Origin of the sequence: Paenisporosarcina macmurdoensis, from assembly GCF_042658845.1 — a bacterium.
GTDB lineage: Bacteria > Bacillota > Bacilli > Bacillales_A > Planococcaceae > Paenisporosarcina > Paenisporosarcina macmurdoensis.
Map to the genome: position 1 here is coordinate 57672 of NZ_JBHSRI010000018.1, position 57671 is coordinate 115342.

47 protein-coding genes, 1 other RNA gene, 2 pseudogenes and 2 other annotated features (2 of these 52 cut by a window edge) are annotated in these 57671 nt (G+C 38.8%); of the genes and pseudogenes, 41 read left to right on the plus strand and 9 right to left on the minus strand.

Features of this window, described 5'->3' with window-relative positions; translation table 11 throughout:
- Both ACFPYN_RS10025 and pheA read left to right on the plus strand, forming a co-directional pair.
- A protein-coding gene (locus ACFPYN_RS10025) for an ACT domain-containing protein (protein WP_377733914.1) crosses the window boundary here: on the plus strand, positions 1–416 show its 3' portion. Its footprint begins 40 nt before the window's first position; 416 of the gene's 456 nt are visible here — the last part of the coding sequence; the start codon falls outside the window, past its left edge; it ends in the stop codon at positions 414–416.
- A gap of 12 nt (positions 417–428) precedes the next feature.
- A complete protein-coding gene (gene pheA, locus ACFPYN_RS10030) occupies positions 429–1301 on the plus strand; it encodes a prephenate dehydratase (RefSeq protein WP_377733915.1) in 873 nt (290 codons plus the stop codon).
- A 724-nt stretch (positions 1302–2025) separates the two neighbouring features.
- On the opposite strand, the gene ACFPYN_RS10035 is transcribed toward pheA, so the two are convergent.
- Complete coding sequence (locus tag ACFPYN_RS10035) at positions 2026–2559, minus strand: transcription repressor NadR (protein WP_377733916.1); 534 nt, start codon at positions 2557–2559, stop codon at positions 2026–2028.
- A 122-nt stretch (positions 2560–2681) separates the two neighbouring features.
- Between ACFPYN_RS10035 and safA the strand changes: the two genes are divergently transcribed.
- Both safA and ACFPYN_RS10045 read left to right on the plus strand, forming a co-directional pair.
- Positions 2682–3680: a LysM peptidoglycan-binding domain-containing protein gene (gene safA, locus ACFPYN_RS10040; RefSeq protein WP_377733919.1), complete on the plus strand. Its 999-nt coding sequence runs from the start codon at positions 2682–2684 to the stop codon at positions 3678–3680.
- 39 nt (positions 3681–3719) lie between these two features.
- Positions 3720–4532, plus strand: coding sequence for a phosphotransferase family protein (locus ACFPYN_RS10045; protein ID WP_377733920.1), 813 nt, complete (start codon positions 3720–3722; stop codon positions 4530–4532).
- A 462-nt stretch (positions 4533–4994) separates the two neighbouring features.
- On the opposite strand, the gene ACFPYN_RS10050 is transcribed toward ACFPYN_RS10045, so the two are convergent.
- Positions 4995–5180: a hypothetical protein gene (locus ACFPYN_RS10050; protein WP_377733921.1), complete on the minus strand. Its 186-nt coding sequence runs from the start codon at positions 5178–5180 to the stop codon at positions 4995–4997.
- A gap of 200 nt (positions 5181–5380) precedes the next feature.
- Here ACFPYN_RS10050 and ruvA point away from each other — a divergent pair, with 200 nt between their 5' ends.
- The 6 genes from ruvA (at position 5381) to ACFPYN_RS10080 (ending at position 10540) form a co-directional block, all read left to right on the plus strand.
- Positions 5381–6001: a Holliday junction branch migration protein RuvA gene (ruvA, locus tag ACFPYN_RS10055; protein WP_377733922.1), complete on the plus strand. Its 621-nt coding sequence runs from the start codon at positions 5381–5383 to the stop codon at positions 5999–6001.
- A gap of 18 nt (positions 6002–6019) precedes the next feature.
- Positions 6020–7021: a Holliday junction branch migration DNA helicase RuvB gene (ruvB, locus tag ACFPYN_RS10060; protein ID WP_377733924.1), complete on the plus strand. Its 1002-nt coding sequence runs from the start codon at positions 6020–6022 to the stop codon at positions 7019–7021.
- Positions 7022–7043: 22 nt separating this feature from the next.
- Positions 7044–8102, plus strand: a complete 1059-nt coding sequence (gene queA, locus ACFPYN_RS10065) for a tRNA preQ1(34) S-adenosylmethionine ribosyltransferase-isomerase QueA (protein ID WP_377733926.1) — start codon at positions 7044–7046, stop codon at positions 8100–8102.
- Complete coding sequence (gene tgt / locus ACFPYN_RS10070; protein WP_377733927.1) at positions 8099–9238, plus strand: tRNA guanosine(34) transglycosylase Tgt; 1140 nt, start codon at positions 8099–8101, stop codon at positions 9236–9238. The genes queA and tgt overlap by 4 nt, the downstream gene beginning before the upstream one ends.
- A gap of 271 nt (positions 9239–9509) precedes the next feature.
- Positions 9510–9782, plus strand: coding sequence for a preprotein translocase subunit YajC (gene yajC, locus ACFPYN_RS10075; RefSeq protein WP_377733929.1), 273 nt, complete (start codon positions 9510–9512; stop codon positions 9780–9782).
- A gap of 101 nt (positions 9783–9883) precedes the next feature.
- A complete protein-coding gene (locus tag ACFPYN_RS10080) occupies positions 9884–10540 on the plus strand; it encodes a DUF421 domain-containing protein (protein ID WP_377733930.1) in 657 nt (218 codons plus the stop codon).
- Here ACFPYN_RS10080 and ACFPYN_RS10085 read toward each other — a convergent pair.
- Positions 10527–12032, minus strand: a complete 1506-nt coding sequence (locus tag ACFPYN_RS10085; RefSeq protein ID WP_377733932.1) for a putative polysaccharide biosynthesis protein — start codon at positions 12030–12032, stop codon at positions 10527–10529. The genes ACFPYN_RS10080 and ACFPYN_RS10085 overlap by 14 nt on opposite strands.
- Positions 12033–12127: 95 nt before the next feature.
- Here ACFPYN_RS10085 and ACFPYN_RS10090 point away from each other — a divergent pair, with 95 nt between their 5' ends.
- The 7 genes from ACFPYN_RS10090 (at position 12128) to dtd (ending at position 21578) form a co-directional block, all read left to right on the plus strand.
- On the plus strand, positions 12128–12478 hold the full coding sequence (locus ACFPYN_RS10090; RefSeq protein ID WP_377733933.1) for a post-transcriptional regulator: 351 nt from the start codon (positions 12128–12130) through the stop codon (positions 12476–12478).
- Between the two features lie 105 nt (positions 12479–12583).
- Positions 12584–14863, plus strand: a complete 2280-nt coding sequence (gene secDF / locus ACFPYN_RS10095; RefSeq protein ID WP_377733935.1) for a protein translocase subunit SecDF — start codon at positions 12584–12586, stop codon at positions 14861–14863.
- A 102-nt stretch (positions 14864–14965) separates the two neighbouring features.
- Positions 14966–15343, plus strand: a complete 378-nt coding sequence (locus ACFPYN_RS10100; RefSeq protein ID WP_377733936.1) for a LapA family protein — start codon at positions 14966–14968, stop codon at positions 15341–15343.
- Positions 15344–15586: 243 nt separating this feature from the next.
- Positions 15587–17941, plus strand: coding sequence for a single-stranded-DNA-specific exonuclease RecJ (recJ, locus tag ACFPYN_RS10105; protein ID WP_377733939.1), 2355 nt, complete (start codon positions 15587–15589; stop codon positions 17939–17941).
- Positions 17932–18444 (plus strand): adenine phosphoribosyltransferase, encoded by a 513-nt coding sequence (locus tag ACFPYN_RS10110; protein ID WP_377733940.1) that lies wholly within the window; start codon positions 17932–17934, stop codon positions 18442–18444. The genes recJ and ACFPYN_RS10110 overlap by 10 nt, the downstream gene beginning before the upstream one ends.
- Positions 18445–18937: 493 nt before the next feature.
- Positions 18938–21127: a RelA/SpoT family protein gene (locus tag ACFPYN_RS10115; protein ID WP_377733941.1), complete on the plus strand. Its 2190-nt coding sequence runs from the start codon at positions 18938–18940 to the stop codon at positions 21125–21127.
- A gap of 10 nt (positions 21128–21137) precedes the next feature.
- Positions 21138–21578, plus strand: a complete 441-nt coding sequence (gene dtd, locus ACFPYN_RS10120; protein WP_377733942.1) for a D-aminoacyl-tRNA deacylase — start codon at positions 21138–21140, stop codon at positions 21576–21578.
- Positions 21579–22867: 1289 nt separating this feature from the next.
- On the opposite strand, the gene ACFPYN_RS10125 is transcribed toward dtd, so the two are convergent.
- Positions 22868–24649 carry an alpha-glycosidase gene (locus ACFPYN_RS10125; protein WP_377733944.1) on the minus strand — a complete coding sequence of 594 codons (1782 nt, stop codon included), beginning with the start codon at positions 24647–24649 and terminating at the stop codon, positions 22868–22870.
- Between the two features lie 362 nt (positions 24650–25011).
- Between ACFPYN_RS10125 and ACFPYN_RS10130 the strand changes: the two genes are divergently transcribed.
- The 6 genes from ACFPYN_RS10130 to ACFPYN_RS10155 all read left to right on the plus strand — a co-directional run bounded on the left by ACFPYN_RS10130 (position 25012) and on the right by ACFPYN_RS10155 (position 33445).
- Entirely contained in the window at positions 25012–26295 is a 1284-nt protein-coding gene (locus tag ACFPYN_RS10130) for an extracellular solute-binding protein (protein WP_377733946.1), read from the plus strand.
- A 256-nt stretch (positions 26296–26551) separates the two neighbouring features.
- Complete coding sequence (locus tag ACFPYN_RS10135; protein WP_377733948.1) at positions 26552–27835, plus strand: carbohydrate ABC transporter permease; 1284 nt, start codon at positions 26552–26554, stop codon at positions 27833–27835.
- A 1-nt stretch (position 27836) separates the two neighbouring features.
- Positions 27837–28679: a sugar ABC transporter permease gene (locus ACFPYN_RS10140; protein WP_377733949.1), complete on the plus strand. Its 843-nt coding sequence runs from the start codon at positions 27837–27839 to the stop codon at positions 28677–28679.
- 38 nt (positions 28680–28717) lie between these two features.
- Positions 28718–30259, plus strand: coding sequence for an alpha-amylase family glycosyl hydrolase (locus ACFPYN_RS10145; protein ID WP_377733950.1), 1542 nt, complete (start codon positions 28718–28720; stop codon positions 30257–30259).
- Positions 30260–30291: 32 nt separating this feature from the next.
- A complete protein-coding gene (locus ACFPYN_RS10150; RefSeq protein ID WP_377733951.1) occupies positions 30292–31953 on the plus strand; it encodes a glycoside hydrolase family 13 protein in 1662 nt (553 codons plus the stop codon).
- Between the two features lie 469 nt (positions 31954–32422).
- Complete coding sequence (locus ACFPYN_RS10155; protein ID WP_377733952.1) at positions 32423–33445, plus strand: LacI family DNA-binding transcriptional regulator; 1023 nt, start codon at positions 32423–32425, stop codon at positions 33443–33445.
- Between the two features lie 198 nt (positions 33446–33643).
- Here ACFPYN_RS10155 and ACFPYN_RS10160 read toward each other — a convergent pair.
- The 3 genes and pseudogenes from ACFPYN_RS10160 to ACFPYN_RS10165 form a co-directional block, all read right to left on the minus strand.
- Positions 33644–33826 (minus strand): annotated as a pseudogene (locus ACFPYN_RS10160) (IS5/IS1182 family transposase); the annotation flags it as partial.
- 17 nt (positions 33827–33843) lie between these two features.
- Positions 33844–33996 (minus strand): annotated as a pseudogene (locus ACFPYN_RS18725) (IS5/IS1182 family transposase); the annotation flags it as partial.
- A gap of 383 nt (positions 33997–34379) precedes the next feature.
- Positions 34380–35948, minus strand: coding sequence for an SH3 domain-containing protein (locus ACFPYN_RS10165; RefSeq protein WP_377733953.1), 1569 nt, complete (start codon positions 35946–35948; stop codon positions 34380–34382).
- A 116-nt stretch (positions 35949–36064) separates the two neighbouring features.
- Positions 36065–36303 (plus strand) — a binding site (T-box leader).
- 56 nt (positions 36304–36359) lie between these two features.
- On the opposite strand from ACFPYN_RS10165, the gene hisS reads away from it, so the two are divergent.
- From hisS to ACFPYN_RS10185, 4 genes are all read left to right on the plus strand, one after another.
- The gene (gene hisS / locus ACFPYN_RS10170; protein WP_377733954.1) at positions 36360–37652 is read left to right on the plus strand and encodes a histidine--tRNA ligase; all 1293 of its coding nucleotides are present in this window, start codon (positions 36360–36362) and stop codon (positions 37650–37652) included.
- Positions 37649–39436: an aspartate--tRNA ligase gene (gene aspS / locus ACFPYN_RS10175; protein WP_377733955.1), complete on the plus strand. Its 1788-nt coding sequence runs from the start codon at positions 37649–37651 to the stop codon at positions 39434–39436. The genes hisS and aspS overlap by 4 nt, the downstream gene beginning before the upstream one ends.
- Positions 39437–39479: 43 nt before the next feature.
- A non-coding RNA gene (gene ssrS / locus ACFPYN_RS10180) (6S RNA) lies at positions 39480–39664 on the plus strand.
- Between the two features lie 96 nt (positions 39665–39760).
- On the plus strand, positions 39761–40525 hold the full coding sequence (locus ACFPYN_RS10185) for a tRNA threonylcarbamoyladenosine dehydratase (protein ID WP_377733958.1): 765 nt from the start codon (positions 39761–39763) through the stop codon (positions 40523–40525).
- Between the two features lie 249 nt (positions 40526–40774).
- Here the strand turns inward: ACFPYN_RS10185 and ACFPYN_RS10190 are convergent, their stop codons facing one another.
- Complete coding sequence (locus ACFPYN_RS10190) at positions 40775–40969, minus strand: hypothetical protein (protein ID WP_377733960.1); 195 nt, start codon at positions 40967–40969, stop codon at positions 40775–40777.
- Positions 40970–41017: 48 nt separating this feature from the next.
- On the minus strand, positions 41018–42304 hold the full coding sequence (locus ACFPYN_RS10195) for a replication-associated recombination protein A (protein ID WP_377733961.1): 1287 nt from the start codon (positions 42302–42304) through the stop codon (positions 41018–41020).
- A gap of 135 nt (positions 42305–42439) precedes the next feature.
- Here ACFPYN_RS10195 and cymR point away from each other — a divergent pair, with 135 nt between their 5' ends.
- The 14 genes from cymR to ACFPYN_RS10265 all read left to right on the plus strand — a co-directional run.
- The gene (cymR, locus tag ACFPYN_RS10200) at positions 42440–42859 is read left to right on the plus strand and encodes a cysteine metabolism transcriptional regulator CymR (RefSeq protein WP_377733962.1); all 420 of its coding nucleotides are present in this window, start codon (positions 42440–42442) and stop codon (positions 42857–42859) included.
- 158 nt (positions 42860–43017) lie between these two features.
- Entirely contained in the window at positions 43018–44160 is a 1143-nt protein-coding gene (locus ACFPYN_RS10205; protein WP_377733963.1) for a cysteine desulfurase family protein, read from the plus strand.
- Between the two features lie 262 nt (positions 44161–44422).
- The gene (mnmA, locus tag ACFPYN_RS10210; protein ID WP_377734573.1) at positions 44423–45544 is read left to right on the plus strand and encodes a tRNA 2-thiouridine(34) synthase MnmA; all 1122 of its coding nucleotides are present in this window, start codon (positions 44423–44425) and stop codon (positions 45542–45544) included.
- Between the two features lie 18 nt (positions 45545–45562).
- Positions 45563–46219, plus strand: a complete 657-nt coding sequence (locus tag ACFPYN_RS10215; RefSeq protein WP_377733964.1) for a tetratricopeptide repeat protein — start codon at positions 45563–45565, stop codon at positions 46217–46219.
- A gap of 21 nt (positions 46220–46240) precedes the next feature.
- Positions 46241–48664, plus strand: a complete 2424-nt coding sequence (gene recD2 / locus ACFPYN_RS10220; protein WP_377733965.1) for an SF1B family DNA helicase RecD2 — start codon at positions 46241–46243, stop codon at positions 48662–48664.
- Positions 48665–49229: 565 nt separating this feature from the next.
- Positions 49230–49886: an HAD family hydrolase gene (locus ACFPYN_RS10225; protein ID WP_377733966.1), complete on the plus strand. Its 657-nt coding sequence runs from the start codon at positions 49230–49232 to the stop codon at positions 49884–49886.
- Between the two features lie 95 nt (positions 49887–49981).
- Positions 49982–50191: a binding site (T-box leader), on the plus strand.
- Positions 50192–50251: 60 nt separating this feature from the next.
- Positions 50252–52879 (plus strand): alanine--tRNA ligase, encoded by a 2628-nt coding sequence (alaS, locus tag ACFPYN_RS10230; RefSeq protein WP_377733967.1) that lies wholly within the window; start codon positions 50252–50254, stop codon positions 52877–52879.
- A gap of 90 nt (positions 52880–52969) precedes the next feature.
- Complete coding sequence (locus ACFPYN_RS10235; protein WP_377733968.1) at positions 52970–53236, plus strand: IreB family regulatory phosphoprotein; 267 nt, start codon at positions 52970–52972, stop codon at positions 53234–53236.
- 3 nt (positions 53237–53239) lie between these two features.
- On the plus strand, positions 53240–53665 hold the full coding sequence (gene ruvX / locus ACFPYN_RS10240) for a Holliday junction resolvase RuvX (RefSeq protein WP_377733969.1): 426 nt from the start codon (positions 53240–53242) through the stop codon (positions 53663–53665).
- Between the two features lie 6 nt (positions 53666–53671).
- On the plus strand, positions 53672–54001 hold the full coding sequence (locus tag ACFPYN_RS10245) for a DUF1292 domain-containing protein (RefSeq protein WP_377733971.1): 330 nt from the start codon (positions 53672–53674) through the stop codon (positions 53999–54001).
- 99 nt (positions 54002–54100) lie between these two features.
- Positions 54101–55219 carry an endolytic transglycosylase MltG gene (gene mltG / locus ACFPYN_RS10250; RefSeq protein WP_377733972.1) on the plus strand — a complete coding sequence of 373 codons (1119 nt, stop codon included), beginning with the start codon at positions 54101–54103 and terminating at the stop codon, positions 55217–55219.
- Between the two features lie 104 nt (positions 55220–55323).
- Positions 55324–55959: an O-methyltransferase gene (locus ACFPYN_RS10255; RefSeq protein WP_377733973.1), complete on the plus strand. Its 636-nt coding sequence runs from the start codon at positions 55324–55326 to the stop codon at positions 55957–55959.
- Between the two features lie 5 nt (positions 55960–55964).
- Positions 55965–56894 carry a peptidase U32 family protein gene (locus ACFPYN_RS10260; protein ID WP_377733975.1) on the plus strand — a complete coding sequence of 310 codons (930 nt, stop codon included), beginning with the start codon at positions 55965–55967 and terminating at the stop codon, positions 56892–56894.
- Positions 56895–56911: 17 nt separating this feature from the next.
- Positions 56912–57671, plus strand: the 5' portion of a protein-coding gene (locus ACFPYN_RS10265) for a peptidase U32 family protein (RefSeq protein WP_377733976.1). The gene runs 518 nt beyond the window's last position; 760 of the gene's 1278 nt are visible here — the first part of the coding sequence; it begins with the start codon at positions 56912–56914; its stop codon lies off the right edge, out of view.

The following is a 57671-nucleotide window of genomic DNA, read 5'->3' on the forward strand; positions in this document are numbered from 1 at the left end:
AAGATGTGTTGACGGAAGCAATGCAAAAAACACTTGATGCCAAGGAGTTATTGCAGAGTGGAGAAGTCGCGTCGATTTGGGACGCGGTAAAAAAAGTGGACTTATCACGTAGCGCTTTTTATAAATATCGAGATGCCGTCTTTCCATTCCATTCCATTGTTCGCGAACGTATTTTAACAGTGTTTTTGCAACTAGAAGATCGCAATGGAACTTTGGCTACGTTGCTTCATACCGTTGCAGAAACACAATGTAATGTGTTGACGATTCATCAATCCATCCCTATCCAAGGGCGCGCCAATGTGACGCTTTCTTTGGATGTAACGGCGATGAATGTACAATTGGATGATTTCCTACAACAATTGAAACGTTTAGATTTTGTGGAGTCAGCAGAAGTTATTAGTTCTGGTGCATCTTAAGGAGTGTTTAACATGGTAAAACAAACGTGGGAATCACGCGTTGCTTATTTAGGACCAGAAGCATCCTTTACACATTTAGCAGCAGGTGAAGTGTTTGCAGGGGAGTGGCTAGTGCCATATGCGACCATTCCAGAGTGTATAGAAGCAGTGGCAAACGATGAAGTAGAATTTGCCGTAGTGCCGCTTGAAAATGCTCTAGAGGGCTCTGTACCCCTAACCATTGATTATTTGTTTCATGATGTACAATTACACGTTTCAGCAGAAATTTTATCACCAATTCAGCAACATTTTATGGTTCATCCTGAGCAAGTTCCGAACTGGCAAGATATCGAATCGGTATTTTCCCACCCTCATGCACTCGCCCAGTGTCATAAATATTTGTACTATCGTTTTCGTGGGATACCTTTAGAACAGACCACATCAACTGCTGCTGCAGCTAAATTTGTGTCTGAACATCCCGAGTCAACTTTTGCTGCCATTGGTAATGAATTTGCTGCGAAGAAATATGGATTAACCATTGTGGAATCGAATATTCATGATTTTCATTTCAATCATACTCGTTTCTTTGTTCTTCAAAAAGCAAATAGGAAGCTAACTAAAACTGGTCATGACGAATCGCCTAAAACGACTCTAATGATCACTTTACCAGTAGATGACCGATCAGGTGCCCTACATCAAGTGTTATCTGTATTTGCCTGGCGTCAATTGAATTTAAGTAAAATTGAATCGCGTCCTCTAAAAACAGGGCTTGGTCATTATTTCTTTATTGTTGATGTTCTAGAAGATGAAAATGCAACGATGATGCAAGGTGCGAAAGACGAACTACGCGCTTTAGGATGCGAAGTGAAATCTCTCGGAACTTATTTTACATACAAAAAGGAATGATTGCAGACTCTGCGATCATTCCTTTTTTATATTGGATGATTTTCGTATTTCGTTGCAACTTTCTTGATATGGTTGCAACTTTTCTATTTTCGTTGCAACTTATGCTCTTTTTGTTGCAACTTTCTGGATTTCGTTGCAACTATCCAATTACCTCCTAATTCCCACTCGATTCTCCCACAGAAAAACAGCCCATCGCGTAAGCGTTGGGCTGCCAAATTAAGATTCTCCACTTGTTAATGAAGCTGAAGTTTTATTGAATAAGTGTCCATTTATAATATTTCACACTAGAATCTCGATTGTCGCAACTTTTGTGTTTATCGTCGCAACTATCTCCAAAATCGTCGCAACTTCTTCGGTTATCGTCGTAACTTTCACCGTTATTGTCGCAACTATCCAATTATCTCCTAATTCCCACTCGATTCTCCCATAGAAAAACAGCCCATCGCGAAAGCGTTGGGCTGACTAATTAAGATTCTCCACTTGTTAATGAAGCTGAAGTTTTATTGAATAAGTCCATTTTTAATATTTCACACTAGAATCTTTATTGTCGCAACTTTTGTGTTTATTGTCGCAACTATCTCCAAAATTGTCGCAACTTTTGTGTTTATTGTCGCAACTTTCACCGTTATTGTTGCAACTATCCAATTACCTCCTAATTCCCACTCGATTCTCCCACAAAAAAACAGCCCATCGCGTAAGCGGTGGGCTGACTAATTTTTCACTATTATTGTTCGCCCGCTAAAAATCCTTTTTTCTGCATACCTTCAATGGCAGCGTCTAAGAATTCACTTGAAGTGGCTGCGATTAAATGTAAATGAATACCGCCTGTCAATTCGGATAAGTAACTTGCCCCAGTTTCTTTTACGCGGTTTAAAAATAAATCTACTTCATGTCGATTGGCTACCATTATGGATGCCGTTAATTCACCGTAGACAGGGTGTTCAACTGTCACATTTTTCACGACCACACCTGCATCAACAAGGGTATACAATTCTTCTCGCGCATCTTTTGGTGTGTGTGAACACGCTATTTGACGCTCAAATTCATGGGTGGTATCTGAAGTGTTCATATATATATATCCTTGACTGGTCGCAAGGATCGGCTCATTGCGTGCTTTAAGTAAGGTCATGTCTCCAACGATGACTTGTCGGCTAACACCTGCTTTTTTGGCGAAATCGGTGCCCTTTATTGGCTCCTTCGCTTGCTTTAACAGTTCAAGTAATTTTTGTCGTCGTTCTTCACCTAATAATTTCTTCAACACAATCCCGTCCTTTTCATGCATAACTATAGCACTTGTTCTCATAGTTTATCATGTACACCAAAAAAGTGACCAAATCAAAACTTCATTCATACGATACATGGATGAGAGGGGGAAGTATTTTGCACGTACATGTTGTGCAAAAAGGAGATACACTATGGAAAATTTCGAGACAGTATGGTGTATCTTTTGATGAAGTAAAACGTTTAAACGCACATTTGGCAAATCCCGATTATATTGTTCCGGGGATGAAAATTTTTGTGCCGGAGAAATCGACAAAAGCTCACGAGATGAAAGAACATCCGTATACTAATTCTCGACCGGTTAAAAAGAGTAAGGAGGAATACACGGCTCAGCCAGCGCCTAAACCGATGCCGGTGCCGAAACCTATTCCTAAACCAAGCATGCAACCAATGCCAGCACCGATACCTCAACCTATGCCACAACCGACGATTCAGATGCCACCTCAAATGATGCCGCAACCGATTAATCAACATTTAACGATGACACAAATGATGCCTCCATATATGGGAATTCCTTATGGTTGGATGCCAGTTCCTGATATGGATGTTAATTTACACGTACAATTGCCAGCTCAAGCACATGCACCAGCGCCTCCACCAATACCAGCGCCAACACCAGTACCGAAGCCTATGCCTATGCCTATGCCAATGGCAAAACCAATGCCTAGCCCAGCGGCAAAACCAATGCCAATGCAAAAACCAATGCCTGAAACAAAACATGGGTGGGAATTAGATGATTCAAGTTCTTTATGTGATTCTTCTTCACTAGAGCTTCCGATGCTACCACCACACTTCCAACACCAACAACAACCGCCTTGCGGATGTGCTCAACAACACTTTGCACCACCACCGCCACCTTGTGGATGTGGCCATCATCACCATCATCATCCGCAACACATGTTTGCACAAAATCCGTTTCCAGCTCAAACACTTGGTGAAGCCCAAGGTCAACCGAATATGATGCCTCAACACATGATGATGCCTGAGCACATGTCGATGCCTCAGCACATGTCCCCATATATGGCATGCATGCCTTGTCACATGTGGCCCGCTCCACAAGGGCAATGGGGATACCAGAATCCCGTTCGCTACAATTAGAAAATGGAACGAGGGCATTATGTTCAATTAAAGCCAAATGTGTGGAAATGGCAAATTGGACCAAAAGCGTACTCATTAAAGAAATACGAACGTCATGATGATGCAGCAAAAATACGCTATATACATGATCAATTAGCTATCATAGGCGCTGATTTTATAGTGCCGGTAGAGCCTTACCCAGATTCACTTGTCATTCAACAACCGTGGATTGAAGGTGGTCGTAAAGTGAGATTTAGTCAGCCAGAAGACCGCATAAAATCACTTTCTTTACTACATCAACTCCACGATACAAGGAGAAAGATCGCTTGGAACAAATCAACACATTTTCATGAAATCGATTTAATTCGAAAATGGACACATCGCTTAGAGAAGTGGCAGCAACTTGAACCTTTCCTATCTAAGAAACTTGGACCATCAAAAACGAAGAAAATCACACAACTTGCGATAGATTCATTAGCGCAACTTGCACCGATTCGTCGTGAACGCTTAACACTATTGCATGGAGATGTCGTTCATCATAATTTTGTAATGGATAAGAAAGACCAACTTTACATCATAGATTTTGATTTGGCTTGCTTAGGTCCTGCTGAAATAGAACTCGTTTTATGGTCGCATCGCGTGTTGCCGCATTTTGATTATGATTTACAAGCACTTATTCAAGAGCATCCGTCTCTTCGCAAAATCGATTGGAACTATTTATTATTTCCAAACGAACTGATGCGTGAGTGGTTGTATGCTGCTACATTATCAGATCTTCAACTGCGAGGATTTTTACCGAAATTAAAGGTATTTACTGACAAAGCATTACATCACACGCCACAATTATGGGCAGATTGTGATAGATTATCGTAAAACAATCGAACAGCTACGACTTCTCTAATGAAAGCGTAAAACAAATCGTAGCGCTGAAACTGATTAGTTCGAAAAATGTATGCTAGACGCTTGACTATAAAAAATTGGACTGTCCCAAAAGTCATATAAAAATGACTTTATCGGCAGTCCTCTTTTCATATATTCTGTTGAACTCCATTGCAGCCCACTTTCATGTTTCGAAGCTAGTATAGCGGCGCACAAACAGAAACAAGCGGACGGATCGGTATTCTCCTCAGGACAATAGGGTGTTGGTCACGAAGGTGTTGCCACACGACATGACGATATGACGCCTAAGTTCTATTGATTACTGCGTTGCCTGGAAAGGTCCACGTAAAGTTCGGCACAGTGGATATTAGTAGACATCAGCCAGCTACTTTGAGGAGAAATAAATAAGAACATAAAAATAGGTGGAGAAAAGCGAGTTGCTTTTCTCCACCTGTTTTATTCTTTTGAATCTTCCTGACTTTGTTCAGTTTGTTCATTTTCTACTTGCTCATTTTCTTCGCGATTGCTATGTTCTTGATTGTATTGCAGTTTTTTTCGTTGCAATTCATTCACTTGACCTTGTTCATTTTGATTGTTGTGTTGATTGTTTTGGTGAGTAAAGGTATCATTATTTTTTCCCATACAATTCGCCTCCAATTTAGTAGTATAAGATGTTGAGAATCTTTTCCCATCATCTCTCGAGTTGAAACATTTTTAAGCTTTAAATGGAAAAATCTTTGCCAAATTTTCTAGTAGGTAGAGTCGATGATTGCTAGGTTTCTTCATGCGAACATCCGTTTTATATGCTATAATTAGTACGTTGAATGTGAGGAGAGACTTAAATGTACGATTACATAAAAGGTGTAGTTACACGTATAACGCCTGAATATATGACGGTGGAACAACAAGGTATCGGGTGGCAAATCTTTACACCAAACCCTTACGCTTTTCGTGTGTCGCCAGAACCAAAGCAAATCTTTACACTCTTAAATGTTCGTGAAGATGCACAGTTGCTTTTTGGTTTTGTTTCACTTGATCAGCGCGAACTTTTTCGCAAACTGATTCAAGTGTCTGGCATTGGCCCAAAAGGTGCTTTAGCTATTCTTGCGAGTGGACAACCTTCTCAAGTAGTGCAAGCGATTGAGCGAGAAGATGAGACGTTTTTAGTGAAATTCCCGAGTGTTGGGAAAAAAACGGCACGTCAAATGATTCTTGATTTAAAAGGAAAACTAGGCGACTTATCCATTGATTTCGACATGCCAAGCGGAGAAGATGAGCTACAATTATTCCCTGAGACGTCAGGCAAACATGAACTAGAAGAAGCGTTCTTAGCACTTGCAGCACTGGGCTATTCAGAGCGTGAACTAGTGAAAGTTCGCCCGCAATTAACCTCATTACCAGAGGCGCTGGATACAGAAGGCTACATGAAAAAAGCATTACAATTACTATTGAAACAAGGCTGATGAAGGGAGGTCACAGACATGGAAGAACGTGTCATTTCAACCGAAGTCTCGGAGTTTGATGAACGATTTGAGCAATCACTTCGCCCACAATATTTGTCTCAATACATTGGCCAAGATAAAGTCAAAAATAATTTAGACATTTTTGTGAAGGCAGCCAAAATGCGTAAGGAAAGTTTGGACCATGTTTTATTGTATGGACCTCCTGGACTTGGGAAAACTACGTTAGCGGCGGTAATTGCTAACGAGATGGAAGTAAATATTCGCATGACGAGTGGACCTGCCATTGAACGTCCTGGCGATTTAGCGGCGATTGTCAGCTCGCTTGAACCAGGTGACGTGTTATTTATTGATGAGATTCACCGGTTAAATCGCTCCATTGAAGAAGTATTATATCCAGCGATGGAAGATTTCTGTCTGGACATTGTCGTTGGAAAAGGACCCTCAGCGCGTTCAGTACGTCTTGATTTACCACCGTTTACTTTGATTGGTGCAACAACGAGAGCTGGCGCTTTATCAGCTCCACTACGTGATCGCTTCGGTGTATTACTACGACTTGATTATTACGATAATCAAGCGTTAACTGAAATTGTATCTCGAAGTGCTGCACTGTTTGATGCGGAAATTGACCATCCTTCTGCAGGTGAAATTGCCAGTCGTTCTCGGGGGACTCCTCGTATTGCCAATCGCTTATTAAAAAGGGTGCGAGATTTCGCACAAGTCAGAGGAAACGGCACGATATCAATTGATACTGCACAAGAAGCCCTCGAACTGTTGCAAGTGGATGCACTCGGTCTAGATCACATCGATCATAAATTACTGATTGGTATGATTGAACGCTTTAGAGGTGGACCTGTTGGACTGGATACAATTGCTGCAAGTATTGGGGAAGAATCGACAACGATTGAAGATGTCTATGAACCTTACTTATTGCAAATTGGCTTCTTACAACGAACGCCAAGAGGACGTGTCGTTACGAAACTCGCGTATGACCATTTTAATTACCCTTATTTCGAGGAATAAATGATAAAAAGGAAGTATAACTATGCAAGTAGAAGATTTTGATTTTCAATTACCAGAAGAATTAATAGCGCAAACACCGCTTGCCGACCGCACATCGAGCAAGCTTTTAGTATTGGATAAAGATAGTGGCGAAGTAACTCACCACACGTTTAAAGATATTCTCCATGAATTTCAAGCAGGCGATTGCTTAGTGTTAAACGATACACGCGTGCTTCCTGCGCGTCTGATGGGGATTAAAGAAGAAACAGGTGCCAACATCGAAATTCTACTGTTAAAGCAGACGGAAGAAGATGTGTGGGAAACATTAGTGAAACCAGCGAAACGAGTCAAAATCGGTACAGTTGTATCATTCGGGGAAGGTTTACTGCGTGCGCAATGCGTTGGTGAAGCAAATCACGGAGGACGTCTGTTCAAATTTACGTACGACGGTATTTTTTATGAAATTTTGGATCAACTAGGTGATATGCCTTTGCCACCATACATTCGTGAGAAATTAGATGATAAAGATCGCTATCAAACTGTCTTCGCCAAAGAACGAGGTTCAGCAGCAGCTCCTACAGCAGGTCTTCATTTTACTGAAGAGTTGCTAGAAGAAATTAGAGCAATGGGTGTGGAAGTTGTATTTATTACGCTTCACGTTGGGTTAGGTACGTTTAGACCTGTAAGCGTCGAATCGATTGATGACCATGAAATGCATTCGGAATTTTATCGCCTATCTCAAGACACGGCAGATACCATTAACCGAGTAAAAGCAGCAGGTGGTCGTATTATTTCTGTTGGTACGACTTCTACACGAACGCTTGAATCCGTTGCCAACAAATTTAATGGTCAATTACAGGAAGATAGCGACTGGACATCGATTTTCATTTTCCCAGGCTATGAATTTAAGTGTATTGACGGCTTAATTACGAATTTCCATTTACCAAAGTCTACGCTTGTGATGTTAGTGAGTGCGTTAACTTCAAGAGACAAAATATTGCATGCTTATGAACAAGCTATTGCTCACAATTATCGATTTTTCAGTTTTGGAGACGCGATGTTTATTCGCCCATCCGCTAATCAGAAAGGAGTTCGTGCATGACAGCCATTCGATACGAACTAATTAAAACATGTAAACAAACAGGTGCCCGTTTAGGCATTGTGCATACGCCACACGGTTCATTTGAAACGCCAACATTTATGCCAGTAGGCACACAAGCAACAGTAAAAACGATGTCTCCAGAAGAATTAAAGGCCATGGACGCTGGAATCATTTTAAGTAACACTTACCATTTATGGTTGCGCCCTGGCCACGATATTATTAAAGAAGCGGGCGGCTTGCATAAATTCATGAACTGGGACCGTGCTATTTTAACGGATTCTGGTGGTTTCCAAGTCTTCAGTTTAAGCGAATTCCGTAAAATTGAAGAAGAAGGCGTTCATTTCCGTAACCATATGAATGGGGACAAAATGTTCTTAAGCCCAGAAAAAGCGATGGAAATTCAAAATGATTTAGGTTCAGACATTATGATGGCGTTTGATGAATGTCCTCCATTCCCAGCTACTCGTGAATATATGCAATCCAGTGTAGACCGTACATCACGATGGGCAGAACGTTGTCTACAAGCACATGCTCGTCCAAACGATCAAGGATTATTTGGAATCATTCAAGGTGGAGAATTTGAAGATCTTCGCCGTCAAAGTGCAGCAGATATAACATCACTCGATTTTCCAGGTTACGCAATTGGTGGACTTTCAGTAGGGGAACCAAAAGACGTCATGAATCGTGTGTTGGAATTTACTACTCCATTTATGCCATCAGATAAGCCTCGTTACTTAATGGGTGTAGGATCACCAGACTCACTGATTGATGGAGCGATTCGTGGTGTAGATATGTTTGACTGTGTTTTACCGACACGTATTGCGCGTAACGGTACTCTTATGACAAGTAACGGTCGTTTAGTGATTAAAGGTGCTTCAAATGCCCGCGATTTCGGTCCTATTGATGAAAACTGTGATTGTTATGCGTGTAAGAACTATTCACGTGCGTACATTCGTCACTTAATTAAAGCAGAAGAGACTTTCGGTCTTCGATTAACTTCAACTCATAACTTGCATTTCTTAATGAATTTGATGAAGCAAGTTCGTCAAGCAATTCGCGAAGATCGTCTTGGAGATTTCCGTGCAGAGTTCTTTGAACAATATGGATATAACAAACCTAATGCAAAAAATTTCTGATTCTTGTATACTTACTGAAGATGATGTTCAAAAGTCTGCTAAAAATAGCTGAGGCCTGCAACGCGCAGGTCATGCAGCCTGAGCCACGGAGAGTGGCGAATTAAGGTTTAATACCTATATCGTTGGCTTGCTTCGCCGCCTCAGGGCATCAGACGTTGGTCACTCAGGTGTTGCCACATACTGTGGTGTTCTTAACCTGAGTTCCAAAAACGGCTCTTTTTATGTTCCTTTTGAACACGTGTTTTATAGAGAGAGAGGGGGAATATATAGAATGGAAACATTAATAGGTTTATCACCAATTATTTTGATGTTCGTAGTGATGTGGTTTTTCATTATCCGACCAGCACAAAAACGTCAAAAAACAACAGCTTCTATGCAAACGAGCTTAAAACGTGGGGATCGTATCGTAACAGTAGGTGGCCTTCACGCACTTGTTGATGCAGTAGATGATGCAACTGTTTTCGTAACAATTGCTGATGGTACTCGCCTTCAATTTGAACGTGCAGCTATCGCTCGTACGATCGATTCATCACCAGTACTATAAATGAACAGTCAAAAACCTGTTTTTCCTTTTATGGAGAAACAGGTTTTTTTGTATAGTGCAGTCCTTTTTCTCTCATACTACATAGAAAAAGGGGGATGCAGATGGAAGAACTTGAACTCCTATTTGTTGTAGCGTGGCGAACCATTTTTCTCTACCTTTTAATTTTATTTATTTTTCGAATAATGGGAAAACGTGAAGTGGGCGAGCTAAGCCTTATGGACTTAGTTATTTTCGTCATGATTGCTGAAGTTGCTTCATTTGCCATTGATAATCCCAAACGCAAACTATTTGAATCGATTTTACCAATGATTCTTTTGTTACTCATACAATTAGGCACTTCTTATTGGTCATTAAAAAGCAAAAAGGTACGAGATTTAATAGATGGAGATCCTTCCGTTATTATACGGAGCGGTGAAATAATCGAATCTGAAATGCGTAAACAACGATACAATTTGGACGACTTATTTCAACAACTGAGAGAACAGCAAATTGGCTCAATACAAGATGTTGCATATGCTTTTTTGGAGCCGTCAGGAAATTTATCCGTATTTAAAATAGGTGAAGATCACCCCGTTTTGCCTCTTATTGTAGATGGAGATGTACAAGAATCTCATTTAGATTTAATTCAACAAGATAAAGAATGGTTACTCGATGAATTAAAGAAACTTGACATTGATGATCCACGAACTGTATTTTATTGTAGCTATGAAAAAGAAAAGTTATATGTTCAATTGAGAGAGCGGTTTAAGTCTTCTTGATCAGTTTTCGAAGGAGACGAATATCTGATACATGAATTTGCCCAAAAACTACTAAGCCTGCTAAAACTAATAAACCTGTAATAAAGCTGTCAGCCACCCAAGGCATTTCCCCTAATGGCCAAATGACAGGACGAAGAATCGTGACGATGATAAACAATAAATATGGAATGGCAAAAAATGTGAAGCCAATACCGGCTTCTTTTTTTTGCCGCAGTGTGGCCATATGTAAAAATGACGTTAAACAAACACCGAAACCGATAGCTAAAATTGCACCTTTTTCTTCTATTCCAGGTTGAGAAGCTAACACAAACATAACAAATAGTTTTCCAAGCCCACCATAAATCGAATTCATCATGGCAGCTTTTGCTTCATGCATAGCTTGCAAGATCGCATGAAGTGGGCTTTGTATGTAATAGAAAAAAAACACTGGAGCTAGGAGGGCCATATACCCTTTGCCTTCCGTTACATGAAATAACACGCGCACAATATGTTCACCATGCAAATAAAAAACGGTCGCTGCAAAACATCCAGTCATGGCAGACACGCGCATCGCTAGAGAAACACGTTCTTGCAACATGACGCGGTTTGAGCGAGCTCGAGCATCACTAACAGCTGGTACCAAAACGATGGATAATGCGTACGGAATAAAGGCAGGGAACAGCAGTAAAGGAATATACACAGCTGAGATCACACCGTATAAATTCGTCGCTGCTACTGCACTCACACCGGCTACAGCTAATGCTTTAATAAAAACAATAGGTTCTAAAAACCATGTAAATGAACCGAATAGCCGACTGCCTGCTGAAGGCAATGCGACTTCTAAAATAGGGGAAGATGGATAATTAATAACTTTACCAGTTGGTTGTTTAACGCGTTTGTACTTATACCATAAATATAAGAAGGATCCGAGTTCAGCTAATAACGCCATCGTCATAGCTGCTGCAGCCGTGGCGGCAGGACTCGATTGAACAACTACGTATGGCAGCAACAAAGTGATTAAAGCAATACGGAAAAATTGTTCAATTAATTGTGACCACGCTGTTTCTTCTACTTTTGCTAGACCTTGGAAATAGCCTTTTAGAATTCCACCTAAAGCGGCAATGGGAATCGTAAGTAAGCCGATATAAAGTGTATTGCTGATGGCTGCATTTTCTAGCAAATTGCTCGCAACAAATGGAATCGTAAGAAATAAAAGTGGACCGAAAATAATAATAGAAATCCAGTTTATTTTCCAAACTTTTCGCATGAATGCTTGAATTTCAAGATGTTTTTTCCCTGCATACAATTCAGCGGTAATTTTAGCAACAGCGATTGGTAACCCTAATTGTATTAACGATAAAAAGAAAATGAATGCGGGATAAGCGGCTGAGTAAATACCCACAGCTTCTTCTCCTGCAATTCGCACAAATTGAATGCGAAAAACAAAACCAAACAGTTTAGATAAAAAAACAGCCCCCATTAATACCAATGTCCCACGTAAAAATGTCGACAATTCTGCCACTTCCTTCTCAATTCACGCAAATTCGTATACAATATTCTTATGCGAAAATAACGATGTTTAATACCATAGAAAAGGGAAGTGTTTACATGAGTGTTAAATATGAAGATTTATTTCAACTGGTTGGTCCTGCGTTAGAAAGTAAAATTCACGAGTTTCGTTTGTATAACTACAATTCTGTTAAAGAAAAAGACATTTGGCATTATTGTATAAATAAAAAGTGGCGAAAGCGTGACATTTTGGAAATGCGTGTATCTGAAATGGTCAATGATATTTTAGGCGTTTCGCCCGCACAGTTTATGACACACACTCAAATCGAAGATTATAAAGCGTCGAACTGGTTCTCAGAACTCAATGAGGGAAGCCTTCAAGAACTTTTGAACCCAACAGTAAAGTCAATTAAACCCGTACGTGTAATTACTGAGTCGTCTGAATCTTAAGTCCATTTGACACTTGGCGTCACGTGTTTCATAATAATCTTGTTGTGCTTTTTGAGAATGGTAGTGTTTCACTATCATTTGACAATTTGAGGAGGAAATTTACATATGAAAACAAGAGGCCGAATTATCGCATTTTTATTACTTATCGTAGTATTTGCGGCTTCCATTAGTACAACCGCGCAATCGGTTGTCAACGATATTAAATTGGGATTGGATTTACAAGGTGGATTCGAAGTACTATATCAAGTCGAACCGCTTAAAAAGGATGGTCCGAAAGTTTCAGAGGAAATGGTAACGGACACTACTACGGCGTTACTCAACCGAATTAACGTTCTCGGTGTAAGTGAACCGAACATTCAAATTGAAGGCGATAATCGTATTCGCGTTCAGTTGGCTGGCGTAGAAGATCAAGAATCCGCACGAGAATTATTATCTACTCAAGCGAACTTATCCTTCCGTGATGTTGAAGATAATTTAATGTTAGACGGTTCAGATTTAAAAGAAGGCGGAGCTAAAGCGACTTTTGATGAACAAGGTCGTCCTATGGTTACACTTGAATTAAAAGATCCGGCTAAATTTGCAGAAGTGACTCAACAAATTAGTCAAAAACCAGTTGGGACAAACTTATTAGTTATTTGGTTAGACTTTGAAGAAGGCGTCGATTCATTTGCTGCTGAAGCTAGCAAAGAAAAACCGAAATTCGTTTCAAGTCCTACTGTGGATGAGCGCATTAATTCAAACAGCGTTCAAATTTCAGGTGCTTTTTCAGTAGAAGAAACGAAAGATTTATCTGGCGTATTAAATGCAGGAGCTTTGCCAGTTAAGTTAACAGAAATTTACTCTACATCTGTTGGTGCACAGTTTGGTGAACAAGCACTTAAAACAACTGTATTCGCTGCTCTAATAGGGATTGCACTTGTTGCACTATTCATGTTCTTGTATTACCGTCTACCTGGAGTAGTCGCTATGATTACATTAACTGTTTACGTGTTTTTGATTCTCCTAGTATTCGAATTAATTAATGGTGTATTAACATTGCCTGGTATTGCTGCCATTGTGTTAGGTGTCGGTATGGCGGTCGATGCAAACATTATTACGTACGAGCGCATTAAAGAAGAATTAAGAGTTGGAGATTCAGTGAAATCCGCGTTTAAAAAGGGTGCAAGTTCTTCATTCTCTGCCATTTTTGATGCGAATATTACATCACTAATTGCTGCAGCTGTATTATTTTACTTTGGTACAAGCTCAGTAAAAGGTTTTGCTTTAATGTTAATCATCAGTATCCTGTCAAGCTTTATCACAGCGGTTTGGGGATCTCGTGTACTTTTAGGTCTTCTCGTGAATAGTGGCATGTTTGATGGCAAACCATGGTTATTTGGTGTTAAACAATCAACCATTCATTCAGCAGAAGAAAAGTTTGATACATTAGACTTACCAACGAAATTCGATCGCTTTGATTTTGTATCCTCTCGTAAGAAGTTCTTTACAGCTTCGATCACCTTTATTGTGATTGGTGTAATTATTCTTGGGATTTTCCGCTTAAATCTTGGAATCGATTTCTCGAGCGGAACGCGAGTAGAAATTCTTTCAGAAGATTCTTTAACAAAAGAAGAATTAACTACTTATTTAGAGTCAATTGATCAACCTTCAGAAGATATCGTGCTGTCGGGTGACAACCAAGAAATAGGTGTTGTTCGTTATAAAGAAGAATTCTCTCAACAAGAAATTAATACGTTGAAATCGACAATTAAAGAAGATTATGGTGCTGATCCAAACATTAGCACAGTCTCTTCTACAGTCGGAAAAGAATTAGCGAAAAATGCATTGTTCGCATTACTATTTGCATCGATTGGTATCATCCTCTACACGGCATTCCGTTTTGAATGGCGGATGGGTGTGGCAGCGATTGTGTCCCTTCTCCATGATGCATTCTTTATGATTGCGATATTTAGTATCTTGCGTTTAGAAGTCGATATTACGTTCATTGCGGCCATCCTAACGATTGTCGGTTACTCCATTAACGATACGATTGTTACATTTGACCGTATTCGAGAAAACATGAGACGATCGAAGAGAATTGAAACAGAAGAAGACCTTGCCATTATTGTGAACAAATCACTTCGTCAAACATTAGGACGCTCGGTAAACACCGTGTTAACTGTTGTGTTTGTAGTAGCAGCATTGTTAATCTTTGGTTCAGATTCAATTCGAAACTTCTCAATCGCATTACTTATCGGTTTAATTTCCGGTACGTATTCTTCCATCTTTATTGCTGCTCAACTTTGGTTCGTATTGAAAAAACGCGAACTTAAGAAACGTGGAGCAATCGATGTTGAAGAAGATGAAAGTAAAAGAAAATGGGGCACAGATGAGCCTGTCGTATAAAAGTTTTGAAATAGAGGGAACAGGGTATAGAAAATTATACTTTGTTCCCTTTTTTTACGTATACTGTAACAAACGTAGTATTTAGAAATAGGAGGAATTCCGATGAAATTTCAATGGTCTTTATTACTCGCACTTATTTTCGCTGTTATCGTTGCCATTTTTGCGGTTGTCAATGTAGAAGATGTACCCGTAAACTATGTCTTTGGCACTGCTCAATGGCCTCTGATCTTAGTTATTTTAGTATCAGCTTTACTTGGAGCACTCGTAAGTGGTTCCGTTGCTATCTTCCGATCATTTGTATTGCAACGTCGTGTTAAGCACCTTGAAAAAGACAACACGGCAAAAGAATCACTAATTGCCACGCAACAAAATGAAATAGCCGCTTTGCACAAAAATGAACCAGTGCGATATCAAGATGCACATCTTAAAGATGATGCCATTCCTGAAGATACAGCAGCTGATGTTCGCTCAACTATTTAATGTAATGAAAAAACATCCATCCCGGGTGTTTTTTTTTGCGTTATTTTCGATTTAGTTGCAACTTTCATGATTTCGTTGCAACTAATTTAGTTTCGTTGCAACTTTTCCGATTTGGTTGCAACTTTCGCTATTTCGTTGCAACTATCCAAATACCTCCTAATTCTCATCGCGAACAGGAACGCTAACAATTACAGAGGGGGGTCTGATAAGGTATAATGGAAATCATGAGGAAGTGGTATAAAGATGATTGAATCTAAAAAAAGATGGCGTATGGAAAAACCAGACGACCAAATCGTTCAACATTTACAAAAAGAATTAAACCTATCTGCTGTATCTGCTAAACTACTCGCCTCTCGAGGCTTTTTTGATGTCGATAAGACAAAAGCGTTTTTACATATGGATGAATCATCGATGCATGATCCGTTTTTACTGCATGATATGGATAAAGCGGTAGCTCGTATAAAACAGGCTATTGCTAATGAAGAAATGATATTAGTATACGGAGACTACGATGCAGATGGCGTAACGAGTACATCAGTTATGATGAGTGCACTTCAACAATTGGATGCCAATGTTACATTTGCCATCCCTAATCGTTTTATAGATGGCTATGGACCGAGTGAACGATTATTTAAAGCAGCATTTGAAGATGGTGTGAACTTAATCATTACAGTTGATAATGGAATTTCAGGAGTTAACGAAATTCAAATGGCAAAAGATCTTGGCATGGACGTTATCGTTACTGATCATCATGAAGCTGGAGAAATTCTTCCGCCTGCTGATGCTATTATTCACCCGAGGCATCCGCGTGGCAGTTATCCATTTGGAGAATTAGCTGGAGTTGGCGTAGCCTTTAAAGTAGCTCATGCCTTACTTGGCGAAATTCCAAAACAGTTATTAGAACTTGTTGCCATTGGAACCGTAGCAGATTTAGTGTCCTTACACGATGAAAATCGCTACTTTGTACAAGAAGGAATTAAACAACTTCGCAAATCAAATCGACCTGCCATTCAAGCACTATGTCAAATAGCAGGAACTGAACAAAATCAAATTGATGAAGAAACAATTGGCTTTTTGTTTGGACCACGAATTAATGCACTTGGACGATTGTCAGACGCTGGACCTGGTGTCGACTTGTTCTTATCGACTGATTCAGTGGAAGCTATGACTCTTGCTAAAGTTCTAGATTCTCATAATAAAGAACGTCAAGGGATCGTCAGTCAAATGACGGAAGAAGCTATTGCGATGGTTGAATCCGGAGAAATTGGCCAAGATCCGCACGTCATTATTGTGGCAAAAGAAGGTTGGAATCCTGGCGTAGTGGGGATTGTTGCATCTAGACTTGTTGAAAAATACTATCGTCCATCGATCGTTCTTGGGCTTGATTCTGAAAAAGGCATAGCTAAAGGGTCGGCACGAAGTATTGAAGGTTTCCACTTGTATAACGAACTTGCCAAAAATCGAGATATCTTGCCGCATTTCGGTGGACATCCAATGGCTGCCGGTATAACTTTGGCGATTGAAGATGTAGCTGATTTACGAAATCGTATGCAGGAGCAAGCGGAAGCGGAATTGACTGAGGAAGATTTACAACCGATTCAACAAATAGATATTTCGATTAGTTTAGAAGAAATCGATTTAGCATCTATCGAGTCATTAAAAAAACTCGGACCTTTTGGAATGGATTTCCCTAAACCGATGTACTGTATTGAACGCGTAAACATTGCATCTATGAGGAAAATTGGAGCAAATCAGAACCATGTGAAAATGGAACTGTCCGATGGTCCACAAACTTTAGATGCAGTCGGATTTAGCCAAGGCCATTTAGCGGATGAATTAACTCCAGGCGTGGCAGTTTCCTTTATAGGAGATCTGCAAGTCAATGAATGGAATGGTCGAAAGAAACCTCAATTTATGATTACCGATGCTAAAACAGACGATTGGCAGTTATATGACATACGAGGAATTCGTCAAGTGAACAGATGGAATCAATTGATTAAAGTAGATCAAACGCTTTATCTTGCTTTTGATCAAAAAACGGTCATTCACTTCGAGACCTTATTAAACGTGGACATCGTACTGATTTCTAAAAATCAAGCATTCCCAACACCAAAGCCTTATATCGTTCTACTCGATATTCCGCAAGATGAACAAATGCTTGAAGCCGTATTAACTCATATACAACCGAAACGAATATATGCACATTTCTTTGCATCTGAACCGACCTATTTTGAAGGCATGCCTAGTCGTGATCAATTCAAATGGTATTATGGGTTTTTAACAAAACGACCTTCATTTGATCTGCAAACGAATGTAAACGAGCTCGCTAAACATAAAGGATGGAGTTCGAGTACATTATTTTTCATGACAGAGGTGTTTTTTGACCTTGGGTTTGTTAAAATAAACAATGGACGAATTGACATGCAAGAAGATGCTGTAAAAAGAGATCTTGCCGAGTCAACTGTCTATCAATCCCGCGAACAGCAAATGCAGCTAGAACAAAAGCTGTTATATGCGCCATATATGGAATTAAGACAATGGTTTGACACACGCTTAGTCGAGCAGACCGTTCCTGAGGAGGAGCAACAATGGATTTAAAGAAATACGTAACAATTGTTGAAGATTGGCCGAAACCTGGTATTCGCTTCAAAGATATTTCAACCATTATGGATAATGGTGAAGCATATAAATACGCTACGGATGAAATTGTAAAATATGCCGTACAAAAGAATGTAGATATGATTGTTGGACCTGAAGCACGTGGGTTTATCATAGGCTGTCCTGTGGCTTATGCAATGGCTAAAGGGTTTGCACCTGTTCGTAAAGAAGGGAAATTACCTCGTGAAGTCATTCGCGCTGAATATGACCTTGAGTACGGTACAAACGTTTTAACTATGCACAAAGACGCAATCAAACCAGGACAACGTGTCTTGGTTGTAGATGATTTATTAGCAACAGGCGGAACAGTTGAAGCGACGATTAAACTTGTTGAGCAAATGGGTGGAGTAGTTGCAGGCTGTGCGTTCTTAATCGAGTTAACGTATCTTGATGGTCGTGAAAAATTAAAAGGGTACGACATCTGTACTTTAATGCAATATTAAATAGGAAAAGGATGAACTTTTAAAGTTCATCCTTTTTTTAATGCAAAATTTCATATTGCTTGTTTCATAACTAGTTAGCTTGGTCAATGAGACGTGTTTTTAGTGGAAAACTCGATCGTGAAATATTTATCACTCATTTTGAGGGGTTTATCGCTCAATCTGTAGATTTATCGCTCATTTCAAGAATTTATCGCTCAATCTGTTGATTTATCGCTCAAACACGTCTCACTAACTAGTACACTTATTGAAACAAAAACATTTAAGCACGCAATGATATATCAGTTAATGGAAACAACCTCGGTCTGTCGAATCGTCAGAAAGCCTACAATACGAAGTAGATAACACAATCTTATTGGGAAATAATGATAATCATTCAAAAATGTTTTAAGAAAACTCATCATCTTTCATCATTTGGGGTGCAAGAAGTGTATATCTGCTATACAATAGACAATACATATATTTATCGAAATTGAATGGAGTCTGGTGATTCGACATGGCGAAAGACCAAGTATTTACAGCTGAAGAAGTATTCGCAATTGTCGCGACTTATATGAATGACAAGAACGTTGATTTTGTCAAAAAGTCGTATGAAACGGCAGAGTACGCTCACCGAGAACAATTTAGAAAATCGGGAGAGCCTTATATCATTCACCCGATTCAAGTAGCGGGGATTTTAGCACAACTACAAATGGATCCTGCAACAGTAGCTGCAGGGTTTTTACATGATGTCGTAGAAGATACTGACATCCATAGAGAAGATATCGTTCGTGAATTTAGCGAAGAAGTGGCCATGCTAGTAGAAGGTGTCACTAAGTTAAGTAAAATTAAATTCATGTCCAAAGAAGAACAACAAGCGGAAAATCACCGTAAAATGTTTGTTGCTATGGCACAAGATATTCGCGTAATTTTAATTAAATTAGCTGACCGTCTGCACAATATGCGCACGTTGAAATTCCAACCGGTTGAAAAACAACGTCTTAAAGCAAGTGAAACACTTGAAATTTTTGCTCCACTTGCGCATCGTCTCGGAATTTCCACCATTAAGTGGGAGCTCGAGGACATTTCTCTGCGTTACTTAAATCCACAACAATATTACCGTATTGTGAATTTAATGAAGCGAAAGCGAAATGAACGAGAAGATTACTTAAACAACGTAATGGCCAATATAAAACTCGAGCTAGATGAAGTTGAACTTAAAGCGGATTTATTTGGCCGACCTAAACATATATATAGCATTTACAAGAAAATGAATGTGCAAGAAAAACAATTTAACGAAATTTATGATTTATTAGCAGTCCGCATAACGGTTGAAAGTATCAAAGATTGTTACGCAGTACTTGGAATTATCCATACACTTTGGAAACCTATGCCTGGTCGTTTCAAAGATTATATTGCGATGCCAAAACAAAACTTATATCAAGCTCTTCATACGACCGTGATCGGTCCACAAGGCGATCCTTTAGAAGTGCAAATTCGTACGGAAGAAATGCATAGAATTGCAGAGTTCGGCGTAGCTGCACACTGGGCTTATAAAGAAGGCAAAACCGTTGAGTCTTCCAATAAATCGGTTGATTCAAAGCTCACTTGGTTCAGAGAAATATTGGAGTATCAAAATGAATCTTCCAATGCAGAAGAGTTTATGGAGTCTTTAAAATTCGATTTATTCTCTGATATGGTTTATGTTTTTTCACCAAAAGGAGATGTCATGGAACTTCCAGCAGGATCAGTTCCTATCGATTATGCCTATCGAGTTCACTCTGAAATTGGTAATAAAACCATTGGCTCAAAAGTAAACGGCAAAATGGTACCTCTAGATACTAAATTGAAGACAGGCGATATTGTTGAAATCTTAACTTCTAAACAATCGTTTGGTCCAAGTCGAGATTGGTTGAAAATCGCCCAGTCGTCGCAAGCGAAAAATAAAATTAAGCAATTCTTTAAAAAGCAACTTCGTGAAGACAACGTCCATAAAGGTCGTGAAATGATCGAAAAAGAAATTAAATCTCAAGAGTTTGATGTAAAAGAAGTGTTACTTAATGAAAACATCAAACGAGTGTGTGAGAAATTCAACTTTACAAGCGAAGAAGATATGTATGCGGCTGTTGGATTTAGTGGCATTACTGCCCAACAAGTCGTCAACCGATTAGCAGAAAAAATGCGTAAAATTCGTGATCATGAAGAAGCGTTAGAAAAAATCACTAAAGAAATGAATACACCGAAAAAGGCGACAGAGTCAGGTGTAATCGTTAAAGGCATCGATAACTTACTTATTCGTTTATCGAGATGTTGTAGTCCAGTACCTGGTGATGAGATCGTTGGATTTATTACAAAAGGTCGCGGTGTTTCCGTTCACAGAGAAGATTGTCCAAATGTTCAAGACTCAGACGTCAATGAACGCATTATCGACGTTGAGTGGGGGAGCCATCTCACTCCGAATCGTAAAGAGTATCAAGTTGATATTGAAATTCAAGCATTTGATCGTTCTGGATTGCTTAATGAAGTGATGCATGTAGTGAGTGAAACCAAAACGAATATTTCTGCAGTTAGTGGGAAAGCCGATCGAGATAAAATTGCAACGATCCATATGACCGTTATGATTACAAACATTGCCCATTTGCATAAAGTGGTAGAACGTATTAAACAAATTCCAGAAATTTATTCTGTCCAACGAATGACGAATTGAGGTTTCAGTTGTGAGAGTGGTATTACAAAGAAGCTTGTGTGCAAACGTAAAAGTCGATGGGAAAGTAACGGGTCAAATTGACAAAGGGTACGTTTTACTTGTCGGATTAACACACGAAGATACTGAAGAAGATGTTCGTTACGTAGCCGAAAAAGTCGCAAACTTACGATTATTTGAAGACGAAGAAGGTAAAATGAATCGCTCGATTTTTGAAGAAGGTGGCTCGATTTTATCGATTTCACAATTCACTCTTTACGGTGATACACGAAAAGGGAGACGACCAAGTTTTAGTGAAGCAGCTAAACCGGACGTTGCCAAGCCTCTTTGGGATTTATTTAACGAAGAACTGCGCAAGTTGAATCTTCAAGTTGAAACTGGTGTTTTTGGAGCAATGATGGATGTGTCATTAACTAATGATGGTCCAGTAACTTTAATTGTAGAGTCTAAATAACCGTAAAAATCAAACAAAACATCCATCACTTACTAGTAGTTTTCACTACGAAGTAATTGATGGATGTTTTTTTAAAAAGATAAGAAATTATATAATTTTAGTTCCATAAACCCAGTATTTCAGGTGCTTTGGACAAAAGATGATTCATTAATATTGTTGATTTCCGTTTCAGGCGGACGCTTTCCGCGGGGCGGGCGGTGAGTCTCCTCGGTCGCTTCGGGATCAGCGGGGTCTCACCTGTCCCGCTGATCCCGCTGGAAAGATATTGGACGAACTGTAATTCGTCCAATATCTTTGCGACGAGTAACCGCAGGAGCAGATGTTTTCAACGCCGCCTTCCACTTCAATCGATCAAGTGTGTAGTAACCTACAAGAAAATCTATCAATTACTTATTGCTAAGACACGAATAATTGATTCTAAATTAAACTAGAGATAGAACCAACAAGCGTCCACCATAGCGGAAATCAACAGGCTACTATGGTTACTCTTCTTAAAAGGATCTGGCATCACTTTGCGAAGTTTTTCTTATTGAGTCAGACTCCGCGGTTTCTCAGTCTGACTTTTTGGGGTTGACGTCTGAAAAAAAGAAGATGACGTCTGAAAAAACAGGCTTGACGTCTGAAAAATCGCCATTGACGTCTGAAAACGTCATTTCTTCCATCCAAAGTGTTACCTCACAACCATAGAAAAGGCTGTGGAGCAAAGCGAGCAGCTCCATTTGGTATTTATTTTTACATATAATTGCTGAGCGATGGCTCAGTTGTAAATATCGAGGTTCACGTAGGGAAAAAGTGTGATGACTTAGGAAAAAACGTCCGTCACGTAGAAAAAATCGCCATCGACGTAGGAATCCCTCCATATTTGTGCGGGTTGATGAGGTCCACAATTTGAGGGGCAATTGTGTCTACGTCTCCCACCGTTTATTATTTCTTTTATAGTGAGTGTCACTGCTGACTTTAAAGAATGGTCTGAAATAAAGTAAGAAGAAGGAGACCGAAATATCATCTTCGGTCGAATATCTACTTATAGATAATATCTATTCTCTAATAAACCAGACGATCTTAACTGTGAGCATCCAGGTTTTCAGGGAGAAAAGGACGAATCCTCTCCGCAGAATGATCGGAAAAAATAGAGTGGGGCGAGTGACGAAGTCACAAGCCCCACTCTTTGTTCCCTAGATTATAGTGCAGCAAAGAATGCGTCCGAAGCGCACTGAAAACCTCTTTGCGTCAACAGGAATTCTTCCATTAGATTTCTTTACCGAGCTGGGGTTTTCTTAAGTAATCACCTATTTTGAATCAACCACAGTTCCTAATTGATAGGCTAAGATTTGAAACTCTAAAGGTTTAAGGTGGACTAATGTTGTATCTTCATTCGAATCAAATTCCTCATGAGTCCAAAGATTTTTAATGACGTTTCCTTTCAATACATGAGGAATTCTGAACGTTTGCTCAACATTAGTCGGGTTGATGATCACTAATACATTTTGGTCATGATGATATTTACGATAAGCGACAATCTCGCTTTGTTCTTGATTCAAAAACTGGAAATGGCCTTCATTCGCAAGCAATTTTTCGGATTGACGTAAAGACATTAACTTTTTAACATGGTCAAGTAAGTCGGAGTCTTGTCTCTCTGGATTCCATTCCATGCATTTACGACAACCTGGATCTTTTCCACCAGTCATGCCAATCTCATCTCCATAGTACATGCATGGGGATCCCATAAATGTGTATAGCAATGTATAGATGAGTTTCACACGACTTACATCTTCCTGACATTCGGTCAGAATTCTTGGGGTATCATGGCTCCCTACTAGATTAAAAGTGACGTCCATCACATTTTTAGGATAGCTTTGGATAACTGTTGTCATATCATTCATAAATTCTTTCGCTGTTATGGTTTGACTCGCTAATAAATGTAAGACGTTCGTTGTAAATGGATAGTTCATAACTGCGTCGAATTGATCTCCTAATAGCCAAGGCATGGAATCATGCCAAACTTCACCCAAAATATAGATATCTGGTTTCTGTTCTCTTACAACTGTGCGGAATTCTCTCCAGAACTGATGGTCCACTTCATTTGCAACATCAAGACGCCAGCCATCGATATCAAATTCATTAATCCAATAGGCAGAAACATCTAGTAAATACTTTTTAACTTGCGGATTTTGCGTATTCAACTTAGGCATAGAAGCGACAAATGCAAAGGTTTCATAATTTGGTTGTTCTCCTCCATGAAGAGGGAAGCTATGTGGATAGAACCAATTTGCGTACTCAGAATCTTGCCCTTTTTCTAGAACGTCTTGGAAAGGTGCAAAATAATAACCACTATGATTGAAAACAGCATCAAGCATTATTTTAATACCACGATCATGACATTCTTTTACCAGTCTTTTTAAATCTTCTTTCGTGCCAAATTGCGGGTCGATTTCAAAATAATCGATCGTGTCATATTTATGATTGGATGGAGACTTAAAGATAGGTGTGAAATAAATACCGTTGATGCCAAGGTCCACTAAATAATCAAGATGTTCTATGACGCCTTCAAAATCGCCACCGAAGAAATTGTTTTGTGCGGGTTCTGCTGCTCCCCAAGGTATTGTGTTGTTGGGATTAATGGATGAATTCGCGTTAGCAAAGCGCTCAGGGAAGATTTGATACCATCGAGTATCTTTCACCCAGTCAGGAGCATTGAAAAGTTCAGATGCATGCAGGTAGGGAAAACAAAAATAGTATTGGCAATCATACAAGACTTCTTCATAAAAGCCTTTTTCGGTATAGAGCAATGTTTCACCTTTTGCATGTAATTCAAAGCCGTAACGAATTCTTCGATGTGGTGGGGTAATAGTAGTTTCCCAGTAATCAAATAAAGCATCGGTCGCATTCAGTGTCATGTCAATCTTCTCGAAAACCCATTTGTCATCCTTCCAAATATAAGGATCACCATGAATTAGCTCAATTCTTTCTACATCATCTTTTTTTGTTCTAATTCTAATACCCAGAGTGGACTCATCTAGAATAAAAGAATAATTTTGGTCTGGCCTATGAAAAACTGCTGATCGTTCCAAAATAATCACTCCTCTATAGTCTGTCTGCAAACGTTTGCGCAACTTACCAAAAAATATATATCTCTAATTCAGAATAACAAAAGGATTCAGTGTATTCAATACGGTGGTGTAACTATTACAACAAATATAGTATTCTTTCGTCAGGAAAATATAATTTTTGAAGTTATAATCAGTGATATAAAGCGTATTTTTCAGACAAAAGAGTAGTAAAGTAATTTAATGTAAAAATAGTTGTTGTAAAATTTAATTTAATCATTATAATTAAAATTATATTTGTGCAACCGCTTTCACAACCAAGATGTGGGTTTTGTGCAACCGTTTGTATAGATTAATAAATATAAAAAGATTATAGGAGGGTCATGATGAAAAAGAATCTATTATTAATGATGCTTATTCTTTTACTAGGTATGCTTGCAGCATGTGCACCAGACCGAGAAGAAGTAACTGAACCTGCTGATGGTGAAAAACCTGAAGCGTCTGAAGAACCAAAACCTGAGAAATTGGTTATTTGGGAAGATTTAGAGAAAAGTAAAGATTGGTTACCAGCTGCACTTGCTTCATTTGAAGAAGAGCATGGTATCAAAGTTGAATTCAAAGAATTAAACATGGCGGACAAAATCCGTGACCAATTACGTCTTGATGGTCCATCTGGAAATGCTCCAGACGTAGTAACACTTCCACATGACCAAATTGGCCAAGTAGTAACTGAAGGTCTTATTCAAGAAATTACTGTAGATGATACAGTCCTTAAAACATATAGTGAGTCTTCAATAACTGCTCAAATGTATGATGGAAAACTTTTCGGTCTTCCAAAGGCAACTGAAACTCCAGTTTTGATTTATAACAAAGCATTAATGCCTGAAGCTCCAAAAACGATGGATGAACTATATACATTCTCTAAAGATTTCACTAAAGGCGAAAACTATGGTTTCCTAGCACTTTGGGATAACTTCTACTTCGCACATGGTGCGATCGCTGGTATGGGTGGATATGTTTTCAACGAAACAGCTGACGGTCTTGACCGTGAAGATATTGGTTTAAACAACGAAGGCGCTGTTGAAGGCGCTGAATATATTCAGAAATGGTATGCAGAAGGCCTATTCCCTAAAGGAATCATTGGGGAAACTGGTGGAGCTGCAATGGATGGATTATTCAACGAAGGTAAAGTAGCAGCAGTAATGAATGGTCCTTGGGCGTTCCAAGGCATGAAAGATGCTGGAATTGACATTGGTATTGCACCAATGCCAACACTTCCTAACGGAGAACCAGTTAAAACATTCATGGGTGTTAAAGGATGGCACGTAACAGAATTCACAGAAAATCCTTACTGGGCTACAAAATTAATTGAGCATTTATCAAATGATGAAAACTCTAAAGCTCGTTTCACAGCAGTATCTGAGATTCCAGCTAACGTTGCATTAGTTGATGATCCAATTATTTCTGACAACGAAGGTGCTAAAGCTGTAGCAGTTCAATCTCAATCCGCTGTACCAATGCCAAACATTCCTGAAATGGGAGAAGTATGGGGCCCAATGGCTTCTGCACTTCAAACATTGGCAACTGGAAAAGCTGAAGCACAAGATGCTTTAGATGAAGCTGTGAAATCTATTCAAACAAATATCGAAACGAACCATCCTGCGAAATAATAGTTTGCAGAATAATAAGTAGTAAAAAGCAAAGGGCGATATCTTCCTTCTTGGAGGGTATTGCCCATCCTTTTATTCCTACGAAGAGATAATGAAAGATGTACTATGCTAGCCATTACCAAGTCGAAAAACGAACCAAACGTTGTAACTGATGTCCTTAGAAATTTAGCATTACATAGGTAGCGAAAAGAAAAGGTTAATAGTTTGATAACAATCAAATACTTTCTCCTATTCTGAAAGAGGAGGCTTAGCAATTATGGAAGAATTAAAAACGACTACTCATCATGGAAGAAACGCTGTTTTGCTTTCCATTATTCCTGGATTCGGACAGTTTTATAATAAGCAATTTTTAAAAGGCTTCATCTTTTTAATATTAGGGCTATCTTTTGGTATCGTATTTAAAGATATTTTACCTGTAGGATTTTGGGGTCTTTTCACATTAGGTGAAATTCCAAAGTTGGATCATTCCGTGTTCCTATTAATCGATGGAATCATCGCACTAATTATTACCATCATGGGCTTGGGAGTGTATGCACTAAATTTAAATGATGCTTATCGCAATGGTCAAAAACGCGATAGGGGATTCAAGTTAAATTCTGTGCGCCAACAATATCATAATTTAATAGACAATGGATTCCCTTACTTAATGATTACACCTGGATTCTTCTTGTTAATTTTTGTTGTCATATTCCCAATTTTATTTGTGGCTCTATTGGCATTTACCAACTACGATTTATATCATTCGCCTCCTGCAAAATTAGTAGAGTGGGTTGGTTTCCAAAACTTTGTCGACATTTTCCAATTGGATATATGGAGAACAACATTCTTTGCTGTTTTGGCTTGGACGATCATTTGGACATTCGGAGCTACAACTCTACAAGTTGGTTTAGGTATTTTTCTTGCAATTCTTGTTAATCAAAAGGATTTAAAAGGAAAAGCGATTATCCGTACCATTATGATTTTACCGTGGGCAGTTCCATCTTTTATAACCATCTTAATTTTCTCTGGAATGTTTAATGAGACTTTTGGAGTTATAAATAAAGACATTCTTCCTTACTTCGGTATTGAAGCTATATCATGGATGACAAATGAAACGTGGACACGATTAGCCTTAATCATGATTCAAACATGGTTAGGATTCCCATTCATTTTTGCCATGACGACTGGTGTACTACAATCAATCCCTGATGAACTGTATGAAGCGGCAACGGTGGATGGAGCTTCTATTTTCCAAAAGTTCTTTTCTATTACGTTACCACTCGTTTTATTTGCAACCGCACCCATCATTATCACGCAATATACGTTTAACTTTAATAACTTTAACGTCATTTTCCTTTTCAACGGAGGCGGACCGGCACTGCCTAGTCAGAATGCAGGTGGTACAGATATCCTTATTTCCTGGATTTATCGCTTAACCATGACAAGTGCACAATATGGTAAAGCTGCAGCGGTTACAATGATTCTTTCACTTATTGTTATCTCAGTTGCACTATGGCAGTTCAAGAGAACAAAATCTTTCCAAGAGGAGGATATGATGTAGCATGAATAATAAAAAAAGCAAAATCATCAGACTCACCATATCGTATATCTTAATTTTATTAATGATTTTTATTGTTATATATCCATTACTTTGGGTAATTGGTTCTTCATTCAATCCAGGGCAAAGTTTATCTGGATCGAAAATGTTCCCAGAAAACCCCACGTTGAAACACTATCAATTCTTGTTCGATTTGGATAAATCAAATTACATGTTATGGTATTGGAATTCAATGAAAATTAGTATTATCACGATGATCTTGTCGGTTATTTCAGTAGCATTTACTGCTTATTCATTCTCGCGTTATCGTTTTGTTGGGCGTAAAAATGGTTTATTAACATTTTTAATTCTGCAAATGATTCCAAACTTTGCAGCACTGATTGCTATCTTTGTTTTAGCAAACCGTACGGGATTAATCGATACTCATTTAGGGTTAATTCTTGTTTATGTAGGTGGTCAAATTCCAATGAACACTTGGTTGATGAAAGGTTATTTAGATACGATACCTAAAGAACTTGATGAATCAGCAAAAATGGATGGTGCAGGTCATTTTCGTATCTTCTTCCAAATTGTTATGCCTTTAGCAAAACCGATCATAGCAGTTGTCGCTTTGTTCTCATTCATTGCTCCACTAGGAGATTTTATCTTAGCGAGAATTTTGCTTCGTGATGAAGCGAAATTAACTTTAGCTGTCGGATTATATGAATTAGTTGCAAAACAATTTGGTAATGAGTTCACGAAATTCGCAGCAGGAGCAGTTTTAGTTGCCATTCCCATTGCCATCCTGTTCTTAATGTTCCAGAAGTATTTTGTATCTGGTTTAACTGCAGGCGGCACAAAAGGTTAAGTCCAAGAGCTATATTAATAGGAGAGGAGGAGCGGACAATGAGGAAAACCCAAGTATTGCTCATTTTAATTCCGTTTCTTCTTTTTTATGCATTTTCAGTAAGTGCTGATGCAAAAGAAGAGCGCAAGTGGCAGGATGAATCCATTTATTTCATCATGGTGGATCGTTTTAACAACGGAGATAAAACCAATGATTTTAAAGTGAATACCGAAGATTTAAAAGAATATAACGGTGGAGACTTTAAAGGAATCACGGACAAGCTTGATTATTTGAAGGAAATGGGTTTTACCGCTATTTGGTTAACACCGGTTTTTGACAATGAAGACAAGGGATACCATGGTTATTGGATTAGTGACTTCTATAATACGGAAGAACATTTCGGAACAATGGAAGAATTCAAGACACTCGTTGAAGAAGCGCATAAGCGTGATATGAAAGTAATTCTAGATTTTGTTGTTAACCATGTTGGTCCGAACCATCCATGGGCCAATGATGTAGAGAAAAAGGATTGGTTTCATGAAAAACAACCGATTGTAAATTGGGCTAATCAAGAAGAAGTAGAAAATAATTGGCTGTATGATTTGCCAGACTTCGATCAAGAAAACCCTGAAACTCGTAAATATTTGTTGGACGCTGCTAAATGGTGGATTGAAGAGACCGATGTAGATGGCTATCGATTGGATACTGTCAAACATGTTCCAAAAGATTTCTGGACTGAGTTTGCCAAAGAAGTAAAATCCGTAAAAGACGATTTTTATTTATTAGGGGAAGTATGGCATGATGACCTTCGAGTTGTTGCTTCATATGAGAAAACAGGAATAGATGGTTTTGTCGATTTTCCACAAAATCAACATCTTCGAACAACATTTGCTAAGCCAAACCAAAGCCTTGGTTGGTTATTCACTTCATGGGAACGCAATAAGGCATTTTACAGTCGACCTGAACTTTTAGGTAACTTCATGGATAATCATGATATGAACCGTTTCACAAGAGACATCCTAATTAATAAGCAAGATCCAATAAGCCGATGGAAATTGGCCCTTACTTATCTGTACACAGCACCAGGTATTCCAATTATTTATTACGGTTCTGAAATTGCTCTCGATGGGGCAGAAGATCCAGGTAATAGAAGATTAATGGAGTTTGATGGAGATAAGGAATTAATCAATCATATTTCTAAACTTGGAGCGCTTCGTCAAAAGTATCCTTCCTTATCTAGAGGAGACTTAGAAGTGTTGCATGAAGAAAGTGGTATGGCAGTTTATAAGCGAAGTTATAAAGGTGAGACATTAGTCGTTGCCATAAATAATACAACGAAAGCACAAACAGTCAGTTTGGATAAAAATGATTTACCACTTAATATGGAATTAACTAGTTTATTGACTGAAGAACGAGTGAAAGAAAGCAATGGCAAGTATTCGTTATCCATTGATTCCGAACAGGTAGAAATATTTAATGTTTCTGAGAAAACGGGATGGACTCTGCCGATAAGCGTGACGATTGCATTAATTGTCAGTATTTTGTTAGGAATAATCATTTTGATTCTGAGAAGGATAAAAAAAGGAACTAAGACGTTTTAAAGAGGTACATATTGGATTTGGAGGTTTTATAAATGAAAAAATATTGGTGGAAAGAAGCTGTTTGTTATCAAATCTATCCACGGAGCTTCATGGATAGCAATGGAGATGGCATTGGAGATATTCAAGGTATTATTTCTAAACTAGATTACTTGCAAGAATTCGGCATCGATGTGCTGTGGATTTGTCCATTTTTCAAATCACCGAATGCAGACAATGGGTATGATATAAGCGACTATCAAGATATCATGGAAGAGTTTGGAACGATGGAAGATTTCGAGCTATTACTAAAAGAGTCTCATAAACGTGGCATGAAAGTTATCCTTGATTTAGTCATAAACCACTCAAGTGATGAACATCCATGGTTCGTGGAATCTCGTTCTTCTAAGGATAATCCAAAGAGAGATTGGTATATTTGGAAAGACGGAGTAGATGGCAAGGAACCGAATAACTGGGAAAGTATTTTCTCGGGTAGCGCGTGGAACTTTGATGAGAAAACGGGGCAATATTACTTGCATTTATTCCATCATAAACAGCCTGATTTAAACTGGGAGAATAAAGAAGTTCGCCATGCTCTTTATGACATGGTTAATTGGTGGTTAGATAAAGGGATAGATGGATTCCGTGTAGACGCGATTTCACATATCAAGAAATATCCTGGTATGCCTAATTTACCGAATCCAAAAAACCTCGATTTTGTATCTTCTTTTGATATGCATATGAACCAAGAAGGCATTCATGAATTTTTAAAAGAATTAAAAGAAGAAACGTTTGATAAGTACGACATTATGACTGTCGGGGAAGCAAACGGGGTAAAAATTCACCAGGCAGATAAATGGGTTGGTGAACAAAATGGCAAGTTTGATATGGTATTCCAATTTGAACATCTTGGATTATGGCAAAAGGGAGCCGATGATTCGGTAGACGTATTGGGTTTGAAACAAACATTATCTAAATGGCAAACTGAATTACACGGTAATGGTTGGAATGCGCTATTTTTTGAAAATCATGATCAACCTCGTAGTGTATCCACTTGGGGTAATGATGAAGAATATTGGCTGGAAAGCGCGAAAATGTTAGGAGCTTGCTATTTCCTGATGCAGGGAACACCTTTCATTTATCAAGGTCAAGAAATTGGGATGACAAATGTCCAATTTGACTCCATAGATGATTATGACGATTTGGGAATGAAAAATTATTACCGAATCGAAACGTCAAAAGGTCGACCACATCAAGAGATGATGGAGATTATTTGGAAAAGTGGACGTGACAATTCCCGTACACCAATGCAATGGAATAATCAACTAAACGCAGGCTTTACAGAAGGCAATCCATGGATGAAACTCAATACGAATTATCACAATATAAACGTAGAGACTCAAATGAAAGACTCTCAATCTATCTATTCATTTTATAAAGACATGATTTCCTTACGGAAGCACCATGAAGTCTTCGTTTATGGAAAATACACATTACTTCTAGAAAATCATGCTTCTGTATTTGCCTATAAACGTACATTCGAAGGTTCTTCTGCTATCGTGATTTGTAACTTTGGCAACCAGTCACAAAGCATTACGTTAGAGGACTTACCTTCAACAGAAGGTAAGCTCAAGTTAAGTAACTATGAGTCTGCAGATCACCTACTTGATGGTCCAGTCTCGCTTAAACCATACGAAACTAGAGTATACTTATTCTAAAAGTAAAGAGTGCAAATTGAGTATTTGCACTCTTATCCATGTCAAAAGAGATGGATTTTTTATATACTGAATAGGTTGCTTATTTAATAAGTTATGTTAAACGTTTCTATTGATATTCCGCAAAACAATCACGCTTTCATAGGGCGAGCACCAAGACTCCTCAGGTCAACATGATGTTGGTCTATTGGTCGCCAAGGCGTTATCACAAGAGGTGGTGTTCTTAGCTTCGTTCTTTGCAAGCTATGTTGTGTTTATGTGATTGTAGTGAAAGGCGGCGACTCCAGCGGGACAAGTATGTCCAGGTGAGACCCCACAGTGAGCGTAGCGAGCGAGGAGGCTCACGGACTGCCCGCGGAAAGCGTCCGCCTGTAACGGAAATTAACACTATAGTTTAACAGATCAATTTAATAAAAGAATTCCACAAGTTTTACATTAAGCGTATGTCGTGATTAATAAGAGGAGGATAGCTTTGGCCATTACAATTAAAGACGTTGCAAAACTGTCAAACGTCGCTCCATCTACCGTTTCAAGAGTCATAGCGAATAGCCCTCGAATTAGTGAGAAAACAAAGATTAAAGTGCGAGCTGCGATGGATGAACTCGGTTATCATCCCAATTTCATTGCAAGAAGTTTGGCTAATCAATCAACCCGAGTCATCGGTTTGGTGCTCCCAAACTCAACAGATGTGTTCTTTCAAAACCCATTTTTCCCAACCGTTTTAAGAGGGCTGAGTGACGGGGCAAATGAGCGCCAATATGCCCTTCAAATCAGCACAGGTAAAACGGATGAAGAAATTTATGAAGGCGTTATCCAAATGGTTCAAGGTGGCCGGGTAGATGGTGTTATTCTGCTTTATTCTCGCATTGAAGACAAAGTGTTAAATTATTTGAGAGATAGAAAATTTCCTTTTGTCGTGATTGGTAAACCGTTTAAAGACGTAGAACTCATTACATATGTGGATAATGACAATTATTTAGCCTCGAAGGAAGCAACGAACTACTTGCTAAGTCTAGGACATAAACAAATTGGCTTTATTGGCGGTGATTTAAATTTTGTAGTGACCATCGAGCGGATACTCGGATTTGAAAAAGCTTTACGTGAAGCGGGTATCCAAAGTGAAGACGATTATATCATTCATAGTGAATTCCTGCGTGAAGGTGGTCAAGAAGCAATTGGGAAGTTAATCAACTTGAAAAACCCACCAACAGCATTGGTCGTAGCTGATGACTTGATGGCACTGGGTGTGTTGAATACCTTATTAGAAATGAATATTTCTGTACCAGAGGATATCTCAATACTGAGTTTCAACAATGTGTTATTTTCAGAACTATCCCAACCGCCATTAACCTCGGTCGATATCAATATCTTTGAGCTTGGCTATCAAGCTTCAAAAAAATTGATTCAACTTTTGGAAAATCCCAATGAACCAGTAAAACGGATCATCGTGCCTCATCAATTAGTTAAGCGCTTCTCTTGTTCGGAAACAAAATAGCATTTTCGAATGACTTGAAAATCATCCGCAAGCCGCTGAAAAACGTGTATAAAGAAATTTCGAGATTAGTTCAGTTTGATAAAAGGCAAAATTTCGTTCGATTTTGAACGAAATTTTGCCTTTTACTTATATATTCTTTACTTTGTTTCCTACATAATTCGTTTGAGATTCACTTCAAATATGGCCATGGATCCTTGGTTTTTGGATATTACGTGCTCTTATATGTGTTGCGTCCACGATAATGGACTTCCGTTGATGAGTTCTTTTTCTAGTGCAACATCAACCGTCTTTTGAATGAGCATATCTATTAAGTTCACATCTTTAATATGAAGCTTGCGGTACTTCTTTATTTAATGAACTCTGGTCAATCACCAAAGCTTCTCTAGCACTGCAATGAGACCGTTATCGAGACCATATTTAGTTTTCAAGTCTTCTAACACAAAAGAAAAGTCGACAAGTTCATGGATTTGACGAAGCATATCTTCTGGCACAACTATATCGTAAATCAACATAAATAGACCAAGGTTTATAGAATCTTGATTGGAAAAGATAGAGACACTACCTAATTTAAGTATTTTAATTATAAAGCTAATACCTGAAAATTAATTATTATATATTTTAGTAGGTGATTGAAGTGAAAGACGGCGACTCCAGCGGGAATAGCATGAGCTGAAGACCCACAGACGAGCTTGCTCGTCGAGGAGGCTGAGGCCATGCCCGCGGAAAGCGTCCGCCTGAAACGGAAATCACTAAATCTTATTAACATGGCAATTAAAAAGAATAGCCACCCAATCTCGATTTATATAGATTGGCGATTTTTAATAAACTAAATGTACTTTTTCAGTGGCACTAATTTAGGATGGGTTTTTGAGTCTATTCCACTCTAATCAAGCACAAAAAAAGCTCGTCCATATGAAACTTGGACGAGCTTTTGCTAGTTTGCTTGATTATCAAAGAAGTTGACGACACCGTTATAAATACCCAAAGTCGCTTGCTCTCTAAATTGTGCAGTTGTTAACGTTCGTTCCTCAGATGGGTTACTAAGGAAACCAAGTTCGATCAAAATCGCTTGCTGACGATTTTCACGAAGCACTAGGTAATTACCAGGTTGCGCTCCACGGTCACGCAAATTAATTTTTTCGCCCAGAGATTTGTGAACACTTTTCGCAAGTTCCTTTTGATAGCCGTGCATGTAATAAGTAGTGAAACCATTAATTGAACTACTATCTGTTGCATCATAATGCACACTTATAAACGCATCGGCTGCTAACTGATGGCCGATTGATACGCGTTTACGCAAATCAACATACACATCAGAATCTCGTGTCAATACGACATTGGCACCTGCAGAACGAAGTTTACTAGCTAATAATTCAGAAGTTCGAAGTGTGATGCCTTTTTCATTTGTTCCTCGTGCTCCAGTTGTGCCGCTGTCGTTACCACCATGTCCAGGATCAATTACAATAGTTAATCCGTTAAGTGTGCCTTGTTTTCTTTCTACTTTTGATTGTTGTTGTTCAAGTTCCTTTTTAGATGCATTTGTAGAAACAACCCAGTTTGCTACAAATCCTGTTGAACCTGTTGGCGTTTTAACTTCAAACCAATCACCACTTTGTCCAATTGTTTCAAACGTTTCTCCTGCATTCGCACGATATACTACCTCACTAGAAGTAGAAGGTGAAGAACGTAGGTTAGTGCCATTGTAGACAATAGAGACTTTTTTCGATGATGTTGTTTTACTTTGTTGTTCTTTCTTTGATTTTACGGGAGAACTAGCAGCTGATGCAGTTAAAGTTCCGTAAAAGGAATAGACCCAACCGCTTTTATTAGATGGAAGCTCTATTTTCACCCAATTATGTTGCTTTTCAATGATTTTGAAACGTTCACCTTTGTTAGCAATAACGACTTTCTTAGAAGTCAAGTCAGGTTTTGAACGGACATTCAAACTATTTACAGAGACTTCAAAGTAATTGCCATTGTTCACTTTTTTTGTTGTGGTCTGTGAATTTTTTGTTTGGATGGTTATGTATTCTTTCGCTACATATCCTGTTACTTGATTAATCGAAATTTCGACCCACTGCCCATAATCCGCGATAAGTTTCGCTTGGTCACCAGCTGATAATTGTGTCAGTACCGCTGCACCAACCGAGGCTTGTGAACGAACATTTAAGCGGTCCACTTTGGAGATGATAAGCTGATCTGATTGTTTTTTCTTCTTTTCACCAAGTTGTTTCGTATACCATGAAGCTACCCAACCTTCAGCACTCCCACGACGCACTTTAATCCAATCGCCTTGTTCTTCAAGTACTAGCATTTGATCACCCATTTTCATAGAAGAGATAATCGGATAAGCAAGACTAGGGCCAGATCTCATATGAAGGTTCGATACCGTCGATTGTACATTTTTTCCATTTGCATGTGTATTTGAAGGAAGAATAAGAGATAATACTAGAATAAGTCCTAAAAAGATTTGTGCATTTTGTCGATGTTTAAATTTTCGCATAAAATACCTCCTTTTGTTCATTGTAAAGACTGTTCATCAAAAAGACTATAACTTTCTGAGAAAAGGTTGACAACTGTTTGTTCAGTCATTAAGATAAGGTATAATCTGAATCAAACAAAGTGCCAATGACCAAGAAAGTAACTGTTTAATACGCTGTAAAGAGAGGGAAAGACGTGGCTGTAATCTTTCCTACAGAAGCACTCAGTGAACAACACTTGATAGGCTTTTCGTCGAAATACTCCTTGAAGTAGGGTAGGCGAAAACGGAACCGGCCGTTATCCGGATTTGAGAGGACACGAATTTTGTGTCAACTAGGGTGGAACCGCGGAAGCTTACAATAGCTCTCGTCCCTTGCGTATTTGCGCAAGGGGCGGGAGCTTTTTTATTTGGTTAAAGAAAGGAGCCATTAACATGTCGATTAATGTGCCTAGAGGAACGAAAGATTTATTACCAGGTGAAACTGAAAAGTGGCAAGCGGTCGAAGAACTTATTCGTGATACTTGTCGATTGTTTCAATACAAAGAAATTCGAACGCCGATTTTTGAACATACTGAGCTCTTCACACGAAGTGTTGGTGATACAACCGATATCGTTCAAAAAGAAATGTATACATTTACCGATAGAGGTGATCGCTCATTAACTTTACGTCCTGAAGGAACTGCTCCTGTTGTTCGTTCTTTTGTCGAAAATAAATTATTTGGTTTAGCAAATCAACCCGTAAAACTGTATTATACAGGTCCTATGTTCCGCTATGAACGTCAACAAGCAGGTCGCTATCGTCAATTCGTTCAATTTGGAGTTGAAGCAATTGGTAGTAAAGATCCAAGCATCGACGCAGAAGTTATGGCTCTTGCTATGACTGTGTATCAAAAAGCAGGAATAAAAAAGATTAAATTGGTGATCAATTCACTAGGGGACACTGATAGTCGACAAGCTCACCGAGTTGCACTGAGTGCACACTTCTCACCACATATCCAAGAGTTTTGTTCGGATTGTCAAAATAGATTAGAAAAAAACCCATTACGTATTCTCGACTGTAAGGTTGACCGAGAGAATCCATTAATGGCAACAGCCCCAAAACTACCAGATTATTTGAATGAAGAATCTGCTGCTTATTTTGGGAAAGTTAAACATTACTTAGATATTTTAAACATTAAATATGAAGTAGACCCGAATTTAGTACGCGGTCTTGATTACTATAACCATACTGCATTTGAAATAATGAGTGAAGGCGAAGGATTCGGTGCTATTACGACACTTGCTGGCGGTGGCCGCTACAACGGTTTAGTTGAAGATTTAGGTGGACCTGAGTCACCTGGTATTGGTTTTGGTATGAGTATTGAAAGATTGTTATTGGCATTAGAAGCTGAAGGTCAATCTTTTGAAAACCTTCCGACACTGGATGTCTATGTAGTGGCAATGGGGGAGGCGGCGAAGGATAAAGCAGTATCTTTTGTCTCACAGCTTCGTCAAAATAATGTTTCAGCTGAAATGGATTATTTAGATCGAAAAGTAAAAGCCCAAATGAAATCAGCCGATCGATTAAATGCCAAGTTTTCTGTTGTGATCGGGGATAATGAACTTGAAAGTGGCATAATTTCATTGAAATACTTAGCGAATGGAAATCAACAACAACTGACATTTGAAGAAATAGTAGCAAACTTTACTGAAATCGCATCTAAAGCAACGGAGGAATCAGCATGACAAAACGTACACATCCATGTGGAGAAGTAGCAGAACAAGCAATTGGACAACAAGTCGTATTAAAAGGGTGGGTTCAAAAAAGACGTGACCTTGGTGGACTTATTTTTGTGGATCTTCGTGACCGCACAGGAATCGTTCAAATCGTTTTTAATCCAGCCATTTCAGCAGAAGCATTAGCAGTTGCTGATAGCTTACGTAATGAGTATGTCGTTGAAATTACTGGTGAAGTGGTTGCTCGTCAAGAATCTCAAGTGAATCCACTCATGAAAACTGGACGAATTGAAGTGCAAGCTACACAAGTATTGATTATCAATGAAGCGAAAAATCCACCGTTTGCGATAGAGAACCAAACTGAAGTAAGTGAAGATCTACGCTTAAAGTACCGTTATTTAGATCTTCGTCGACCAGTTATGTATGACATCTTAAAAATGCGTTCTGAAGTGACAAAATCGATTCGTCGATTTTTAGATGAAGAAACATTTATCGAAGTTGAAACGCCAATATTGACAAAATCAACACCAGAAGGAGCACGTGACTATTTAGTTCCAAGTCGTGTGCATAATGGAGAATTTTACGCATTGCCACAATCACCTCAATTATTTAAACAAATGTTGATGGTGTCTGGCTTTGAAAAGTATTACCAAATTGCTCGTTGTTTCCGCGATGAAGATTTACGTGCAGACCGTCAACCTGAATTCACGCAAATTGATATGGAAATGAGTTTCATGTCAATGGAAGAAATTTTAGAAATGAACGAACGTATGATGAAAAAACTTTTAAAAGATGTTAAAGGAATAGACATCGAAACACCTTTCCAACGTATGAAATACACGGAAGCGATGGACCGTTTTGGTTCTGATAAACCGGATGTACGATTTGGTTTAGAGCTACAAGACGTTTCTTCACTTGTTGAACAGTCATCATTCAAAGTATTTGCTGGAGCAGTTGAAAATGGCGGACAAGTAAAAGCAATCAACGTTAAAGGCAAAGCTGACAATTATTCACGTAAAGACATCGATGCTTTAGGCGAGTTTGCAGGAAGACATGGTGCCAAAGGTCTTGCTTGGCTAAAAGTAGATGCTGACGGATTAAAAGGTCCTATCGCGAAATTCTTTGATGGTGAAGCAGGCGAGAAATTAGCTCAAACACTTCAAGCAGAACCAGGTGACTTATTATTATTTGTTGCCGACAAAAAATCAGTTGTAGCAGATTCACTAGGTGCACTTCGTATGAAGTTAGCAAAAGAACTGCAATTAATTGATGAAAGTAAACATGCATTCCTTTGGGTTATTGACTGGCCGTTATTTGAGTATGACGAACAAGATGGTCGTTACTATGCAGCGCATCATCCTTTCACAATGCCATTTGTTGAAGACATTGCATTAATGGATACTAATCCTGCTGAAGTTCGCGCTCAAGCATATGACATGGTGTTAAATGGCTATGAACTTGGTGGTGGATCACTGCGTATTTATTCACGCGATATCCAAGAAAAAATGTTTAGCATTCTTGGATTCTCTAAAGAAGAAGCGACTGCTCAATTTGGATTCTTGCTTGAGGCTTTTGAATATGGAACGCCTCCTCATGGCGGTATTGCATTAGGTCTTGACCGTTTAGTGATGTTATTAGCTGGTCGTACCAACTTACGCGACACGATTGCATTCCCTAAAACGGCAAGTGCAAGTGACATTTTGACAAAGGCACCAAGTGCTGTTTCTGAAGAACAATTGAAAGATTTATCATTAGCGATAAGTCTTCAGAAAAGTCAAAAATCTTTAGACTAAGTGGTTGTATTTCAAAAACGGATATGATAATATACAGGTAACACGAATCCTGATGTGTTCGTTAATTGCCACATCGATTTTGACCTAACTATTATATCGTCGGGAATCTTCCTTTTGTAATGGCAAACATGCCCCCAGGGGACCTTTAAAGTTATAAAGTGGATACCCACCTGCTGTGTGCGGGCTCAAAACGATAAGCTTCATAATGACGGCACGATTGGGATTCGTCCTACATTATGTATAATCCCTCTAGCTTTTTACAAGCTAGGGGGTTTTTATTGAGTATAATCCCTACTAAAACGATATAGATTGTGAGGACAACAAATGTTACATCAATTTTCTCGAAATGAATTAGCAATAGGATCAGAAGGTGTTGACCTTTTAAAAAATACAACGGTGGCCATTTTAGGAATAGGTGGCGTTGGCTCATTTGCAGCTGAAGCATGTGCAAGAAGTGGCATCGGAAAAATCATTCTTGTGGATAAAGACAATGTCGATATAACCAATATTAATCGACAACTTGTTGCGTATACCTCAACCGTAGGGCGCTCGAAATCAGAAGTCATGAAAGAACGAATTCTAGATATAAACCCTGAGTGTGAAGTACACGATTTACATATGTTCTACACAGAAGAAACATTTGAAGATTTCTTCAGTCATAATGTGGATTATGTAATTGATGCCTCAGATACGATCATTTACAAAATACATTTAATGAAAGAATGTTTAACGCGTGGAGTGAAAATTATTTCATGTATGGGTGCAGCAAACAAAACGGATCCTACTCGTTTTAAAATAGAGGATATTTCAAAAACACATACAGATCCATTAGCAAAAGTCATTCGCAAAAAATTACGTAAAGAAGGTATTTCTAAAGGTATTCCTGTGGTCTTTTCAGACGAGAGTCCAATAATCGTCAGAGCAGATGTAGTTGAGACGGTTGGGAAACCCGATGCCAAATTCCGTAAAGCGCAAATGCCCCCATCATCAAATGCTTTTGTCCCGTCAGTAGCAGGATTAGTAGCAGCGAGTTGGGTAATTAATGATATTACGAGAGAAATTCCAGTACAACGAGTGCGTATGAACTAGAAGTAATGGAGGGCGACCAGAAATGGTCGTCTTTTTCTTTGATTTCATGTGAAATGTCTTATGAAAAGGAGCATGTTCAAATAGTTAGGACTATTTTGTGTTTGGGTTGCAACTTTCTTCATTTCGTTGCAACTTTCACGATTTGGTTGCAACTTTTACGATTTCGTTGCAACTATCCAAATATCTCCTAATTTCTACTCGATTCTCCCGCAAAAAAGCAGGCCATCGCGTAAGCGTTGGGCTGACAAATTAGATTCTCCAATTGTTAATGAAGCTGATGTTTAAATCAATATGTCCATTTTTAAGATGTTGTTCTAAATTCTCGATTGTCGCAACTTTTGTGGATAATGTCGCAACTTTCGTGATTTTTATCGTAACTTTTAAGGTTATTGTCGCAACTTTCACCAATATTGTCGCAACTATCCAATTTCCGCCTAATTCCATGACGCGTTCCATCAAACAAAAAAGAAGTGAATCGCTATGACCAGCGACTCACTTCTTCTGTTTAAAGGTCTCTAATTTCTGGTAAATACCAGCGAGTTTCTTCTCTTCGCCAGCAAGGACTGGATCATAAAATTGCGTTCCAACCAAGTTATCAGGTAGATACGTTTGATTGACCCAACCACCGAATGAGCCGATCGGGGTATTGTGTGGATACTTATACCCTACGTGACCAAGTGCAGCAGCCCCAGCATAATGAGTATCTTTTAAATGACTTGGAATATCGCCAACTTTTCCCGCATGAATGGATGCAATAGCCGCGTCTATTGCTTTATAAGCAGAGTTTGATTTCTCAGATAAACACATCTCGACAACGGCATTTGCTAGAGGGATGCGAGCTTCAGGTAATCCTAATCGCTCGGCAGCTTGAATACTTGCGAGAACATGTGGCCCAACAGAAGGATTCGCTACTCCAATGTCTTCGTATGCCATCACTAGAAGGCGTCTGGAAACAGCAACTAAATCACCATTTTCAAGTAAATGAGCTAAATAATACATAGCAGCATTAACGTCACTACCACGTACTGACTTTTGTAAGGCAGACAATAAATTATAGAAATGAGAGCCTTTTTTGTCACCAAATACGCCAATACGATCGACCAAATTTTGAAGTAATGCATCGTCAATGATGGTTACACCATCTTCTTCGTCTGACGCTGAAACGACTGATTCAAGTATGGTTAAAGCCTTTCTAGCATCGCCATTTGCGGCTTCGGCAATTTTTAGTTGTTGCTGTGGTGAGATTTTAATTGTTTGACGACCAAGTCCTCGTTTATCGTCACTAAGTGCTCGTTGTATAAGTGTCAATAAATCATCAGCGGTTAAACGTTTCAGTTGCTTAATTTCTCCGCAACGAGAACGAATGGCTGGATTAACATCATGGAAAGGATTTTCCGTAGTCGCTCCAATTAAAACAATCGAGCCATTTTCAACGTGTGGAAGTAAGGTGTCTTGTTGTAACTTATTGAATCGATGGATCTCGTCCAAAAACAATAAGACTTTTCCTGTGACTCGCGATTCATTGACAACGTCTTCGATATCTTTTTTCCCTGAGCGAGTTGCATTGAGGGCAATGAATGGTAGATTACTAGTCCCAGCGATTGCATATGCTAGTGACGTCTTGCCAATTCCTGGTTCCCCGTATAACAACATGGATGGAACATGTCCATTTAAGATCATTCTATATAAGGGTGTGTCTTTGCCAATAATGTCCTGTTGACCAGCGATTTCATCTAATTTATGTGGTCTCATTCGATAAGCAAGTGGTTCGTTTTGCAATCGATGCACCTCCTATTTTCGTACATTTGTTCTCCATTATACGTGGTCAATTGTGAAAAGTCATTTCAAAGGCGATTGGTCGGAAATGTGCTATACTATGTAAATGAATTTAGAGGATTTATAGAGGTGAATAACGTGAGAATTTCGACAAAAGGTCGTTATGGTTTAACAATTATGATAGAATTGGCCAAGCATTTTGGAGAGGGTCCTGTACCACTTCGTAAAATAGCGTCAGAAAATGATTTATCAGAGGCGTATTTAGAACAATTAGTCTCTCCACTACGTAATTCTGGACTTGTTAAAAGTGTCAGAGGCGCACACGGTGGATATAAGCTTTCAAAACCTCCACATTTAATTTCTGCGGGGGATGTTATTCGTGTCTTAGAAGGTCCAATTCAACCAGTTGAAGGAATAGAAAATGAAGCACCTCCTCAACGAGAATTGTGGTCTCGCATTCGCGATGCAGTGAAAACTGTATTAGATACGACAACAATTGAAGATCTAGCCAAATACAGTGATGCGTCTTCAGATGACGGTTATATGTATTATATTTAAATATCTGTTCAAAACAGAGTATTAACAGAGCGAAAAACGGAACGCTGTTAATGATAATAACATGCAGCTGAGGGACACTAACATCCTATTTCTACGGTAACATTTCGCAAAATTAATGGTTGCTGGACTTTTGAACTATCTTTATAAAGGGGTACGACATGAATAGAATCTATTTAGACCACGCAGCCACTTCACCCGTACATCCACAAGTCATTAACAAATTGATCGAAACGATGGAGCACACGTATGGCAATCCATCAAGCATTCATGCGACTGGACGTGAAGCGCGAAAACAGTTAGATGTGGCGCGTGAACGTTTAGCTAAAAGCATTGGTGCTAAAGATCAAGATATTATTGTGACAAGTGGCGGGACGGAAGCAGATAACTTAGCAATTTTTGGTACAGCGTTTGCTAGAAAAAAAGAAGGCTCCCATATTATCACTTCTCAAATCGAGCATCATGCAGTTCTTACAGCATGTGAAAAGCTTGAGAAAGATGGCTATGAAGTTACGTATTTACCTGTTAACGAGCAGGGAAGAGTATCTGTCGAAGCTGTTAAACAGGCACTCCGCGACGATACGATTTTAGTGACAATTATGCTAGGAAATAACGAAGTGGGAACAATTCAACCGATTCAAGAAATTGGTGAATTATTAAAAGAGCACAAGGCAACTTTCCATACAGATGCTGTTCAAGCATACGGATTATTGCAAATATCAGTCGACGAATTACAAGTCGATCTTTTATCCGTTTCTTCGCATAAAATCAACGGACCTAAAGGGATTGGCTACTTATACCAACGCAAAGGCACGAAATTGTCACCGCAATTTTGGGGTGGTCAGCAAGAGCGAAAACGTCGTGCTGGAACTGAAAATGTTCCGGGTATTTTGGCATTCGCTGAAGCTGTTTCTATCGCACAACAAACGATAGAAGAAAAACGCGATTTGTATAGTCAATTTAAAAAAGAGATGGTTTCAATTTGGGAACAATTTGAAATTGATTTCAAAATAAATGGTGAAATACAGTTTACACTTCCGCATATCGTGAATGTGAGCTTTGCAGGGACCGACGTTGAATCGCTACTCGTTAATTTAGATATGGCGGGAATTAGTGTTTCAAGTGGTTCAGCATGTACAGCAGGCTCAATCAATCCGTCTCACGTATTAGTTGCCATGTATGGTGAAAACGCAAGTGAACTTCGCAATTCAATTCGCTTTAGCTTCGGTTATGGAGTAACGGTTGAAGAAGTAAAAGAAGCAGCGACTTTAACAGCTAATGTAGTTAAACGACTTGTAAAATAGTAATGAACGTTCAAAAGTCCGCTTAAAATTGTAAGTCGAATGTCTTCGTTGGCTTGCTTCTCTGTTCCTTACGATAAAGTACGAGAGGAACTCCTGCAAAAAACGCTGACTTCCAATAAGCAATGTCTTCTATGACGAGTAACCGCAGGAGCTCATGCTGAAGTCAGCACAACCTGTGCAAGCAAAGTACTCGGAGGCATCGGCCACTAGACCTTTTTATGCTCCTTTTGAACAAACAATTAAAATAGAAAAGGTGAGAATCATGGAACAATTAAAAGATCCTGCAAATACACGTGTCGTAGTTGGCATGTCAGGTGGCGTTGATTCGTCCGTTGCAGCTTATTTATTAAAACAACAGGGCTATGATGTAATCGGAATCTTTATGAAAAACTGGGATGACACTGATGAAAACGGTGTGTGTACAGCTACCGAAGATTATGACGATGTCATTAAAGTATGTAACCAAATAGGTATACCCTATTACTCAGTAAACTTCGAAAAACAATACTGGGATAAAGTATTCTCTTACTTCTTAGAAGAGTATAAAGCCGGTAGAACACCAAATCCTGATGTGATGTGTAATAAAGAAATTAAGTTTAAAGCTTTCTTAGAGCACGCGGTGAGTTTAGGTGCTGATTATTTAGCAACTGGTCATTACGCACAAGTAAAAGAAGTAGATGGGGAAACTCGACTTCTTCGTGGACTTGATAACAACAAAGATCAAACGTACTTTTTAAATCAATTATCCCAAGATCAATTATCAAAAGTCATGTTCCCAATTGGTCATATGGAAAAGAAACTTGTACGTGAAATTGCAGCAGAAGCAGGACTTGCGACGGCGACTAAAAAAGATTCTACGGGTATCTGCTTTATCGGCGAACGCAATTTCAAAGAGTTCTTAAGCCAATATTTGCCAGCTCAACCTGGTGAAATGGTGACGATGGATGGTGTGAATATGGGCCGTCATGACGGATTAATGTATTACACTATCGGTCAACGTCAAGGTTTAGGCATTGGTGGAGCAGGAGATCCTTGGTTTGTTCTTGGTAAGAACCTTGCAAAAAACGAATTGCTTGTTGGACAAAACATACACCATGAAGCATTATTTTCTGATCAATTAACGGCAGTAAATATGAGTTTTACAACAACTGAACCTAAAAATAATACATTCTCTTGTACAGCTAAATTTAGATACCGTCAAGAAGACGTTAAAGTAGAAGTTGAGTTAACACCTGATAACGGAGCCATTATTACATTTGCTGAACCAGTACGAGCTATTACACCTGGTCAAGCCGTTGTATTATATGATGGGGATGTTTGTTTAGGTGGCGGTACAATCGATGAAGTAATGAAACACGGGAAAAAATTAACTTATGTTGGTTAATTAACAAGGAGTGAGACGATGAATGAACTAGAACTTGGCATTGCGGCCATTCAAAATAAGGATTATGAACAAGCAGTCGTACATTTTAATAATTCCATTGAAGAAGAGCCTAATAATCCTTTAGGCTATATTAACTTTGGTAATTTATTAGCTCGAATGAATGAAACAGAACGTGCAGAGCGCTTTTTCCAAAAAGCGATTACACTTGACCCTACTGCAGCTACAGCGTTTTATGGACTTGCCAATTTGTATTATGAACAAGAACGATACGAAGAGGCAGCAAAGCTTTATGAAAAAGCGATTAAATTTGGCATCCAAGGTGCAGATGCCTACTTTATGTTAGGGAAATGTTTTGAACGGTTAGAGAGTCCGAAACTTGCACTGCCATATTTACAGCGTGCAGCTGAACTGGATCCAAGTGATGTTCAAATTCGCTTATCTTATGGAATTGGACTAGCGGCTTTAGAAATGTTCAAAGAAGCAGAACCTGAATTTATGTATGTGATTCTTGAAGACTTAAACAATGCAGATGCACATTATAATTTAGGTGTGTTGTATGCGGTGTCTACAGATCGCACAGATGATGCGTTGTATCATTTGAAACAAGCGTACACATTGCAACCAAAATTCGATCAGGCCAGATATGTGCACGATATGATTGCATTACGAAAATAACTATTCTAGGAGGCGACAGATTTGCCAAATCAAATCGATTTATTTCAAAAAGAAGCATTGTTTATTAAAGGCAAACCTGTCGTCACTATTTTTCACAACTCCACTAACTTATTCTCCATTGTCAAACTTAAAATTGACGAAACAAATTCAACCTATGAAGACAAAGAAATAATTGTATCAGGTTATTTCCCCCAATTAATGAACGAAGAGGCCTATCGTTTTACCGGACAAATAAAGCAACATCCTAAATATGGAACACAGTTTCAAGTTGAAACGTTTGCAAAAGATGTTCCTGAAACAGAACAAGGGATTATCCATTATTTATCGAGTGATTTATTCCATGGAATTGGTCGTAAAACGGCTGAAACTATTGTGAAAAAGCTAGGTAAAGATGCGATTCGACTTATTTTAGATGACCCTGAAGCACTTGATGCAGTACCTCGGCTGGCAAAAGAAAAAAAAGAGACGATCCGCTATACACTTGAACAGAATCTTGGCTTAGAGCGTGTCATGATTCAATTGAATGGATGGGGTTTCGGACCTCAGCTTGCTATGCGTATATACCAAACCTACCGAGAAGAAACGATAGATGTGTTAATGAAAAACCCATTCCGTCTAATTGAAGACGTCGAAGGCATTGGATTTCATCGTGCCGACGAACTAGGCTCTAAATTAGGACTAACGGGAAAACATCCTGATCGAATAAAAGCTGCTGTTTTCCATTTGTTAAATGCAGCTTCTCTTAGTGACGGGCATGTCTATTTACATGCAGAACATATTTTGCCGAACGTCAAACAATTGCTTGAGTCTAGTCAATTTGAAGAAGTCCCTTTTGAAGCGATTTCAAACGCGTGTATGGAATTAGTCGAAGAAGGTAAATTGGCGGGTGAAATGTCTCGTTTCTACTTGCCATCTTTGTATTATTCGGAAGTAGGGATTGCGTCAAAACTTGAAACTTTGCTATCCGAACAACAAGAAAGAACGGGTTTTCCAACGTCTGAAATAAGAAAAGCGTTGGGTGATGCAGAAGAACGTCTTGGGGTTACCTATGCAGAAACGCAAATAGCTGCTATTGAACTTGGGATGAATGCATCTGTCATGTTATTAACAGGTGGACCAGGTACAGGGAAAACGACGGTTGTTCGTGGACTTGTCGAAGTTTATGCGGAATTGCACGGCTTAACGCTTGATCCAAAAGACTATGCAAAAAAACAAGAACCTTTCCCAATTATATTAGCAGCACCAACGGGTCGTGCCGCCAAACGGTTAAATGAATCGACAGGTCTTCCATCCATGACGATCCACCGTTTACTAGGCTTTACTGGGCATGAAAAGGAAGAAGAAACTGAACGCGATATTAAAGGCAAACTGATTATCATTGATGAAATGTCAATGGTCGATACTTGGCTAGCACATCAACTTCTAAAAGCGATTCCTGAAGGTGCTCAAGTTATTTTTGTTGGAGACCAAGATCAATTACCACCGGTTGGGCCAGGTCAAGTTTTAAAGGATTTACTCGCTTCAAAACGCATTCCGACAGTAGAACTGACGGATATTTACCGACAATCTGCAGGCTCGTCAATTATTGAACTAGCTCATCAAATGAAAAAAGGTCAGTTGCCACCTAATATTACAGCTAAAACGGCTGATCGATCTTTTATTCAAGCAGGACCGGAGCAAATTTCGAAAGTCGTTGAACAAGTCATTAAAAGTGCTTTAGCCAAAGGTCACACCATTAAAGAATTGCAAGTACTGGCACCGATGTATAAAGGTCCGGCTGGTATTGATGCGTTAAATAAAATGATTCAACAAATGGTCAATCCAAATGATACAAAGAAACGCAAAGAATTAGTGTTTGGGGAAACTATTTATCGTATTGGGGATAAAGTATTACAGCTTGTAAATCAACCGGAGAGCCAAGTGTATAACGGCGATATGGGTGAAGTAATCAGCATTTCCAAAGCGACTGAAAATATTGAAAAACAAGACATGATGATTGTTTCCTTCGAAGGTATCGAAGTGACCTATCAGCGAAATGATCTTGGGCAATTAACTCTTGCCTATTGTTGCTCGATTCATAAATCTCAGGGAAGTGAGTTCCCTATAGTGATCATGCCAGTCGTGCGAAGTTATATGAAAATGCTTCGCCGTAATTTGTTGTACACAGGGATTACCCGTGCGAAGAATTTCTTGATTCTGTGCGGAGACGCAGATGTGTTTAAATTTGGTATCGAACGCACTGATGATTTAGCTCGATTAACCTCACTAAAAGAACGATTAAGTGAAGAAATCGTGCCTGTCACAGAACCGATTATCGAAGATGAAGATTCGAATGAAACAGAAGGACCAGTGTCATTGACTGCAACTAATCATTTGAAGATTCACCCCTTGGTCGGCATGAATGGAACAACGCCATATGATTTTTTAGAAGCAAAGGCTGAATGACGATAACAAGAACGAAAACATTTATAGTTGCAAGGAATCAGCGACACTCCCGCGGAAAATCGGGCTAGAAAGTCCTCGCAGAGAGGAGACTTTCCGGTCCATAAGCTGCACTGGAGTTGATTTCTTGTAAATTATTATTTTTCCAAGTACTCAACTTTCGCAAATCGAAAATATACTTTTCCTACGTAAAATTGAATTAGAGAATTGACGAAAGAAGAAATGTTTTTATCGTTCATCTACATAGAATCACAAAGATAAAGAGATTCTGTTTGCTTTGGGCTTTAGTCCAATGCACCATTGGACTAAAAAAGGGAAAGACCCTGTTTAATTACTATTTACTTATTGTGTAGATATGTAGTAAAACAGCTTAGTCTCCAGCGGAAAGCGTAGCAGTAAACTGCACAACCATAGACCCAATACCGATAAAAAAGAGCGAAGAGAGAGTCGCATTTTCTAGTAGTCAAATGGGATATTAGTTTATGGATCAGCCGATAGTTCTCAAAGGTTGGAGAGTGTTTTTTTCTATGCAAAAATTGATAAACTATACTTTCAAAAGAGGTGCAGCATGATAAAAGCAGTTATTTTCGATTTTGATGGACTGATTATTGATACAGAAACAGTGTGGTATGAAGCTTATAAGGATGCATTATTACAACATGAAATGAACTTGACGATTGAACAATTTGCATTAGTCATTGGCACGGATGATACAGTATTAGATACATATATTTTGTCCAATATAAAAGAATCTTCAACGATTTCTGAAATCAAAAAGTTGGCAACAAAACTATTCCACGAAAAGATTGGGCAGCCTATTTTAAGAGATGGTGTGAAAGATTATTTGCTTGCAGCTAAAGAAGCGGGGCTAAAAATAGGATTGGCTTCCAGTTCAAAAAGGAATTGGGTAGAAAAGTTTTTGACGCAACTTCACATAATCCACTATTTTGAAGTAATCAAAACAAGCGATGATGTAACATCTGTAAAGCCAAACCCCGAACTGTATATACAAGCCATAAAAGCATTAGGTGTGAGACCAGATGAAGCGGTTGCTTTTGAAGACTCATTGAACGGTTTAAAAGCAGCACGAGCAGCAGGCTTGAAATGTGTGATCTTTCCTAACCCGGTAACCACTAATTTAGCTTTTGAAGATCACAGTCTGAGGTTGTCTTCTATGGCAGAAAGACCATTGGAATTTATCCTAAAAGAGTTAAGTGGAACATAGGACATAAGTTTTGGTGGATTAACGAAGGAAAATGGAGTATTTTCAAAAGAGAATTGACACACAGGCAATTATTTTTTATACTTCTAAACAAATGAATGAAAACGTTGATGGAGAAAGTACATTTTTGAAGCTTGCACAAGAAAAAGGTTCCTTGGCTGAAAGAACCTTCAAGTTTATGGATGGAAAGCTACTCCTGAGTGCAGCTAATCACTGTCGTAAGCCGCGTTAAGGCATAATCGAGAGACAGCAGAGAACTTTCTGCTGTAACTAGGGTGGTACCGCGAATTGAAGCCTTCGTCCCTTTTTTAGGGATTGAGGGCTTTTTCTATGCGCTTTACGCTTTTCTAACTTAAGGAGGAATATTGATGAAAACTGCAGCACAAATTCGACGAATGTATTTAGATTTCTTTATTGAAAAAGGACATGCACTAGAACCGAGTGCGCCACTAGTACCAATTAACGATAATTCACTACTGTGGATTAATAGTGGTGTCGCAACCTTAAAAAAATATTTTGATGGTCGTGTGATTCCTGAGAACCCACGCATAACGAATGCTCAAAAATCTATTCGTACAAACGACATTGAAAATGTAGGGAAAACTGCTCGTCACCATACTTTCTTTGAGATGTTAGGAAACTTTTCGATTGGCGAATACTTCAAAAAAGAAGCCATTCACTGGGCGTGGGAATTTTTAACCGACAAAAAATGGATGGGCTTTGACCCAGAACTTTTATCAATTACCATCCATCCAGAAGATGAAGAAGCGTATGCAATTTGGCGTGATGAAATAGGGATTCCTGAAGAACGCATTATTCGTTTAGAAGGAAATTTCTGGGACATCGGTGAAGGTCCAAGTGGTCCAAACTCGGAAATATTTTATGACCGAGGCGAGAGTTATGGCAATGACATAACGGATCCTGAAATGTATGCAGGTGGAGAAAATGATCGCTATTTAGAAATTTGGAACTTAGTTTTCTCGGAATTCAACCACAATCCTGATCACACATATACGCCACTTCCTAAGCAAAATATTGATACGGGAATGGGTCTTGAACGTATGGCATGTGTCGTACAAAATGTACCTACTAACTTTGATACGGATTTATTTATGCCGATTATCAACAAAACACAAGAAGTCGCAGGTAAAGAATACGGTAACGGTGGTGAGGATGATCTCGCGTTTAAAATTATTGCAGATCACACACGTACAGTTGCTTTTGCTATAGGAGACGGTGCACTCCCTTCTAATGAAGGACGGGGCTATGTGTTGCGTAGATTATTACGTCGTGCTGTCCGTTTTGGTAAAAACTTAGGTATTGACCGTCCATTTATGTACATGTTAGTGCCAATTATTGGAGAAATAATGAATGACTTTTATCCGGAAGTCTCTGCTAAAAAAGATTTCATTATGCGTGTTATTAAAAATGAAGAAGAGCGTTTCCATGAAACCTTACAAGATGGACTTGGTATTTTATCGAACGTCATTTCTACGCAACAAGCTGCAGGCTTAACTGTTATTCCAGGTAGTGACGCGTTCCGTTTATACGATACGTATGGTTTCCCTGTTGAGTTAACTGAAGAATATGCTGAAGAAGTGGGCATGACAGTTGACCATGAAGGATTTAAAGCTTCTCTTGAAGCTCAACGTACCCGTGCTAGATCTGCACGTAAAGATGTAGATTCCATGCAAGTACAATCTGAAGTATTAGGTAATATTAAAGAAACAAGTACATTTATTGGCTACGATACTGTCGTTGCAACTGCTAAAATTTTAGTTATCGTAAAAGACGGAGAACTTGTTGAACAAGCTCAAGAAGGCGATGAAGTTAAAGTTGTACTAGATCACACACCTTTCTATGCTGAAAGTGGTGGTCAAATTGCCGATCACGGTCGCATTGAAAATGATTTGTTCAAAGGCTTTGTCAAAGATGTTCAAAAAGCGCCAAATGGTCAAAATCTTCATACCATGATAATTGACTCTGGCGAATTGACGACAGGTGCTGAAGTTACGGCAAATGTGGATCAAACATTACGCAAGTCAACGGTTAAAAATCATACAGCTACACATTTATTGCATCAAGCATTAAAAGATGTGTTAGGAACTCACGTAAACCAAGCGGGTTCATATGTTGGTCCAGATCGCTTGCGTTTTGACTTCTCTCATTTTGGGCAAGTGACGAAAGAAGAGCTTGTGACAATTGAGAGACAAGTAAATGAGAAGATATGGGAAGATATTCAAGTAGTTACTGGCTTCCACGGGATTGATGAAGCAAAACAAATGGGCGCGATGGCACTATTTGGTGAAAAGTATGGAAAAATTGTTCGTGTGGTTTCTATCAATCAATATTCACTTGAATTATGTGGAGGATGTCACGTGACGAACACTTCACAAATTGGTTTCTTTAAACTTGTAAGTGAAAGTGGGATTGGCGCTGGTACTCGTCGAATTGAAGCTGTAACTGGTAAAGCAGCATATCAACTCGTAAAAGAGGAAGAGAGTGTCTTAGAAGAGGCTTCAGCTACTTTAAAAGCTAATCCAAAAGAATTAGTTTCTCGCGTTCAAGGATTGCAACAAGAACTTCGTCAAGTCCAACGTGAAAATGAATCATTATCAGCTAAAATTGCCAATAGCCAAGCGTCTTCAATTTTAGAGCAAGCACAACAAATAGATGGTGTTACTGTTTTATCAGCACGCGTTCAAGTGAAAGATAATAATCAACTTCGTCAAATGATGGATGATTTAAAATCTAAGATGAGCGAAGCTGTTATCGTTTTAGGTGCATCTGAAGGTGAAAAAGTCATGTTAATTGCTGGCGTTACAAATGATTTAACTGGCGGGAAATATCATGCAGGAAATATTGTGAAGCATGTAGCAGAACAGTGTGATGGCAAAGGTGGAGGACGTCCAGATATGGCGATGGCTGGAGCGAAAGATTCGTCGAAACTTGAACCTGCACTACAATCTGTGTATGATTATGTCAAATCCGTTTAATAAATAGTTGAAATCGGTTATACTTAACGAGTATTAGAAATATGCTTGTACAAGACAATTAGATTTAACTCCGAAAGCGAGGTGCTGATCATGAATTCATTTGATAAAACGATGAAGTTTAATTTTCCGGAAGAGTCTATGGAGCAAGAAGTGAAGCAAGTCATGCTTACTGTCCATTCGGCGCTTGAAGAGAAAGGGTACAACCCAATCAATCAAATAGTCGGTTACTTACTCTCGGGTGATCCGGCATATATTCCTCGCCATCAGGATGCACGTAATTTAATTCGTAAGTTAGAGCGTGATGAAATCCTAGAAGAACTTGTTAAGTTTTACATTAAGAAGAATAACGAGGCATAAGCTATGAGAGTAATGGGATTAGATGTTGGCAGCAAAACAGTTGGCGTCGCGATTAGTGATGCTTTCGGTTGGACAGCCCAAGGGATTGAAACGATCAAAATTGATGAAGCAAACGAAATATTTGGCATCGAAAGAATTGCTGAATTAATGAAATTGCATGAAGTATCATCATTTGTGGTTGGATATCCAAAGAATATGAACAACTCGATTGGGCCACGTGCTGAAGCATCAGAACGCTTTGCAGAATTATTACGTCAAACATTTGAAAAACCTGTATTTTTATGGGACGAACGTTTAACTACATCTGCTGCAGAAAAAATGCTTATTAGTGCGGACGTCAGTCGAAAAAAACGCAAACAAGTCATCGATAAGATGGCGGCAATGATGATTTTACAAGGCTATTTAGATAGTCAATCTATTAAGAGGTGATTGAACATGGACCACGGACAACAAAACATTACAGTAGTAGACGATAACGGTACAGAACAACTTTGCGAGATCCTATTTACATTTGAATCAGAAGAATTCAGCAAATCTTATGTACTTTATTATCCAATAGGTGCTGAAGAAGATGAAAACGAAGAAATTGAAATTCATGCTTCTGCATTTACACCATCTGAAGACGGTAAAGACGGCGAACTTATGCCAATCGAAAATGATGATGAGTGGGCAATGATCGAAGAAATGTTAAACACTTTCTTAGAAGAAGAAGATGAAGAAGGCGAAGAAGAAGAAGAAGTAGAAGAAGAAGAAGAAGAAAAATAATCTTCACTTTAAATAAGGCGGAATGATGACAAATCATTCCGCCTTTTTCTTTTGAGTAAAAATCTTGTATAATAAATGTCAGATAGAGGGGGGTAACCCGTGGAAAAAGAATCAAAAAAAGACATTATGTTTAATCGTATGAAAGAAAAGAAAAAAGAGGTAAAAATTGTAAGGCGTATCGTTCTCGCAATTGTACTAATTGTATTAATCGGTGGAGGCATTGCCGGATACAGTGGATACAAATATGTAACTAGCGCTTTGCAACCACTCGACAAAAATTCGGAAGAGACTATTCCTGTAAATGTCGAAATTGGTTCGAATCTCGATTCGATTGCAGCGTTACTCGAAAAAAATAAGATCATTAAAGATGCTCGCGTCTTCAAGTATTATGCGAAGTTTAATAATGAATCTGATTTCCAAGCGGGAGAATACGCCTTATCTAAATCTATGACACTTGATGAGTTAATTAAGAGTTTGAAAACCGGTAAAGTCTACCGAGAACCAGTGTTTAGCATGACCATTCCTGAGGGGAGAACTCTTGAAGAAATAGCTGTGCGAGTGGAAGAGAAAACATCGTATAGTGCTAAAGAGTTCATGGATCTAGTGTCAAATCCGGAATTTATAGATCAAATGATTGCAAAATATCCAACTCTTTTAACTGAAGAGATTAAAGGAGAAAACTTGCGTCATGACTTAGAAGGATACCTATTCCCAGCAACATATGCCTATTATGAAGAGAAACCTTCATTGGAATCTATTGTCGATGAAATGTTGAAAGCAACTTCTAAAGCGATTACACCTTACACAGAAGTGCTTGCAGAGAAAGAAAAATCAGTCCATTGGCTATTAACCTTCGCTTCATTACTGGAAGAAGAAGCGACTGCCAATACTGATCGAGAAACCATAGCAAGTGTCTTTAATAATCGAATGAAAACGGACATGCCTTTGCAAACAGATCCGACTGTACTTTATGCACTGGGTGAACATAAGGATCGCGTATTGTATGATGACTTAGAAATTGATCATCCATACAATACCTACAAAATCCAAGGGCTGCCACCAGGTCCTATTTCGAATCCAGGTACTGTATCAATCGAAGCGGTGTTAAATCCTTCAGAGACTAATTACTTTTACTTCTTAGCGGACAAAGAGAAGAAAAACCATTTTTCTAAAACGTATGATGAACATTTAGCGAAAATTGAAGAGTATTTACGATAATCTTGACAAGGTTGTCACAACCAGAAGGAAAGCCTATCGCTTTCCTTCTTTTTTTATGCTAAGATGGGGTGTAATTTTTGTGCGTTAAAGGAGTAAAAATGGACATGACAACTTCACATTCCTACATCACTTCATATATCAAAAAAAGATCGGATTTTCTATCTACTATGGAACAATTTGCGAAAGAGCAACATATTCCCATAATGGAACTGGTTGCGATTGAATCGCTTTTGCAATTTTTACGTATGCAACAACCGAAATCGATTTTAGAAGTTGGTTCTGCTATAGGTTATTCAGCCATTAGAATGGCGTTGACATTACCTGAAGCTGTTCTAACTACCATCGAAAAAGATGAAAGTCGCTGTCAATTAGCTGCGGGCTATTTAGAACAAGCCGAATTGACGAGCAGAATTCAACTTTTGCATGGTGATGCACTTGAAATCGATATCGATAGCTTTTCACAAACTACCTATGATGCTTTATTTATAGATGCTGCAAAAGGACAATATCAACGTTTTTTTGACAAGTACTCACCACTCGTTCCAAGCGGTGGTGTTATTTATTGTGATAATATGCTCATGCATGGATTTACAGAAATAGATATTCAAGAGGTACCAAGAAGAAAACGAACAATGGTCCGTAATTTGCAACAGTTTACAAAGTGGCTAATGAATCATGAACAATATGAAACCACATTCCTACCAATTGGCGATGGTATTACGATTAGTATAAAGAGGTGACAAGCATGAAAAAACCAGAATTACTTGTAACGCCACAATCTGTGGCCCATATAGAACAATTAATTGAGGCTGGTGCAGACGCTTTTTTAGTGGGTGAGCAACAATTTGGATTGCGATTAGCAGGTGAATTTACACTTGAGGAAATTGAAAAATCAGTCGAACTTGCACACGCTTCCAACAAGAAAGTATATGTGGCTATGAACGCCCTCTATCATAATGATCGTGTAGATTTATTACGCCCCTACATGGAAAAACTAGCGGCTATTCGAGTGGATGGCATTACTTTTGGAGACCCTGCTGTGGTGATGGTCAAACGAGAAGCTAATCTAGATATTTCACTACATTGGAATACTGAGATGACAGCAACCAATTGGTTCACTGCTAATTATTGGGGTAAGCGCGGTTCAAATCGTGCCGTGCTGGCTCGAGAATTAAGCATGGATGAAATAATAGAAATTAAAGAAAACGCTGAAGTTGCTATTGAAGTACAAATACATGGAATGACATGCATGTTTCAATCTAAACGTTCATTACTAGGTAATTACTTTTTGTACCAGGATAAAGCGATGGAAATTGACAACCGTAGTGGTCAGAAAAACATGTTTTTACACGACAAAGAGCGACACAATAAATATCCGATTTATGAGGATGCAAATGGCACACATATTTTCAGTCCAAACGACATGTGTTTGATTGAAGAGTTAGGAGAACTAATGGATGCTGGCATTGACTCATTTAAAATCGATGGTGTCTTGCAAGAAGCTACATATGTGACGAAAGTGACGAATCTTTATAGACAAGCAATTGATGCATACTCGGAATCATCTGCAGCTTATGACGAATTAAAAAGTGACTTATTAGCGGAAATTGAAGAAATGCAACCGGAACTTCGCCCACTTGATACCGGATTTTTCTTCAAAGAGACCGTGTACTAAGGAAAGGGAGAATTCAGATGGCAATGCTTCAACATGACCGAATTAGTGAAATTATTAATGGCAAACGCGTCATTGTTAAAAAGCCAGAACTTCTCGCTCCAGCGGGAGATTTAGAGAAACTTAAAATTGCCGTTCAATATGGTGCAGACGCTGTCTTTATTGGAGGACGCGAATTTGGACTACGTTCTAATGCAGGGAACTTCTCGATTGATGAAATGCGTGAAGCTGTTGAATTTGCAAACACCTACAAGGCTAAAATTTATGTAACCACAAATATTTTTGCTCACAATGAAAACATGGACGGTTTAGCAGAGTATTTGAAGGATATTGAATCGGCAGGAGTCACTGGTATTATCGTGGCTGATCCATTAATTATCGAAACTTGTCGCAATAACGCGCCTAAACTTGAAATTCATTTAAGTACACAACAATCGCTGTCGAACTGGAAAGCAGTGCAATACTGGAAAGATGAAGGATTGCATCGTGTTGTACTTGCTCGTGAAACGAGTGGAGACGAAATTCAGGAGATGAAAGAAAAAGTTGATATTGAAATTGAAGCTTTCATTCATGGAGGTATGTGTATCGCCTATAGTGGTCGTTGCACGTTGTCGAATCATATGACTGCTCGTGACTCCAATCGAGGTGGCTGTTGCCAATCTTGTCGTTGGGATTACGATTTATATGAAGCGAATGACGGACAACAAAATGCGCTTTTTGTGGATGGGGACGCTCCATTTGCTATGAGTCCGAAAGATTTGAAATTAGTTGAATCGATTC

Excerpts from the sequence above, each read along its gene's own strand:
- pheA (WP_377733915.1), top strand. The coding sequence starts at position 429 with ATGGTAAAACAAACGTGGGAATCACGCGTTGCTTATTTAGGACCAGAA.
- ACFPYN_RS10050 (WP_377733921.1), bottom strand. The coding sequence starts at position 5,180 with ATGGGAAAAAATAATGATACCTTTACTCACCAAAACAATCAACACAAC.
- ruvA (WP_377733922.1), top strand. The coding sequence starts at position 5,381 with ATGTACGATTACATAAAAGGTGTAGTTACACGTATAACGCCTGAATAT.
- ruvB (WP_377733924.1), top strand. The coding sequence starts at position 6,020 with ATGGAAGAACGTGTCATTTCAACCGAAGTCTCGGAGTTTGATGAACGA.
- queA (WP_377733926.1), top strand. The coding sequence starts at position 7,044 with ATGCAAGTAGAAGATTTTGATTTTCAATTACCAGAAGAATTAATAGCG.
- tgt (WP_377733927.1), top strand. The coding sequence starts at position 8,099 with ATGACAGCCATTCGATACGAACTAATTAAAACATGTAAACAAACAGGT.
- yajC (WP_377733929.1), top strand. The coding sequence starts at position 9,510 with ATGGAAACATTAATAGGTTTATCACCAATTATTTTGATGTTCGTAGTG.
- ACFPYN_RS10080 (WP_377733930.1), top strand. The coding sequence starts at position 9,884 with ATGGAAGAACTTGAACTCCTATTTGTTGTAGCGTGGCGAACCATTTTT.
- ACFPYN_RS10090 (WP_377733933.1), top strand. The coding sequence starts at position 12,128 with ATGAGTGTTAAATATGAAGATTTATTTCAACTGGTTGGTCCTGCGTTA.
- secDF (WP_377733935.1), top strand. The coding sequence starts at position 12,584 with ATGAAAACAAGAGGCCGAATTATCGCATTTTTATTACTTATCGTAGTA.
- ACFPYN_RS10100 (WP_377733936.1), top strand. The coding sequence starts at position 14,966 with ATGAAATTTCAATGGTCTTTATTACTCGCACTTATTTTCGCTGTTATC.
- recJ (WP_377733939.1), top strand. The coding sequence starts at position 15,587 with ATGATTGAATCTAAAAAAAGATGGCGTATGGAAAAACCAGACGACCAA.
- ACFPYN_RS10110 (WP_377733940.1), top strand. The coding sequence starts at position 17,932 with ATGGATTTAAAGAAATACGTAACAATTGTTGAAGATTGGCCGAAACCT.
- ACFPYN_RS10115 (WP_377733941.1), top strand. The coding sequence starts at position 18,938 with ATGGCGAAAGACCAAGTATTTACAGCTGAAGAAGTATTCGCAATTGTC.
- ACFPYN_RS10130 (WP_377733946.1), top strand. The coding sequence starts at position 25,012 with ATGAAAAAGAATCTATTATTAATGATGCTTATTCTTTTACTAGGTATG.
- ACFPYN_RS10135 (WP_377733948.1), top strand. The coding sequence starts at position 26,552 with ATGGAAGAATTAAAAACGACTACTCATCATGGAAGAAACGCTGTTTTG.
- ACFPYN_RS10140 (WP_377733949.1), top strand. The coding sequence starts at position 27,837 with ATGAATAATAAAAAAAGCAAAATCATCAGACTCACCATATCGTATATC.
- ACFPYN_RS10145 (WP_377733950.1), top strand. The coding sequence starts at position 28,718 with ATGAGGAAAACCCAAGTATTGCTCATTTTAATTCCGTTTCTTCTTTTT.
- ACFPYN_RS10150 (WP_377733951.1), top strand. The coding sequence starts at position 30,292 with ATGAAAAAATATTGGTGGAAAGAAGCTGTTTGTTATCAAATCTATCCA.
- ACFPYN_RS10165 (WP_377733953.1), bottom strand. The coding sequence starts at position 35,948 with ATGCGAAAATTTAAACATCGACAAAATGCACAAATCTTTTTAGGACTT.
- hisS (WP_377733954.1), top strand. The coding sequence starts at position 36,360 with ATGTCGATTAATGTGCCTAGAGGAACGAAAGATTTATTACCAGGTGAA.
- aspS (WP_377733955.1), top strand. The coding sequence starts at position 37,649 with ATGACAAAACGTACACATCCATGTGGAGAAGTAGCAGAACAAGCAATT.
- ACFPYN_RS10185 (WP_377733958.1), top strand. The coding sequence starts at position 39,761 with ATGTTACATCAATTTTCTCGAAATGAATTAGCAATAGGATCAGAAGGT.
- ACFPYN_RS10190 (WP_377733960.1), bottom strand. The coding sequence starts at position 40,969 with ATGGAATTAGGCGGAAATTGGATAGTTGCGACAATATTGGTGAAAGTT.
- ACFPYN_RS10205 (WP_377733963.1), top strand. The coding sequence starts at position 43,018 with ATGAATAGAATCTATTTAGACCACGCAGCCACTTCACCCGTACATCCA.
- mnmA (WP_377734573.1), top strand. The coding sequence starts at position 44,423 with ATGGAACAATTAAAAGATCCTGCAAATACACGTGTCGTAGTTGGCATG.
- ACFPYN_RS10215 (WP_377733964.1), top strand. The coding sequence starts at position 45,563 with ATGAATGAACTAGAACTTGGCATTGCGGCCATTCAAAATAAGGATTAT.
- ACFPYN_RS10225 (WP_377733966.1), top strand. The coding sequence starts at position 49,230 with ATGATAAAAGCAGTTATTTTCGATTTTGATGGACTGATTATTGATACA.
- alaS (WP_377733967.1), top strand. The coding sequence starts at position 50,252 with ATGAAAACTGCAGCACAAATTCGACGAATGTATTTAGATTTCTTTATT.
- ACFPYN_RS10235 (WP_377733968.1), top strand. The coding sequence starts at position 52,970 with ATGAATTCATTTGATAAAACGATGAAGTTTAATTTTCCGGAAGAGTCT.
- ruvX (WP_377733969.1), top strand. The coding sequence starts at position 53,240 with ATGAGAGTAATGGGATTAGATGTTGGCAGCAAAACAGTTGGCGTCGCG.
- ACFPYN_RS10245 (WP_377733971.1), top strand. The coding sequence starts at position 53,672 with ATGGACCACGGACAACAAAACATTACAGTAGTAGACGATAACGGTACA.
- ACFPYN_RS10255 (WP_377733973.1), top strand. The coding sequence starts at position 55,324 with ATGACAACTTCACATTCCTACATCACTTCATATATCAAAAAAAGATCG.
- ACFPYN_RS10260 (WP_377733975.1), top strand. The coding sequence starts at position 55,965 with ATGAAAAAACCAGAATTACTTGTAACGCCACAATCTGTGGCCCATATA.